Source organism: Psychrobacter sanguinis, assembly GCF_020736705.1.
Taxonomy (GTDB): domain Bacteria; phylum Pseudomonadota; class Gammaproteobacteria; order Pseudomonadales; family Moraxellaceae; genus Psychrobacter; species Psychrobacter sanguinis.
In genome coordinates this window covers 807,400-865,070 of record NZ_CP085990.1, presented here as the reverse complement: position 1 = coordinate 865,070, position 57,671 = coordinate 807,400, and the positions used below count along the sequence as shown (strand labels likewise).

Sequence of the window (57,671 nt, the reverse complement as noted above, 5' to 3'; positions counted from 1 at the left end):
GCGATGTCATAAAGCAAGGCATGTTGGCGCTTGTTATTACTGCTGTCAGCAGCTTACCGGCTCAAGCGGCTTCACAAGAGAAGCAGGCGACTGAAACGGCTGCTGCTAGCGATGCTTCTGCTGAAGTAGTTACTGATGAGGGAGCTATCGATGTAGGAGCTGCCGATGCAGGAGCCTCCGAACAGGTTGTCGAAGAAGAGGGCAGTGAGGGAGAGGTAGACGCTGCCCCTGCCGCTGGCAATATTACCGAAAAAGACACTGTCATTGAAACCAGTGCCAATCAAGTCGATGATGACGATATCAAAAAGCGTATTACCGGTATCTTCTCAGAGATTGAAGGCCTTAAAGCGGTTAACGTCACCGTTAATGAAGGGGTGGTTAGCTTAACTGGCGAAGCGCCTAATGAAAAAAAGGCACTGCAGGCGATTAATCTTGCCAACCGAGTCAGCGATGTGGTGGCGGTAGAAGATAGAATTAGCCGCACCTTAGATGTGCAAGATAATGTTACCCCAGTGATTACCCAGCTAAAGCAGCAAGTTCGTGGGCTCATCAAAGCTTTGCCATTACTATTGGTAGCCATTGTGGTGTTCGTAGTCGTGGTCTGGTTTGGGGCTTGGGTTAGCCGCCGTCAGTCGCTGTGGAAACGAGTGGCCCCCAACCCTTTTGTGGCAGAACTTTTATCCCAGACTATCAAATTTGTGTTTGTTATTATTGGACTGATTCTGGCGTTAAGCTTCTTAGGCGCTGAAGCTATTATCGGTACTTTGTTAGGCGGTGCTGGGGTCATTGGTATTGCGGTAGGTTTTGCGGTCAAAGATACCATTGAAAACTACATTGCCTCTTTAATGCTTAGTATACGCCAACCTTTTAGGGCTCGAGATTATGTGGATATTAATGGACAAGAGGGGGTCATAGTACGCCTCACCAGTCGGGCCACTATTTTGATGACGGCAGATGGTAACCAACTGCGTATCCCTAACTCAGAAGTGTTTAAGGCCACTATTGTAAATTTTACCAAAAACCCCGAACGGCGCTTTACCTTTAAGCTTGGAGTAGATGCCAATGATGATCCATTAGCTGCTATTAAGGTCGGGTTAGATGCCATTAATGAGCTAAATTTCATCCTTACTGACCCTAAAGCTGTGGCTATAATTGATGAAGTAGGTGATTCAAATATCATCTTAGAATTTCAGGCATGGGTAAATCAAACCGATACTGACTTATTAAAAGCGCGAAGCATTGCGATACGCGAAGCGAAGCATGCGTTAGAAAATAATGGCTTTAGCTTACCAGAGCCTATTTATCGTATGCGCTTCAACGGTGATTTGGAGGATGCTATCAAAGACCTCAATAAAGCTTCTAAGACAGGGTCTGAGAGCAGTGTGGAGGCTACTATTAGTGCCGAAGACACAGATGAGTCTACCGCAGTATCAGCTACTGAGCTCAAACAAAGTCAGAAAAATGTCGCTGATGTGCTGCAAAAAGAGCAAGCCAAGCAACGCGCTAGACAAATTCTAGGTAATAGAGAGGTCGATGAAGTGCTTGATACCCGTCCTGATCCGAAACTTATGCAAAAAGTAGAAGAGGAGATTATGGACAGCGCCGGAGAAGAAGATCTGCTCGATAAAAACAGTCCGCAAGAATAAAAACAGTCGCTCACCCTAACCACAACAGCTATTAACAATAAACACAGCTACCCTTTAATCATCATTTTAAGAACCATCCCTTCAGACAAGGAGTCTACTATGTCCTCTAAGCAAAACATCCCTGAAACTCAATCGGCCATTATTATCACAGAATTTGGTGAGCTAGAGGTTTTACACTATCAAAGCGATGTGGCCGTACCTGAAATGGGTGACAATCAAGTGTTGGTTAAAATCGCTTATGCAGGCATTAATCCTGTTGATTATAAAACCCGTCAAGGCTTAGGTTGGGGTGCTGAAAATATTAAGAAACAGCAATTTGCCAATAATGAGTCAGCCATTCTAGGATTTGATATGGCAGGCGAGGTGGTTGCCAGTGATGCTGATGGCTTCAAAGTGGGCGACCGAGTATCAGCCCTAAACTTTGAGGGCGGCTGTTATGCGGAATATAACGTGGTCGATGCGTCGCTACTGGCAAAAGTACCCGATGCGGTAACCCTAAAAACAGCCGGTGCGATTCCTTGTGTCGGTACAACCGCTCTTCAAATGATTGATTTTGCTGATATTAAGCAAGGTGAGCATGTGGTAATGAGTGCGCCAGCAGGTGGCGTCGGCCACTTAGCCTTGCAGCTACTTATTAATAAGATTGACACGCTAGGCATTAAGCTGACCGTGATTTGCTCTCCTGAAAAGTATCAAAAGCTAGAGGGTTTAATTGATACCAGTAAGCTTGAAGGCTGGATCGATTACACCAAAGATGATGCGTTTCCGGAACTAAATGCGGACTTGCTACTCGATTTAGTCGGTGGTGATGCGGGCAAACGTGCTTTGGCCGTGGTTAAGCCGGCAGGCCGTGTGGTTGTATTGCCTTCGATTTGGGCAGAAGCGCTAAAACAAGCGGGAGCGGATAAAAAATTAGCCGTAGAGGGCTTTATTGCCAAACCAAACGCTGAAGATTTGGAACAGGTATTGCAAAAAGTAGCCAGTAATCAGCTAAGTCTACAAATTGAGGAAGTTTATGCCTTAGCAGAAACTGCTAAAGCCCATCAGCAGCTACAAAAGGGTGACAGCTTTGGCAAAATTGTGTTAGAAATCTACAGTAGAGCTGTATAAAATTTATACAGCTCTACTTTAAAGAACTCATATATTTGTTATAAGCATCTTTTTAACTGTCATAAGGTTAATGAAGAAGTGGCTTCTTGTATAGTGCGTCAAACGTCTACCAAAGTTGCCACTAATATATATAGTGAAAACCAAAGCAGCTCGACTGGCACCTGTAGTAGGTGTTTGGTAGCCGGTTTTAAAGCATATGGTTATAAAACATGTGGTTTTAAATTACTCAGTGATTAAGAAGTCATTAGATCATTTTACGAAAGGTTAGACTGATTCGACCTTGCTGCACGGTTTTGGTCTTCGTCACGGTATGTTTCCAATATTGCTGAGTAACGCCGCGCATGACAATTAACTGACCTGACTCAAGATGAAGCTCAACTTTGGATTGCGCGTTTGTCGGGGGATTTTTGTGCTTTAAAACAAATTTACGGGTGGCACCCAGCGACAAAGAAGCAATGATAGGCTGTGGTCCCAGCTCAGGTTCATCATCGGCATGATACCCCATACCATCTGAACCTGTAGGATAATAGTTAAGCAAACAGGTGTTAAAGTGAGCGGCTACGTCAATCTCAGATAACTTTTGTTCAATCAACTGTTTCACGTGAAACACTACCGGATGCCAAGGTATGATTTCACGTGTGTGTCCTGAGTAGCGATAGGCCAAAGAGTCATCCGCTGCGGTATCACCCATCCACACAATCTTACGGGTGGTAATATGCGTCTTCCCAAACAACGTCACTTTATCGGATTGCCAAGGCAACTCGTTAAGCAACTGTTGATACAGCGTTTGAGAGTCTTCTAAAACAAATCCCAAATCATTAACGATACCATCGAACGGCAATAAGTTATCTGAAGGCTGTGGCGCAAATAAATCCATATAAACCCGTTTTCAATTACTTAAACCACGAATGTTCCTTGACCCATTATTTAACCCACAAATGTTACTTGACCCGTGAATGCTCAAAATTGACAATCACTTCAGCACAAGCTTTTGGGGCTTCTATGGGTAATAAGTGACCGTAGTCAGACAGCACGATTCTGTTTTGAATCGATACCACGCCCTTCCAGCTTTGACGAACTTTTTCGCTATTAAAAATAGAAGGCTTGGCCAATATCAGATAGTAGGGCAGTTTTTTCTTATTAAGCTTTTTAAGCGCTGGAGTGATGTAAGGCGTACCATAATAGCTGGCGAGCTCTTGTTTTGGCTTGAATAACAGCGTAAAACCTGACTCACCTTCCTCTTTAGCCACCAAGCTATTTTCAGCAAAAATTCTTAAGTTAGCGTCACTAATACGCTTAAAGGCGCGGCGCTGGCGCAAATCTTGATAATAAGCATCGACACTGTCCCAATCAGCTTGTTTGACCCGTGTGCTTTTAAAGGGCTCTTGGGTCTGTAAAATCAAACGAGGGGTTCGGTTATAAAGCAAAGTCTGCTTTTTGGTAAAAGTCACTGGATCAATCAAATAAAGAGCAGAAAATAAATCTGGTCTTTTTGCGGCAGCGATGGCCGTCGCCGTCGCCCCTTGTGAATGGCCGATGCCAATCACCGGTTTGCTTTGGGTACGTTCCAAAAACTCAATGAGCAAATCGGCATCTTGCTCTCGAGTCAGAACTTTATCAGTGGGTAAATCGGGCCAATAACCCCGCATTGCCAAGCTGCTCATGTCAAACTGCTGACTAAGCTCAAAGATTAAGGGCTGATAAACCCCAGCAGCAAAACCATTCCCGCCATAAAAATGAGCACAGGGCTTGTCATTACTAGCAGCGACTGCCACTTTTGAGCTTGTGCTCGATAGATCGGAGCCTGAGCTTGAAAAATCCGAGTCTAAGCTAGAGAAATCCGAACTTAAACTTGAAAAATCATAGTATCGAGCTTGTTTTCCGTCCAATTCAATGAACTTTTCAAACTGTTGAAACCTATTAACTTGAATTCCTTTCATTGACCTGTAATCATCCTCTTCCAATTAAACTGTGACACTGGCTGTAGAAATCATGTTACTCATCTTCTCCGAGGAAACCACCACTTTGACGCTCCCAAAGACCTGCGTAAACGCCATTTTTAGCCAATAATTCTTCATGACTGCCTTGCTCAATAATACGCCCTTTGTCCATAACCACCAAGCGATCTAATGCTGCAATGGTCGACAGACGGTGCGCAATAGCAATAACCGTTTTACCGGTCATCATACTGTTTAGGCTTTCAGTAATAGCATATTCTACTTCTGAATCTAATGCACTAGTGGCCTCATCAAGTAATAAAATAGGCGCATTTTTGAGCATCACTCGAGCAATGGCGATACGCTGACGTTGCCCACCTGAGAGTTTAACCCCACGCTCACCAACCTGAGTATCTAGACCGGTATTGCCCTTAGAATCATGCAATTCTTCAATAAATTGCCACGCCTGTGCTTCCTTACAGGCCGCGATAATCTCTTCATCTGTTGCTGTAGGGCGACCATAAGCAATGTTTTCTCGAACCGTACGGTGCAATAAAGACGTGTCCTGAGTCACCATACCAATTTGACGACGCAGACTCTCTTGAGTCACTTCATCAATGGCTTGGTTATCAATTGTGATATGCCCTGAGTCCACATCATAAAAGCGCAACAACAGATTCACTAGCGTCGATTTACCTGCCCCTGAACGACCTACCAGACCTATTTTCTCGCCCGGTTTGATATCCAAATTAAAGTTATCCAACAATTTGATATAGTTTGAGGAAGTTGATTGGTTATTGAGCGCTGATGCGTCTTGATCAAGTTTGTCGTCTTCTGTCGCAACTTTTAAACCCATATTGGCCTTACCTGACCCTTCATAACCGAAGTCCACATTTTCAAACTTAATATGACCCTCAGTGATGACCAACTCTTTAGCATTAGGCGCATCGACTATTTTTTGAGGCGCCGATAAGGTACGGATACCATCTTGTACGGTACCAATACTCTCAAATAGGCTGGCCATTTGCCACATAATCCAGTGGGTTAGACTGTTTAAGCGCAGAGCCATCGCTGTCGCTACTGCAAGAGCGCCAACACCCACATCGCCTCGTTGCCACAAATACAGACCGATAGCAGCGGTGCTTCCAATTAAGGCCACACTAACCAAGTGGTTGACGAATTCAAGCGAAGTAACCCAGCGCATCTGACCATGGACGGTACCCAAAAACTGCTTCATGGCTGCCTTGGCATAGCTCAGCTCTCGTCGCGAGTGGCTAAATAGCTTAACCGTCATGATATTGGCATACGCATCGGTAATGCGGCCGGTCATTAAGGCACGAGCATTGGCCTGAGTACTGGCAGTTTCTCTAAGCTTTGGCAAAAAGTACCACAGCGTCGCCCCAAACATCACTATCCAAAGCGCAAAGGGGACGAGTAATAAGCTGTCGAGCTGAAATAAGATAATGCCACTGGTCACGAAGAAAACCAGGACATAAGTCATCATATCGACGACAGTAATCACAGTGTCTCGTACAGCCAGGGCGGTCTGCATCACCTTGGCAGAAACACGACCAGAGAACTCGTTTTGATAAAACTCCATTGACTGACCGAGCATGCGCTTGTGAAAACGCCAACGCATTTGCATCGGAAACACACCCTGAATCACCTGAAAGTGTACCAATGCTGCCAGACCTACCCAAAAAGGACTAAGCACCAATACGGCGAACATCATCTTTAAGGTACTGCTTTTTTCTTCCCAAAGCGTGGTGGGGGTATATATCCCCATCCAGTCAACTAAATCCCCAATCCAGGCATAGAGTAGGGCTTCATACACGCCAATACCAGCGGTAAGCACCATAAACAAGACGAGCCATTTACGTAGGCCATAAGTACAGGCCCACAGGAATTTAAATAACCCTTCTTTGGGCAGAGGGATTTTATTTTCGGGAAAAGCGGAAAGGCGAGTCTCGAAGTACTGGAAGAGCTTATTCATAAGGACCAACAAAATCACAATAAATTGTGTTTAAAAGAAAGAGAGACAGTTCACATTAAAAACAGCGCTGTCTAAATCATCACCGAATATAAAGACAGAATAAAATATAAAAGCAGAATAAAGATAACGTTTAAGGTAACTATACACAGCCAGTCTTAGCGATATATAGATAGTTATAGACAGAAACTAAGGCTGAATTTGGGTGTAAGGTAATGGGTATTTACTGATTATTGAACGGCTATTAAACGATTGTTGAGCGATCATTAAACAGGCTGTTATCGAGCTATTTATGAGGATGAAACAGCTACGAAACAAGGTAGATATTAGCAGAATTAATGACTGCTGAGGTTGGCTTTTGTCTTTTATTTATCCCTATGCTTGTATCTATAGAAATAAATTGTTACATTCCTAACACGTTTATTAACTGGTCTAAAAAGTCATGTTTTATCTGTTTATAGCGGTTTTATGCAGTGTGGCAGTATCCGTACTGCTAAAAGTACTGCGTCAAAATCAAATCGATATTCGTCAAACTATTGTCGCCGGTTATCCCGTGGCTTTTATATTGACAGGGCTGTTATTAAAGCCCGATCTCTCTACTATCAACGACTTAGGCAGTGCTTGGGGTATTATACTGCTATTGGGTATATTGTTGCCGTTAGTGTTTGTTATCTTAGGTCGGGCTATTGAATCGGTGGGTATTATTGCAACCGATGCCGCACAGCGCTTGTCACTTATTATTCCAATAGTTGCCGCTTTCGCCTTATTTGGTGAGGCTCTGACCTTGCAGCGCACTTGGGGTATATTTCTCGGCTTTCTAGCACTTGTGGCTTTAATTTACCGTAAGCCGGAGACGGCGACTGTTAATCAGTCGATTTATGCCAACCCCGATAGTGCCAATAAATCTGGCATAACCAAAAAAGTCCCTGTGGGGGTTTGGTTATTAGGCGTGTGGGTAGGTTACGGTGTCATTGATATCTTATTTAAACAAGTGGCCAAGCAGGGTGCTGCTTTCCCGTTGACCCTATTTATGACCTTTGGGCTCGCCGGACTATTACTGTTTGTTTATCTGTTAATCAACAAAACCCAATGGCACAGCAAAGCATTGGCATCAGGCTTGATATTGGGGGCATTAAATATGGGCAATATCTATGCCTATGTTAAAGCGCATCAAGTGTTGGCAGATTCTCCCAGTGTGGTCTTCACCGGCATGAACGTCGGGGTTATTGCCGTGGCTACGTTAATCGGTGTCTTTGCTTTCAAAGAGACGCTTAGCAAGCTTAATATATTGGGTATTGTCTTAGCAATTGCCTGTGTTTTTGTGCTCTTTTGGGGCTAAATATTTATTGAGTTCCATTATTAGATATAAATAGTGGATAACTAGATAACTGAAGTATTGAGTGAGAGGGATCTTATGAACTGGTTCTTTGATGCTATAAAAAATAGATATGCAGACTTTGATGGTCGAGCAAGCCGACAAGAATTCTGGATGTTTAATTTATTTTATCTATTATTTGTAATTGCTATTAGCTTGCTAATTATACCATTTGGCAACTCTGAGACTGGATTAAATATTATATTTGGCATTATTGTTGTCTATAGTCTAGGGTTAGCGATTCCTATATGGGCAGTCACCGTCCGCCGTTTGCATGATATTGGTTTATCTGGATGGTGGTCATTGCTGTCATTCATTCCGTACCTTGGTACTGTTGTCTTACTTATCATGTGCTGTATGGACAGTAAACCTGGTTCCAATAAGTATGGTAACAATCCCAAAGGTCTTTAATTCAGAAATGATAGTGTACAAGGATTAATAGCCTAAACCTTGAAAGCCTAGGCTTATTAAATATAATATCGAATGTTTACGAGTCTTTTTTTTATGAAGAATGGCTCAGTATTTGAAAATAAAGGATAAAGTTAATATACATTGAGTCTTTATTCAAAACTCTTCTACTGCTTCGCAATAAACTCACTTACCTGCTTACTCAATATCTCCCACAGCTTCTCTTGAGCGGCTTGGCTGCCCCACGCATTGTGCGGACTAAACACAACTCGAGGGTGATTTTGTTTGGCCAACTGCAACAAAGGGTCGTCCTGAGTGGTTGGCTCTTGCTCAAATACATCGGTGGCATAACCCATAACTTGGCCACTTTGTACCGCATCTGTCATGGCTTGAGAGTCGACAACACCGCCACGTGCCACATTCACCACCAACGGCTTCTTGGTCATTTTGGCCAAAGTATCTTGGTTAATTAAATGCTTCGTTTGCTCCGTCAAAGGACAATGTAAGCTAATCACATCTGAGGTCTCAAGCACAGTATCAAAATCAGTATAGTCATCATTACGTGGTTCTTTACCTTGATGCTCTGCCCACAGCACTTTCATACCAAAGGCTTTGGCAATCTCAGTGACACGCTTGCCAATAGTGCCGATACCAATAATACCCAAGGTCTTATCTTCCAAATCAATCAAGGGCACGTCCATTAGACAAAAGCTACCTGCTTGTTCCCAACTGCCGTCACTGACTTTGTCATGATAATAAACCCCAGCCCGTAGTGCAGCCAACATCAACATAAAGGTATGTTCTGGCACACTTTTTACCGCATAACCGGCGACGTTATACAGCTCAACATTGTGTGCTTTACAAGCTTCTGCATCGACATTATTCATCCCGGTGGCCGTAAGCTGAATCAGTTTTAAATTGGGTAGGGCCGCAATTACTTTGTCGTTAAGTTTAACTTTGTTGGCAAAAATAATATCGGCGTCTTTACAGCGTTCAATGATTAACTCATCATTCTGCTCAGTATCGTCATAAGTTATATAATCGCTGACACCTTTAGGGGCGGGTAGATCAACAGTGTCTAGAAACGTCCCTCGGTCCAAAAATACCGCTTGCATAGTTTTCTCCTTGATATAAAAGTCTGTTAAGGCTCTTAGGCCTTATTTCTCTAAATTATGGGTTAAATAAATTACGAGTTTAGTAAATGAGGGGCGGGTTGAAGCGATGAATAAGCCCTTCTAAGCCAACATGCTACCACTGTCAGCCCCAGTTCTAAAGCTGATAACTTCAAAGCCAACCGTTGTAAAGCCAAAAATTCTAAAGCTGACAATAAACAAGTGAGCTGTTAAAAAAGCGACGGCTATTAATCACCCAGGTCATAGATAGAATTAATTTGAATAAATTTTGCGGCTAAATCATCATAATAAGACTCATTCCTTGTTAAAATGACAAAAAATATCGATAGCAAGAGGTGTTTTCAAACAGTTAGGTGTAGAATTTACTAACTTTGGCCTCATTAACGTAGATAGTGCTAATAATCCTTTATAATAAGGCACAACTGACAGCATTTCATACTGTTGTTGCTTGTGAATAAGCGAAACCCTACATTTTAATAAAAGAATTGACTGATATATGACAATAGCTGCTTTAATCCCCGAATTCGCCGTTGGTCAACGTTATTTATCTGATACCGAAGCTGAGCTTGGCTTAGGTGTGGTTATTGATGTTGATGACCGCTGTGTGCATATCTTATTCGCTCAAAGTGAAGAAACCCGTGTATATGCCAAAAACTCGGCACCTTTGTCTCGAGTGACTTTCAAGGTAGGCGATGAGATTACCGATCAAGAAGGGAATACGCACATCGTTACCGGGATTGAAGAGGTGATGGGGGTGATCAAATATCATGTGGAAGGACACCCACGTGGCATTATGGAAACCCGTTTGGCCGCCAATATCACTTTGGCCAAGCCTCTAGAGCGCTTGTTGGCAGGTCGTGTTGAGCGTGGCGATTGGTATGAGCTGCGTCAAGACATCTTACGTATGCAGTCTGCACTGGCAGGCCATCCGCTCAAAGGCTTGATGGGCGCTCGCGTCGACATCATTCCACATCAGCTATATATTGCCCATGAAGTAGGTAAGCGTATCGCGCCGCGAGTTTTATTAGCTGATGAAGTGGGTTTGGGAAAAACCATTGAAGCGGGACTGATTATCCATCAGCAGTTACTGACGGGTAAAGCACAGCGTGTGTTGATATTAGTGCCAGACAGTTTGCAGTATCAGTGGATGGTGGAAATGCGCCGCCGCTTCAACTTAAACTTTGCTCTATTTGACTTGGTACGTACTGCTGCGATTAAAGAGCACAACCCCGATCAAAATGTATTTGCCACAGAGCAGTGCATTATTGCCAGCCTAGATTTACTGCTCGATCACCACGACTTATATGAACAAGCGATGGAAGCTGGTTTTGATCTCTTGGTAGTGGATGAAGCGCATCATTTACACTGGGATCCTGAGCAGGGGGGCAACGATAAATATGAGTTAGTGGCAGATTTTGCCCATGAAACCCCAGGTGTTTTATTGCTAACCGCTACCCCCGAACAGCTAGGTATAGAAAGTCATTTTGCCCGTTTACGTCTGCTTGATTCGGACCGTTTTGATGACTTAGAAGACTTTATTGAGGGTCAAGCTGCTTTCTCTGATACTGCCGCTGTGGCAGAAGTATTAATGGATCAAAAACCTTTATCCGAAGGTCAGATTAAAGCGTTAACCCATCTTCTTGGCTTCAGTAATCCAGATGAGTTGGCCACTATTAACGAAGATGACAAACTACGTACGTATGCCCTAAATCAGTTGTTAGACCGTCACGGTACTGGGCGAGTGCTGTTCCGCAATACGCGCGACAGTGTTCAAGGTTTCCATGGCCGTACTAGCCGTCCCCACCCATTGCCTTGTCCAGAGAGCTGGGTCGGCAGCTATCAAACGTGTGGTAAATTACGTGAGCAGTTATGGGGCGAAGAAAATCAACCTGATGGTGGCTGGCTAGAAGATGACCCCCGTGTGCCTTGGTTGATCAAACTATTAAAAGAAGAGTTAAAGCAGAAAAAAGTACTGCTGATTGCTCGTAGTGGGGCTACAGTAGAGAGTTTAGAGGCGGTATTACGCTTACATGCGGGTATTAAGACCGCTATTTTTACTGAGCAAATGACCTTATTGGAACGTGACCAAGCCGCTGCCTTCTTCGCTGATGACGCTGGTGCCCAAATCTTATTGTGTTCAGAGATTGGCTCAGAAGGTCGTAACTTCCAGTTTGCCAGTCATCTTATTCTCTGGGATTTACCGGCGAATCCAGATACTTTAGAGCAGCGTATTGGTCGTCTAGACCGTATTGGTCAAAGTCAAAAAATCACCTTGCACGTGCCTTACATTCAAGGCACTGCTCAAGAGCGTATGTACCACTGGTATGATGCTGCGCTTAATATCTTTAATCATATCTCACCGACTGCCCAAACCGTGCAAGAGCAGTTTATCGTAGAGCTTAAACCGCTACTTGAAGGCGAGGACAATGAACAAAACCGTGCAGCGTTGCGTGAGTTAATTGTGCAAGCCGCCAGTGTCCGTGAAGACTTAGAGGCAGAATTGCAGTCGGGTCGAGATCGCCTGCTTGAATACAACTCTTGTCGTCCAAGAGTTGCCTCACGTATTGCGGATGCGATGAGCGACTTTGATGCCAATAATTTATTACCAGCATTCTTAGATCGTTTCTTCTCGTCGGTGAACCTAGATCACAGTGTACAACGCGATGGCTCTTGGGCGGTGCATCCACCAGAGGCTGAAAACAGTCAGCATACCGATGTTGATAACCTACCTATCTCTGAAGATGGCATGACCTTGACCTTTAAGCGCAGCCAAGCCTTGATGCGCGAAGATATGGACTTTATCACTCACGAGCATCCTTTGATGTTGGCCATTTATGACATGGTTAACTCAGGTACCTTTGGTAACACGACAGTTGCGATGCTGAAGAGTAATACCGTACCAGAGGGCATGCTGCTGATAGAAGTTAACTTTAGAGTGGCTACTATTGCTCCTAAAGTATTGAATTTAGCAGCTACGCTACCGACCCAAAATTTACGGGTGTTCTTAGGTGAGCAGGGTGGTGATTTATCAGAGCGTATCACCGCAGATATGATTATGCCTCATATTGAACGTCTGGATAAAAACCGTGCCCGTCAGGTGGTTAAAGTACGCAGTCAAGTTATTGAGTCGCGTTACTATGATGCTGAAGCCATTGCTCAAAGTAAACTTGAGACAATCAGTGCCCAAGCATTGGCCCGCTTTAGCCAAGTTTGGGAGCGTGAAATCAGCCGCTTAAAGCAGCTACAACAAGTGAACCCGAACGTACGTGATGAAGAGATTGAGCGTTTAGAAAATCTGAAAGCACAAGGAGAGCAGGCGTTGAATAACTTATCGCTTGTGCCAGACAGTATCCGTGTGTTGGTAGCCGTGAAGCCATAATCCCCTGGACTAGACGATTAAACTGACCACTATAAAAAAGCCCTCCTTGAATCAAGGGGGGGCTTTTAGTTTTTAGACTTATGCGGTACTCTAAATGTATTGAGAACTTATCTGTATTGAAGGGACTGTCTATGACCCCAGCCATCAATTTAGCCAAAAAATTAAAGCTCAATTATCAAATCCATGAATATGAACACGACCCTAACGCTGAGTCATATGGTCTAGAAGCGGCTGATAAATTAGGTTTACCTGCTGAGCAGGTATTTAAAACGCTCGTTGTAGAGACTGATGCCAACAAACTTGCAGTGGCAGTACTGCCCGTCAGTGACACCTTAAACTTCAAAAAAATGGCCAAAGCACTGGGCTGCAAAAAAGTGCAGATGGCAGACCCAAAGATGGTCGAGCGAAGCAGTGGCTATGTCTTAGGCGGAGTAAGTCCTTTGGGTCAAAAAAAGCGACTGCCTACGATTATTCACGATTCTGCCCAATCGTTAACCACTCTTCATGTCAGCGGGGGTAGGCGAGGACTTGAGATTGAACTACCGCCACAGCAATTAGCACAAGCACTGACCGCTAAATTTGCCGATATTGTTGACTAGAGCCATTTGATTAAAACGCTTTGATTAAAGCCATTTAATTAGCGCCAGGCTTACAGACACGAAGTCTCATTTGTCTTATCCATTTCTGATTTTAACTTATATAGAGTACTTAGATGCCACACGTTATTGTTCAAGCCACACCAAACATTACTATTAACCGCCCTGAGCGCCTACTCAAAAAACTCAATAGCTGCTTATGGGAAACCGGCCACTTCGATAAGCCGCAAGCCATTAAGGCGCGTCTACTCGATGTCGAGACCTTTTTGGTAGGGATAGATGATGATCAACAGCAAGAAGGCTTTATTTATCTACAATTAAGGCTAATGCCCGGACGCAGCCAACAGATTCGTGATGATCTGGCCGAGAAGCTGCTGGCTTGTTTACAGCAAGAGCTGGCTGAGCAGCAGTCTGGCCGAGTCAGTATTCAGTACTGTGTTGAAGTGGTGGAGTTAAGCGCCGCTTATAGCAAGATAAGCGTTCAGCCTTAGCTTAGGGTTATAGTCTTTATTTTTTATTAAGAATAGAACCACAAGTTCCATCTGTGCTCAAATCATTTACACAGCTCTTGGCTGGCATAATTAGGCAATACTACCACTTCAGCTTGGTAGCCTGCTTTGCCGCCTGTAGTCGCCATTAGGTTGCGTGCAATACGCAGCTTATAGTTGCCTGTTTCGGGCAGGCAACCTTGATAGACAATCCCGCCTTTGCTCCCTTCTTCCTTGCCTGAAGGCATATGTAACACGCCGACATTGGCTATTTCAGTGGTATTGCTTTTAGCCATAATGTTAATGACTGCATACTGACCCTTCTGGGCTTTAAATTGATACCAAGTGTCATTCTGTTTCGGTTGTAAAACCCCCTCTACCTTACTGGTAACAGCGCCTTGCTGGAAATGGATGGGTTTGATAGAAGCCGCTACGCCCATTTGACTGACACATAACAATGTCAATAAACTAAACTTAGCCCAATTCATATTAAGGGGGTCACTAATGCTGGATTTGTTTTTACTGAAAGAGTGAAGGAGTTTAAAAATAGCCATAACTTGTCCCTTTGTTAATTCAAAAATAAGTTGATGGGTTAGATATAATAGATTAGGTATTTAGTATGAGCCGACCCTACTTTAGTGTGAAGTAAAAAATTGTAGACATAAAAAAACCGCCCTAATAAATAGAGCGGTTTTTTTATAATCTAGTGGGTACACAGATAGCGGTACTGAAGATTTGTTTGTTATATAAAATAAAGCGAAATTGAGGCGGCTTTTCCCTTGTCTATTTAGGACATTTAACCTTGGCACCCTTAAGGTTGATACAAAATTTAGATTCATTTATGTCATACACGGTAGCGATACCATTTTTAAAATTAGCTTCGTCTAAAGATGTCATATAAGGAAGTTGGTGTTTTATCGGGATAACCAGCTTGCCTTTTTTATCAATATACCCAAAAGTATAATCTGAATCCGCTTGGGAACCAAACACTGCAGCCAATCCATTAGAGAAAGCATTGGCATGATGGTATTTAGCAGTGAAAGGGATGACCACATTATTTGAGATATCGATATACCCCCATTTGGAGTCTTTAGACGCGGCTAATAGCCCTTCACTCAGCTCGCCAACTTCATCATAAGCAAACGGAATAACTGTCTCATTTTTTTTGTTAATGACCCCAGCCTTCCCATATTCTTCATTATTATATTCTCTAGCAGTGGCAAGACCGCCTTTAAAATTATCTAAATCTTCATACTCAAAAGGAATGATGATTTTTCCGTTCTTATCAATAGCGCCCCACTTGGACTCATTATTTTCTGTGTAGCTTATGGAAACAGGTGCTAAGCCTTCGGTAAAGCTTTTAGCAGACCAGTATTTGAGGGGAATGACTACATTGCCTTGAGTATCAATAAAGCCAAAACTGTCATTTTTTTTAACCAGTGCTAATCCCTCTGAAAAGTCATAAAAAGTACTTTCTTCGCCACCATCTCCTGTATATTCAACGTCATAAACCATTGGAATAACCAACTTACCTTTTTTATCGATATAACCTACTTTTTCTACAGGACCTGCTTTGGTTTTTATAGTCTTGATTACTCCAGCCAGCCCATCATGGAGGCAGCCAATTTGATCATATCCTGAAGCCTTAGGTGTCACACAAGAAGAGTTGACAGAGTTGGCTGCACTAGCAAGGCTAGGCAGCATAGATAGGCTTGTTGTAATGGCAAGTAATAGGGTGGTTTTTCTCATGATAGAAATCTCTAAATAGTTAAAAGAATAAGTAGTTATCTAATAAATCTCATAACAATATTTAATCATATTTTAGCAAGATTAATATATAAGCTAGACTTAAAATTTTATTTTTAAGTTTTATATTTTGTAAATTTTAAATTTATTTACTTCGAAGTCTAATACTCACAGACATAAAAAAACCGCCCTAATAAATAGAGCGGTTTTTTTGTAATCTAGTAGCAAATAGCCGATAGATTAGTCTAAGAAAGCAAAGTGCTCAATGTCCATGTCGGTCATAGACGAGCTTGGCGCTACCATGCTTTCAGCATGACCTGAAGTACGAGGTAAGATCTTGTCAAAGTAGAATTCAGCAGTCTGAATTTTAGCTTTGTAGAATTCTGGCGCTTCAACACCACCGTTCTCTAGCTTGTCATAAGCTACGGCTGCCATACGTGCCCAGTGGTAAGCCATCATCACATAACCTGAATACATTAAGTAGTCAACAGAAGCGGCTGAGATGATTTCACGGTCTTTACGCGCGCTTAGCATTAGACGTACAGTTAAGGTATTCCACTCTGCACATAGCTTAGTTAATGACCAAACAAATTTACGCATGTTTTTGTCTAAAGCATAATCGCCACACCACTTCATGATACCTGAGGTGTAATCACGAATGATTTTGCCTTTTGACTGTAAGATTACCTTACGGCCCAATAGATCAAGTGCCTGTACGCCAGTGGTTCCTTCATAAAGAGTGGCAATACGTGCGTCACGAGCGATTAACTCCATGCCCCATTCTTTAATGTAACCATGGCCACCATATACTTGCTGACCTTCTTTAGCTGCTTCAATACCTAGTTCAGTTAAGAAACCTTTTAGAATTGGGGTATAGAAACCTAGCTTGTCATCCCACTTTTCAAACTCTTCGTCATTACCTTCTGCGATACCTTGAGACATCTTATCAGCATAACGCGCAGCATGATAAATCATTGAACGGCCGCCTTCAGCGAACGACTTCATGGTCAACAGCATACGACGTACGTCAGCATGGTTAATGATAGCGTCAGCTACTTTTTCTGGCTCTTTTACGCCTGATAGAGTGCGCATTGAACGACGTTCTTTGGCATAAGGAAGGGCGTTTTGGAAAGCAAGTTCACAATGAGCCAGACCTTGAATACCAGTACCGATACGGGCAGTGTTCATGAAAGTGAACATTGCTTTTAGACCACGATGCGGTTCACCGATTAGGTAACCAGTAGCATCATCAAAGTTTAGAACACAAGTGGCTGATGACGCGATACCCATTTTATGCTCGATTGAGCCACAGCTTACATCGTTACGCTCGCCCGCTTCGCCTTCTTCATTGACATTGAATTTAGGAACGATAAATAGCGAGATACCACGAGTACCTTCAGGCGCATCTGGAAGACGGGCTAGAACGATGTGAATGATGTTATCAGTTAGGTCATGCTCACCACTTGAGATGAAGATTTTGGTACCGTTTAGCTTATAAGTACCGTCTTCTTGTGGTACCGCTTTGGTTTTTACTTGACCTAAGTCAGTACCTGCTTGTGGTTCAGTTAGACACATCGTACCTGACCACGTACCTTCTACTAATTTAGGTAGGTAAGTATCTTTTTGTTCTTCAGTACCGTATTGCATTAAAGTGTTGATACAGCCCGTGGTCAAACCTGGGTACATTGCCCATGGCCAGTTAGCGGTACCAATCATTTCAGATTTAACAAGGTTTAATGACATCGGTAAGTTCATACCGCCATACTCTTCTGGGTACGAAATACCTTGCCAGCCGCCCTCTACAAACTGATTGTAGGCATCTTTAAAGCCTTTTGGCGTAGTCACAACGCCATCTTTAAATTGGCAACCTTCAGCATCTGCTGGCTGATATAATGGGCTAATAACGTTTTCAGCGAAGTCAGCGATACCTTGTAGAATCATATCTACAGTTTCTGGATCAGCATTTTCACCATTGCTTAAATCTTTATAATGCGTCTGGAAATCGAACACATCATTTAATAAGAATTTCATGTCACGTAAGGGGGCTTTATAACTTAGCATAGTAGACTCTCTTCCATTGAATAATATATTTGTCGCCGCTGCGAGGTATTGTCAACCTAGCATAATGTGAATAATATAGGAGGGTAATATGGATTTTAGTATAAGCCCAATTAACATAAAAACCTATTATTCATAACTATTATTCATCGGTGAATAACTGTTTCATAAAAATAAGTTTAATAAAGCTCAAAAAAAAGCACCTGCTTTGCTTCGTTTTAAAATTATATTGGACTTACAATCGCTTAGTTTTTTCTAATAAAAAGTCACTATAAAGCAATGCTTTCAGAAAGCATTGTTTTTAAAAGTGTGTTTAAAGCAGTGTCTTTAAACTTTTTAAACAGCATATCCTTATAATATTAACTTAAGTCTAGAGAAGTGTTGGACTCCTGTTAGTGAAATGTCACTATCCTATTTTTCTAAATGACACTTATTTTAAGTTAGATAAAAACTTCCCGTGATAACTTTATCTAGATAATTTTGCTTCAATGCTTAACTCTAGATATCTTACTCAAACAATAACACCCTCTATAAAATAAAATAGAGGGCATCCCTTCTGTCTCATTTTTTTATTCTAGTGTATTTTTGCTTTTCCTAAACCTTACTAAACTATAATTCTAAAAAATCACAATCTGAGTATTTCCTCTTTATGTCAACACAGCGTTTAAAAGAGCTTGCCAAACGAGAAGCTGACCATTTATTTACCTTTAAACCAAAAATTAGACCCTTATACGTAGGGATAATGGCCGCTTTTACCATAGCTTCTACCATTTTTATTGCCGCTTTATTTGATCAGCTACCGATAGGGGTGTTGGCTTCTTTAGGTGCCATGATATTTCTTAATCAGCCTAAAGCAGGCAATATACATCAACGTCAGGGATTACTATTTTTTATTGGCATTATTATGGTCAGTAGCTTTAGTTTAGGTCTTGTGGCTCATAACCTGCCAGCTATAAGAGTGCCACTGTTTATCTTAATGACCTTTTCAATGGTGCTAATAGGCCGCTATCTACGTCTGCCTCCACCTGGGGGTATGTTTATTATTATGGCGTCAGTTTTGGCTATTTTTATGCCAGTAGAATGGTCGGGGATATTGCCTAAAATTGGTATTGTTGCTGCTGGGGCTATTTATGCTTGGATAGTGTCTCTGTTCTATAATTTGTGGATAGTAAGGTCGCCAGCGGAGCATGTAGACCTAGGTTATGGTTATCAGTTGGGCATGGTGACAGAGAGCTTAATTGTTAGCGCCTTTGTGGTACTGTCACTGGAGGTGGCTTTATGGTTAGACATGCCTTACCCTTATTGGGTTCCTGTTAGCTGCTACGTTATCATGCAAGGCATGCAATTACGGACGATGTGGATTAAACAGTTGCATCGGATTTTGGGGTATTTGTGGCTTGGTTTTTATTGTCACTGCCCTTATCAGACATCGGGGTAGCAATCGCCATATTTATGATGTTTGTCTGGATAGAAACCATCATTACCCGCCATTATGCGTTGGCAGTGGTTATGGTCACGCCGTTGACAATATTTATTGCTGAATACGGCAGGGGGCACTCAGCGTTATCTGCTGGTGCATCAGCGGCCTACGACGGTATTGTACAAGCTAGGTTCTTAGACACCTTATTGGGCTGTCTTATTGCCTTACTTGGTGGGGTAGTCATGCACTCTACTGGGTTAAGAAAGCCGTTAATGGCTTTAGAGACTAAAGTGTTTAGTCCCAAACCATAGTGCTTAGGGTAGCTTATTATTGTATAAAGCCATTTTATTAACGTTAGTGTTATCGATAGAGGTAATGCTGACTAACATCATTTATGGATCGTTACTGAGCCTCATTTAAGGCATTAAGGTCAACGCTAGCGCCAGTCCACAGTTTAAAGCTTAACGCCGCTTGTCCAATGAGCATGCCGTAGCCTGGTGAAACTTCAGCCCCTTTATCAGAAAAATGAGTCAAAAACGGTAGCTCACGGTCATACATCATATCGTAAGCATAGTGGCAATTTAAGCTGTCTTTTAGAGGTAGCATGTCACCTGATAGGCCGATTGAGGTGGCATTGATAATGATGTCAAAATCACCCTCTAACTGTTCTAAAGCACAGTAAGTAGGCTGAATAGCGTCAATAATTGGGCTGGCTGTACCCAGTTGTTGAACCAAGGCTTGGGCTTTTTCCACGGTGCGGTTGGCAATGGTAAGCTGTTTAATACCCGCCTCAATAAGCGGCAGAGCCACTCCGCGTGATGCCCCGCCAGCACCCAATATCGCAACTTTAGCGCCTTGAAGTGGCCAGCCTAGGCTGAGTAGATGATTGACCAATCCTTGACCATCAGTGTTGTCGCCATAGATTTTACCTTCCTTTAGCATAAGCGTGTTCACCGCTCCTGCCACTTGAGCATGTGTTGAAAGCTGCCCACGCTCTGCACATAACTGGTATGCTACTTGTTTAAAAGGTACAGTCACATTAGCGCCAACACCGCCTCCATTGAAAAACGCTTCTACCACGGCAATAAAGCTGGCAGCGTCATCGGGACAGTACTGACGGTTATAACGAATCTGTAGCTGCGTTTGTTTGGCAAACTGCTGGTGAATCTCAGGAGATTTGCTGTGGGCGATAGGATTGCCAATAACGATGAAGTGCTGAGGGCTAGACTGACTCATAAGATACTCTGTGTTGTTAGCTGTCCTATTAGGACGAAGTGGGTTGGTGGGCGTAAGATAATGCCAAAACTGGGTTAACATACAGTGAGCTTAGACAGCTGTCTCGGCTGTTTGTTACCTATAATTTAGTACAAAAAGATGAGTATAACAAACCCACTATGCTTGGGAGAGTCGTCTGTAAGGTTTGTCTTGGGCTTCATGCTTTTTCCACTATGCAATGCGTGGCGATTTGGATAAACTAGACACTCATTTTTAGAGAGAGTGGGGGCTTTATTTTAAAGTCTTCATAGAAGCGTTACCAAGGTGGGTAACGGTCCAAAAAATAAGTAAAAAGGTGTGCGTGAATGATTTTCAGCAAGTCCAAAAACTCTAGCCGACCATTTACTACAGGCTCAATGCTCTCAAAGTTCAGTGCCATAGGGTTAGCCACCTGTTTATTATTTACAGGGTGTAGCAAGGCCGATGAAACTTCGACGCCAATTGAAGCCTCTTCAGAAGCAGAAGCTTCAAAGCAAGCTCTGTCTAAGAATGATGCTGTGGCCAGTCATCAAGCAGATAGCCGTGTTGATTCAAGCGCTAACAAAAAGCCTGAAGGGAAACCGGTAAGCTACGATGTACAAAACTGGAAAGCGGCCAAAGCTCAAAATCTGACCTTAGAAGATGTGGATGCGATAAAAAAACAATTCGGTAAAGTCACCGTCACTGATGAAAAAAGCTTAGATTATGCCAGTAATATGGCAGTGAAATATCGCTTTATGAAAGGCGATGAACCTTATTTGGATATCATTGATTCTGATGATTACTTAGAGCTAGGCTGGTACTATGCCAACCCCAATGACTCAGACAGTGAAAAGCAAATGAGCGTTGATCATGCCAAAAAAGTATACAAAGTCATGACTGGTCTGATGGGTAAAGAAGGCGGCGACTTGGTAAAAAGTATCTTGACGGGGAAAATTGTTAAGAATAAAACCATTAATGAGACTAAGGTAGAGCTGGCTAAGTGTGAGTTCTACAGCTGCATGATTATTATAAATAAATAAATCCAGTTATTTTTTCTAATTTATTAGTTAGGGATGACTGGTTTTAAAATGATTTTTAAAGTAATAAGGCAAAGTGGTTCATTGGTTGGCTTTGCCTCGCTTAAATATTCTTTCATCTTAATAAGTCTTTCATCTTAATAAGCTTCTCATATCAACAAATCTCTCATTAGAGGAAATCATTATGTCTCATGCCATGACATGGTATCAACTCAGCGATACTGGCATGATGGCGCTTTCCGTCTCGGAAAATGCACCTTCCTCTACCGCTGTTTCTGATTATCTTGCGACTGCGCCTCAGCAAATTGCACCTAATCTACGGGCATTGGCCTATGGTGATGGGTTTTTTACCACCATGGGGGTGCATAATGCTCATTTACTTTGGCCGTCTTATCATCAAGCCCGTCTCCATAGCCATTGCCAAGCCTTACAGTTAACTATTACTCCTGAAGTTGAGCAAAGACTTTGGCCGCAACTACAGCAGTTTGCCGCTACTATCGACCATGGCATGATAAAACTCATCATTTCTCGTCCTACCCAAGATCTACGAGGATATGCGTATTCAATGCTTGCCTGTGACAATGAGGCTTTAATTTGGATAGGGGTGATGAAAACTGCACCGCTAGCGCAACAAACGGCTCAGTTTTTGCCAATAAAGCAGGAGTCGATAAAGCAGGGTAGTGATTCACAATGCTTAGAACAGGTTGTGCTAGAGCAATCACCGATTATTGCCAAGTGTTTGCAGTCACAGCTAGCCAGCTTACCTGAGCCATTAGCGGGTTTAAAAAGTTTAAACCGCTTGGATGGGGTAATCATAGCTGGTGAGTTACAACGCCATAAGCAGCAGAATCCTGAACTCGTTGAAGGCTTGGTAGCAGATATGAGTGGTAATTGGGTGGAAGGGGTAATGAGCAATGTGTTTTATTGTTTAAAATCCAAGCCAGATGCGACCAATAGTCATCAAACTTCCCTCAATTGGTATACACCACCGATTATCCATTCAGGCGTTCGCGGGGTTATGCGTCAGGTCATTATGGATAGGTTGGCCCGTCAAGGTGTACCGGCTCAAGAACGTCTTTTACGCGATGAAGATTTGGGCCAGATTGAGTCGATGTTCTTTTGTAATGGGGTACGTGGCGTGATCCCCGTTCAGCAGTTATGGTTTCAAGATGAGCAATTTCAGTTATCTTTAGCGCCGTTCAATAAGAAGTTTGTTTGAAGATAATCCTCGCTAGTTAAGACTATACTTTCTTGCCGATATGCCTGTTTGACCAACGATAAGGCTTGCTCCTCACTACTTGCACTAATCTTTACCAACTTTGACAAGGTCTCTGTCACTTCTACACAGTAAGTCTTGGGTGTTTCGCTCATCAATTCTTCTAACAATCCTTTCATCTAATCGACCTTGTAGGCATGCAACAAAAGTGTTTAAACCAAATTATATAATCTATAACTGATTGATATTGATCGTCTTTTGTTAATAGCTATTGTGCCTGTTTGTTTTTTGATCAATGATCACTTCTCATTCAAATAAAGAAGTGATTATGATGCGTTCTATCTATGAAGATAAGAGGATTCCAGTACAATTACGGCGCTTGATGGCTTTTGATGAGCTTTGTAAAAAAGCAAAATTGCATCCAGATAAAATCGTTCATTTACCAAGATTTACCCAATTAGCATTCGGCCTTATTTATTTAAAAGACATTAAAAGCTATAGGGCTTATGGGGGAATATTTGAATATGCACACACTCGGCAAGAGGTTATCCAACAGGGTATCCATATTATTCCTGAAGATGGACTTATTATGTGTGCATTAACCGTAAACTTAGAGCCTTTTACCAAACCTGTGGCAACGTCTATACAACTGTTATGGCATTGGAATAAGTTTGTGAAAAATAGGCTGCATTGCTATATAGATTACCGAGAAGAATGTTTTTTTCGTATCAATGACGAGGTAGATGAGGAATATGCTCCCCACCAGTTTCATGAAAGGCTAGTAGCGACAGCACATCTTCCTATGTGGGATGATAGATCAAAGCTAATATCCAATATAAATAGCACTTCAAAAACAGCACATATGCGTCCAAGCTGTTACGAGAACAGAATATAATCTTATAAGTCGCTATGGATGGTTTGGATTCTAACAGTTTGGCTGTAACTCTAATCAAGCTGTCAAAACAATAAACCGTCTTTCATCAAAAAGCCACCGCACTTTAACGATGACTGAAAGATTTAAGATGAGATTATTTCGAGCGATACCATCCACTAGCGAGCTAAAGGATTTTTGATATCCAATGCTGACTTGTCTAGTGGAGAGGTTAAGTCTATTAGCTCATTCTTTCGATAAAGTTTCGCACCACCATCACGAATTAGAGGCTGATATACCAATGTCGCTGAACTCGATGACCATTGACTAAATAGAGTGTCTAATGGGAGGGATACGTAAATGCCTTTGTCTAAACTACCTTCCCCAAACTCTTCAGAGGTGACATCAGTCTTGGTAATCCAGCCACCCATTTTTACGCCATTATTAAACTGACGAGACAAGTCTAATGTGGCGCCTTTATCCCCCGCTAAATACTGACCGGCGGATACCTTCATATCGACATCATACCAAGGGGTGTCCCAATAGACACTAACATTACCCGTAGTGGCTTCATAATCTTGCAACCCAAAATGCTGGTCGAAATCACGTTGACGCACATGATTTAAATCGACGCCCACGGCCCAAGGCTGATTAGGCTTACGATATAGAATTTCACCACCAACACCGGCAAACATAGGGTCGAGGTATCCTGCGTATGCTAAGCCATATAAGTTATTACCAAATGATTTAAATTGGTTCCACTGAAGGTTCGGCATGAGGATTCTGGAGGTGGTCATATACTCGCCAAAATTAGTTCTAACCCGAGGTAAATTGCTGTCTGCTACATACGAGTAATTATCGTAGTTGTCTACCACACGCACTTGTGCTGTGCCATCTACCCATGAGCCTGTCCAAAGTTTGTAATCTGCATTTGCATTCGCAAAAATACCAAATAGATAGCCGTCAGGACCCCCAATACTTTGCTGCAAACTGGGTGTAAATCGAATAGACCCTTTTGGCAATTCAGTATGAGACACTACTTGAGTATTTAAAGCGGGATAGGTAGGTACCGCTGTGGTAATGGTCAGTGGGTGATCAATACGCTGTGAGGGAGGCGGAAGCTGTAAATATTGCTGAGACCACGTGTCTGGATCGATATTGAATACACCTACAGGCTCTCCATAACGAGACACTTGTATTTGAATAAAATTAGTGTCCGCTGGCAAGACTTGACGTAGTACTTCCATACCTTGCTGCAGTCTTTCCTTGATAAAGGCGCCACCATAGTCTTCAACGTTTAATATAACATTGCCCTGAGTGATTGACAGGTCTGTGGCCTTCCATCCAGTAGCTTGAGAGAAGGCATTGATTATGGCCGGATTAGTATAAGTGTCTGAATTGCCTTGGCCTAAATTGATTTGATAACTAAGATTAGAGTATTGAGTGGCTGGAAGCTTTTGTATATTTTTGACTTGATAGGCTTTGGGTTTAATGCGGCCAAGCTTGGATAAATCTCCTTGCAAGGTTAGGCCAAGCATAAGAGTATCACCACGCTCATAGCCTGCGCTAACAGCGATACCACGGTCTAAATCTTGCCAGGTCGCCCCAATATTGACTGGAAAGTCCTTGGTATTCAGGTTTTTATCAGAATAAGGTTCAGACTGATAATCATTGCCATCATACTCAATTTTGAGTGTAAGCGGATCATAAGGAGTCTGCCATTGTATTCCACCGAATAATGAGGTTGGGCCAGTAAACCAAGATTTCGCACTCAATTCTCCACCTTCGCCTCCCTTATCCACAATTCGCTCATCAAAGCGATCATCAATAGCGCCTAGAGGATTATCAATATTACCTCGAGCGCCTAAATAGCCCCAACCCATACCCAAGCTAAAGTCAAAGTCGCCGTAACGTTTGTTAGCGACTAGGTACTCACCAGCGAATAAGCTAGTACCTGCCATATCTCGCCAGCCAACAGCTAATTCAGGCAACCAGCGGTCCTCTTTTAATAACTTCAATTTAACATCTAATGACTTGTCTTTTAAATCTTGCTTGGGGCTGACAGGACCATAAGATACCCCATCAATATTGCTATAGCGTACGGTGGTTTCAAGCCTATTAAATGGCTGCAAAAGAAGATTGTATTGAGTATAGGGATCGACGTGAGATATATGAGTTACTAAGGTGCCTTGGTCATGCATCCTTGCGGTAGGGGTTTGTAATAAACCAACGACACCCCAGTCGCTTGAGCTAATAGGTAGATCTCTGGACGTTTCAGGTTGGCTAACGGTAAGACTAATAGGATTCTCATTTTGCCCAAATGGTAATGGCAAATCTTGGCCTTGAGTGGCTATAAATTTAGCAATATCTTGGGCCAAATCTTTTGGCCAACCAGTGGTAGCATCAGGTACCCATAGCCACGACCCTGAAATAGGCGGCATCTGGCTTTGGGCATTCCACTTTGCTAAGGTAATGTATTGTATAGTGCCATCTGGTAAAATCAGATAAGCATCATCGGCTTGCGTCTGTTTGTTTAAAGTGGTTAGGCAATCGTCGATATAGTTCTGGGCTTTTGTACCCGCTTCATAAAGAACTCGGCACGCTTGTGTGTCATCGAATAATACGGTCACTGTGTTTGGATTGGCATGGAGAAGAACAGTATCCCCAGTACGTAAAACAGGTTCAATACTTGGGTTGGCTTCTAAATAGCGAGGGTCCTGCTTAGGAAGCAGCACACGCCCTGTAGCTGATAGGGACTGCAACCACTGCTTTAGGGGTAATAAGTTATTTTTTATTGACGACTTACTTTTTAAAAGATGATCTAAATCGGCAATAAGGGTTGTTTGCTGTTTCCGCTGCGGTGCTACTTCAGCGCTCGATTGCCAGGCCATGGCAGGTTCATAGGCAGGTTTAAAGTCAGATTTAGAGTTAGGTTTAAAGCCACTATTTTGATGATTATTCAACTCTTGTGACAACCAACCGCCCATTCGCTGGCCTGCAGGACCGGTCAGCATTCTTGAATGATTAGAGGTACTGATAACTGACTCTACAGCCTCAGATGAGTTATCTAAAGTTGTGGTCAGCGACTGGGTTTGATTTTGCGCATTAGCATTAATGGATAGAGTGAGACAGGAAGATAAAGCCAGAACTAAATGTTTGTAATTAAAGTGGGGAGGAGCACATAATTTACGCTTCATGATGTTTTCCATACTTGCCAAGATAAACAATATCTTTTTGAGATGCATTGTTGACCATAGACTGGCTTATTCATATTATTCGAATCAAACGCATACCAACTATCGAAGGTAGGTTGAGCTTGCATCGTTGGGCTTGCTGATATGGTGTATTCATGTACCCAGTTTAAAGTCGTTTTATCACCGACAAAATCATGGCGCTCAGGCGTCCCATTACTGCTTAATTCACGCCGTTCACGAACCGCTGTAATGCCGTCCACCGTATCAATCTCTCGCATGAATTGTTGATGATTGTGTGCTGACCAATTTAAAGGATAGACGGTACGTTCACGCCAGTCATATTCAGGTGTCGTTACCGTAATTAAACGGCCATTGCTCCATTTGAAAACAGAACGATCTGCACTATAAAACACCTCAGTATTAAGACTCGGCCATTGATCGTTAGCGCCTTGCGCCAACCAGGCAATGTGGCCGTTCATATTTAGCCTAATATAATTAAAGTTGGGATCAAGTTTAGGCATATCGGCACTGTTTTTAGAAACATTATTGCCAGTAATAATGCCTTTAGAAGTACCAAAACATATCGTATTGCTTTCTGAACATCCTGTTTTGGTAGTACATCCGAATACTGTAAAAGCACCAGTTACGATTAATAGCGTAAAAGTAGGCTTATTTATTTTTAGCATTTTTTCTCATCTTTATGATTCAGAAAAAATATGCCTTAAATTCTTACAAATTTAAGGCATATTAAGGTTTTATAAGGATGGTGAGTACATCAGATATGAATGGCTACTTATTTAGTGCCTGTAGTACCTGAAGTGCCAGAATCATTATCATCATCACCACTCGCGGCAATCGCAATACCAATTACTGCGGCAGCGGCTACTGGCGCCCATACAGGAATACTACCCGAAGATGCTACGACTGCTGGCGTAGGAGCTGGTGGTGGTGGAGTTACAGGTTGTACGACAGGAGGGGGTGTCTGGACGGTTGGTAGAGGTTGCGGTGCTGGTTGTGGAACAGGTTGCGGTGGTGGAACAACAGGCATACCTTTAGGGAATGCGCCACTAAACCAGTTATCACACTGATGCATAGAGACACGAACAATTCTACCTGAAGCATCATGATATTGATTAATCATCATCTCTGGTGAGTAAGGAATATATTTACCTTGAATGGCTTTAGCAACGCCATCACGACGTTGGCGATGACCTGTACCAATATCGCAAGTACCATTTTGAAATTGTGGGTGTAAATTACCCAGCAATCCTTCAGATACTGATACTTCATTGTTGTGTAATAGAGGCTTTTTAAAGGTGCTAGATCTATAAAATCTAGCTGTTCCTGAATTTATAGCTTGTTGACATTCTTCTAAAGTATCATAACCCACATTGCCATGAGAGTCTTGATGGATGCCGGCTTGGGCAGAAAAACTTAATGTCCCTAGGGTTATTAACGAGATAACGCCTACTAGTATTTTCAATGTTAGAATCCTTTTATTAGTTTTTTTAAAATATATTGTTAAGGTAAATTTAATTCTTACATTAACATTTTTAGATAGTATTTACACTTTTTTTTCTAATCATTATAAAGTTCAGAGTTGCACCAAAAGGATTGTTTAAAAAAAAGCCAATAGAAATCATTGGTTAAGGGTAATCGTCAATAGTAATTTTTTTGTAATCTTCAACGATAAGCAGTTAAAATCTGCAAAAGTTTGATGTATTAGAATTAAAAGGTGACTTATTTAAGGGTATTAAAGAGGTTAGGAGAGGGTTCATTAGATAAGAGAATTAATCTAACTCTATGCCTTATATATAGTTGTTCATATAGAGTTATATAGGAGACCAAACACCCCAGATGCTCATTCACCATTGAATATCAGAGCATACAGTGCTAAATTCTAGCAAACTTTTACCTCGTGAGTGGCTATGAGCGATTCTAATCCAAAAAATCCAAGCAATAATCCGAATAAACCGTCTGCTACTGAGACTGAAAATGTGCAACCCACAGATGTGTCTTTAGTCTGTGACGACCCTTCTCGTCATAAGAAACAGCCACCAAAACCCACCTCCAAACGTAGCTATCAGCTCATGTTGGTATTTGGATTAATGGCTGCTTTTGTATTGGCCATGGGTTATCAGACCTTGTTTGGACATTCTAAACAAGAGGCAGGCGACTTAGTGGTGAAAGAAGGGGAAAGCTATTACGGTTTCCTGCCCCAGTTTCAGCGTGATGTGCCGATGTTCTCGGCCAGTTTAGCCAAACTGTATATCAAATCTACCGTTGATACGCCGCTACATGCGGGGACTTATGAAGTGCCTAAAAATGCCAGCTTTAAACAGCTAATGGATGCCTTCAAAAAAGGCCAAAAAGTAGACATGGTTTCAATCCAAATTATTGAGGGTAAAACTGCTGCTGATTTATATAAAGTCATTGCCAATAGTGACGGGGTTGTCTTAGAAGTCCTAGAATCTAATGGTAAGCCTAAAGCCAACTTTAAACAGCTGTTGGGTATTGATGCGTTTACCCCAGAAGGACAGTTCTCTAGCAACTTAGAGGGTTGGTTTACCCCAGATACCTATCACTATGCTCGAGGGGTAACGGACAAGCAGATTTTGACAGATCTTTATAAACGTCAACAGCAAGCATTGGATGAAGCTTGGGAGAAACGTGATTCAGATCTGCCTTATAAGACGCCTTATGACGCATTAATCATGGCCTCTATTATCGAGAAAGAAACCAGCATAGCAAGTGAGCGCGAACTGGTATCTGCGGTTTTCGTCAACCGTCTTAATCAGGGCATGCGTCTGCAGACAGATCCCACCATTATTTATGGCATGGGCGAGCGTTATGATGGCAATATTCGCCGTACAGACATTAATGAAAAGACGGCTTATAACACCTATCAAATCGATGGCCTACCACCAACGCCGATTGCGCTGCCTTCTACTGCTTCTATCGAAGCCGCTATGCATCCTGCCAATAGCGATGTGATGTATTTTGTAGCGACTGGTAATGGGGGCCACAAGTTCACTAAGACGCTGGCTGAGCACAATCAAGCCGTAAAAGAGTATCTACAAGTGATGCGTGATAAGAAAAACAGTCAATAATCTATCGATAAAGAGAGCAAGCCTTATGTTGCAGACAGTCAATCAAGCTAAGTTTGTGAGCTTTGAGGGGACCGAGGGTGTGGGCAAGACCACCGCCATTGAAGGTCTATGTCAGCGCTTAGAGGCTGAAGACATCGACTATGTACGCACCCGTGAACCGGGTGGCAGTCCTTTTGCAGAGCAGCTACGGGCACTGCTGCTAGATCCCTGTACCGAGATCACGGATGATACCGAGCTGCTACTGATGTTCGCTGCCCGTAGCGATCATTTAGCACAGGTGATATTACCCGCATTGACTGCTGGAAAATGGGTGATATGCGATCGGTTTATAGATTCTACGGTGGCTTATCAAGGCTATGGTCGAGCCTCTGGTGATTCAGAGATGCGGCAAAAAATTGACAGTTTAATCGCTCAGTTTGTGCCCCGTCTGCCTGACATTACCTTATGGCTAGACTTACCTATAGAAGAAGGCATGCAGCGTGCTGGTAAGCGCAGTGCGGCTGATCGCTTTGAGCAACAGCAGATGGCCTTTTTTGAAAGAGTCTATCAGGGTTTTAACGAGCAGTATTTGGCACAGCCGCAGCGAATCCATAGGATTGATGCTCGTGGCGATGCTGCTACTGTGGCTCAACGTATTTGGCAAGTGGTTAATGAGCATCGTTAATAGAATAAAAAGTTATATGTCGTATTAAATAAAATTAAACAAATAAACAATAAAAAAGAGCAGCCCTTCAGCTGCTCATTTTTTGGTTCATTATTTATATGAAAGTTTAGAACGTAAAGCGTAGTTGCTGACTAAGCATTCTTGTGTTCCGCACTGTCTTTACGGGCCTGAGTATCAGGAAGACGTTCAGGATCTAACGAGCCGTTGGCCTGTCGAGGGGCTTGTGAGTTACCATTGTCTTGCGACTGGAGTGACTTTCTCGATGCTGAGGATTTGGTAGGCTTAGCGTTTTCCTGAACAATTTCAGTTTGCTTCTGTAGCTTTTTCTCAAGCTTAGTTGCCAAAGTGGCTTCTAAAGGCGTAACAGGGACTGAATGAGTAGAGGGAAGAGTGTCACTTGCCTTGTCAGAAAGTAGCTCGGTATCAAAAACACTTTCTTTCATCTCATTGTTAGCTTTAACCTCATTGCTACCTTTAGCATTAGGGGCATACATAGGATCACGTACATCATCACTTAAGGTCTTTTCTTTGCGCTTCTCTGGGCTCTTAGAAGTGGACTTAAATTGTAAGTCCGCTAAGGCACGGGCCTGATTCTGTTTTTCAGTGACGTCCACTGGTTTGGGTTGCACTTCATCTTCAATTACCAAAGCAACCAGCTTATGGTCACGAGGAATCTCGTTTTCAAAACTGTCGGTAATCACATGCAAATGGCCTTCTTTATCAATAGTAAATAGCGGCACAAATTGCTTATTATCGGCACGATACTGATTGTAGCTATAGCTGTCAGTAATATTGGTAATCTTCACTCGGGCCTTTTTAGACAGCATACTGGCCATTTTGGTATAGGTGACATCTTTCCCAAACAGCCAGCGAGAATTAAAGCTAGAACGTTTGCTTTCTCTTTCAGTCTTGGTTTTATCTTCAGCGAATTTTAAACGGTAAATTTTCTGTTCACCAAATTCATGACGATAGTGAAGCTCTGACAACGTGTTCATTTCTTTATCGGTGCTCATGGCAAATAGATGGCCAATTCCGATTAAATCTAGATGACGGTCGGCATGGTCAGAGATAGGGTTACCAAAGTAAGTGCGCAGCCCAGACATACGCGCTTTGGAGATATTGGTATAGTTGTTATGCGCCACTAACACATCGAAGCCTTGCTCTTGAAGCGCTTCTGCTACTTTCAGTGCCACAGGATTTGAGCCAACAATTAATACCCCGTTACTGGCAGGCTCACGCACACCCAACAGGTTGCCCACCATTTTGGCCCCTAGACCTTGAATCAACACTGTGCCAATAATAACCATAAATACTAGAGGTACTAATAGCTCTACCCCCTGAATATCATATTCTTGAAGACGAATGGCAAATAGAGATGAAATGGCGGCGGCGACGATACCGCGAGGGCCAATCCAGCTGATCATCATCTTCTCAGAGGTCTTTAAATTTGATCCCATCGAAGAAACCCAAACCGAAAGTGGACGGGCGATGAACATTACGATAGCTAAGAGCACTAGACCTTGGAAACCAACGCTTAATAAGCTGTCTAGCTCAACGCGTGCGGCCAAAACAATAAACAGTACTGAAATTAATAAGACAGTTAGTGACTCATTAAATTCAAGAATTTGCTCGCGTGGGAAGCCTTTCCAGTTGGCTAAGGCGACGCCCATCACGGTCACAGCCAAGAGACCCGATTCGTGCTCTAAATGGTTGGATATTGAGAACAGTAATAGCACAAAGGCTAAGGTAAAAACGTTGTGTAAGAATTCAGGAATCATGTGGCGCTTGATAAGATTGGCCAACACAAAAGCACCAAACATACCAATGGCAGTGGCAATAATGACGATTTCAGCAAACAAGAAAATGCTGTTGGCTTCGCCGCCTGAAATAATATACTCGTACACCAATACCACAGCGATAGCGCCCACGGGGTCGATGATAATACCTTCCCACTTTAAGATGTTGGAGATGGTCTTATTGGGGCGCACACTGCGCAGTAACGGCATGATAACTGTAGGGCCGGTCACACAGACCAAGGACCCGAAAAGTAAGGCAATGAGTGGGTCAACGTCAAACAGCAAGTAAGTGGACAGGGCGACTATAGCAATGGTAATTACCACGCCTACCGATACCAGCATCTGAACTACTTTACCGTGCTGCTTAATTTCCTCAAACTCTAAAGTCAGCGAGCCTTCAAATAAAATAATCGCCACGCCCAAAGAGATAAATGGGAATAACAAATCACCAATGACCGCATCTGGGTCAAAATAATTCATTATTGGGCCAATAAAAATACCAATTAGAAGTAAAAACAAAATTGACGGCTGTTTTAAATACCAAGCCAGCCATTGCGCTGCAATGCCTAACCCAACCACGCCAGATAATAATAAGGCGGTATCCATAAAAAATCCTTGTGTTTGCAGTGTCGAGTCCCAGTCAAGCAGTCAGCATGCGCTAAATTCTGCAAGTTTAAATAGGGTTAGATAGGGAGAGACAGATAGACACTGTAAAAAAAAGCCTAGTGAATGACGACTAGGCTTTGTTAATGTAGCTTGTGCTATAAATATTTATTTTAATTAACCAACGGTTTATAGCAGTTACTCTACGTTAACGGAATTGATTCAACAGTCTTAAAGTCAGATATAGACTTTAACCATGAGTTGACGACGAATAATGGCCGTCTCTAGGTCAACTGTTGACACCCTAAGCAAAAGAAACTAGGGTTAAGTAGGACTATAATATCACGAAATAAAGTAACACATCAGATACTATCACCCAATGATGACTTTAAAGAACCGTTAATTTTTAAAAAAACAATGAAATTATGTGAGAATCATGCCATCAATTGTCTTCGTTTGGTCAATTTAATTTAACTGATTAAAGTGTTGTTAATTAAGAAAATAGCAGGTTTTATACGCCATTTAAATAGTGGATTTTAAAAACAGACCGTTATTTTCTAACGGTTTACCAAATTAGAAAGTAACTGCAATTAAGGCGTTGAATAGGTGTGATATAAGTGCCTAGCGTATCTTATAAAAAGCCCTTATTATGAATAGAGAATAAATAGAAATTTTTGTTAGCCATAATAATTAACCGCTGTGGCGGTAAGGTTGGCGTTGGCATTTGCCTTGGTATTGTTAGTTAAGTTACTTAAGCAATTTAAGTTATTAAGGTCATTGAGTGTACTGAAGCCAGCCTAATGCGCATCACAGATCCCTCCAGGAGAATACCAATAATGAATAGTGCCTCAAAAAAAGACAACTACCCTTCCATTGTCGCTGAGCGCCTGATCCAGTATCAGGCAGAAGATACATCAGCACAGTCGTTATTAGACTCAACCTCTATGACTGGGCTGAACAAAGTTAACAAGCTAAATAAATTGCAACGAAATATAAAAGCATTCAGTGCAGGTTCAGTGCTTGCGCTTAGTAGTTTGGGATTGGGTACATTAGGCACTACAGCAGTGACTGCCACTTTAGCAGCAACGGCTGCTGCCCCGTCAGTGGCACAAGCGGCTGTGGTCGCCTCAGATTTTTCGGATCTGGTAGAGCAGGTCACTCCAGGGGTGGCTCGGGTGAATGTGGTCACCAAGGTGAGTGAAGAAGAGCTGGCTAAGGCACAGACGGTAGAGCTGTTACGTCAGTTCTTCGGCGATAGAATACGTATTCCTGGCGCTCAAACTCCGGCTATCGAATACAACTATGGTACGGGATTCTTTGTTACCTCAGATGGGTATTTATTGACCAACCATCACGTAATTGCGGGTGCGGATAAGATTACAGTGACCTTAAATGACCGTACTGAATTAGATGCCACGTTGGTGGGTAGTGATGAGCGCTCAGATGTGGCAGTGTTAAAAGTTAAAGCGATGCCAGGCAAATCTTATCCCGCTTTACCCATGGGAGATTCCAATGCGGTAAAAGTGGGTGAGCCGGTATTGGCCATTGGTTCTCCTTTTGGTTTTGACTATTCAGCATCTGCCGGTATCGTCAGTGCTAAGTCACGTAACTTCTCACGTGATATCAGCGTGCCCTTTATTCAGTCAGATGTGGCGCTAAACCCTGGTAACTCTGGCGGTCCTTTATTTAACCGCAATGGGCAAGTGATTGGTATTAACTCGCGTATTTTTAGTGGTACCGGCGGTTATATGGGACTGTCCTTCTCAATCCCTATTAATGAAGCTTTGGATATTTATCAGCAGCTTAAAAAAACTGGGGTAGTGTCGCGTGCTTACATGGGTATCTTCCCACAGGATATCGACCGTAACTTAGCAGAGGCCTATGGCCTAAGTAAGCCTCAAGGTGCCTTGCTGATCAAAGTGACACCAAAATCTCCAGCAGAAGCGGCAGGACTTAAAGCCGGTGATATTATTATTCAATATAACAATAAGATGATTTTAGAGTCGTCAGATTTATTGAATATCATTAACCGCAGCAAGCCAGGCGATACTTTTAATGCTGTCGTACTGCGTCAAGGAAAGCAGTTCAATATCAGTGGTAAACTATCGGTCGCTCCCGATGAGGTTGCTCCTGATGCTGTAGTGACCAAGTCAAATAACAGTCAGATTCGTCTGGGGTTACGTATTCAAGCGTTGCCTAAAGAAAGCTTGGCTCAATTGGGCGGAGAAGGGGTGTTGGTCACAGAGGTGGACCCAACAGGTATAGCGGCACGTGCAGGATTACGACCAGGGGATGTTATTACTAACTTACATCAGAAGTCGATTGCTAGTATTGATGACTTTCAACGTGCATTACGTCAGCTTCCTGAGAAGGGAGTAGTGACCATTGAGGTTGTTCGTCAAGGTATCCCAGCGATTATTGGTTTACGCTTAGATTAAAAAAAGCCAACGCTAAGCCCATTAAATTATATGATTCCAATTTAATTTAATGCTAAAAACTATTGTTCAAATTCTAATCATAAAAAAAGCGCTCTGAATCAGAGTAATGCCAGTCAGTTAAGGCTGACTGGTATTTTTTTTGGGATATTTTTGTGGCTTACCCTTAACCACCCTCGGGCAAGATCGCTTTCTACGTTCAGGAATAACAAACAATTTTCCTTCCTCTAAAAGTGCATCTAACAACTTAGGGAAGAGTCCTGCAGCCTGTAAAGGTGCAAACCGTAACAGATCAACAATCGTAATAGACGCCATATGAAAGCTAATTCGTAGAGGGCTAACCTTAGCTCTAACTGCCATATATCGCATCAAACGTCTTATCAGATTATAAGCAATCATAAGCCCCCAGAACTCTTGTAACACAAGCTGTGGCAGCTTACTTCTTAACAACAGCCCCTGCTGTAAATCAGACTTAATTTCCCTAAAAGCCATCTCGATCTCCCAGCGCTGCAAGTAAAGCTGTGCCACTTTATCCTTAGTAAAGCGTTTATCATCTATTAAAGAGGTGATGTATCGTCTTGTCTTACCCTCATAACGACACTCAATTAATCGAGCTTGCCAAGTATCGGGTAGGTTTGGATTTTTCTTTTGTGCCTGAGGAGAGACGGGCATTTGTATTAAGTAGTCCCCTTCACTAAAGGTTTCAATCACAGTGTAACGCAGATTATCTTTAGCCCGCATGAGCCAGTGGCTGTTTGGATGGGCTTGTTGCCAACTAATCAGTAGGTCTGCTGAGAAATAGGCTCTATCAAAGAGCGTAATGCTATTGTCTTCAACATTTAGCTGATGGGCCAAGGTGATCTCTCCTTGACCCATATCTGCAAGGGTTGTGTCAATGATCTCATGCGTGTCAGTATTGATCAGACATACCGAACGCATTTGGGGATAGGGCGCCTCTTTAGTTCTGCCTTTGCTTGAGCTAAAGTGCTGAAGGTTCTCATCAGTGTATGGGAGTGAGTATACGACACCGTCTACAGCGTGGACGCTAAGTCCCATGAAGTCTTGCTGCTGGGCTCGTGATTCTGTTTGGTAGTGAGCACTTAGTTGATGAAATAGCTGCTTTAGAGGCTCATACCCGAGGCGTTGTCTTGCTTGTACCACAGCGCTGGGTACGCAGGCCTGTGTGTCTATATTAAGCCGCATTTGCTCTGTGATATACCAGATGGAACGGTTTCGATATAAAGCTGTGCCGATGACTATCCAAACAACATGTTCGGCAGGTAGCTTACGTCTTCTAATGCTCGCTTTGCCCGTATATTCTAAAGCCTGCTGTATCCAGTCAGGATCTATTAATTCACTAAATTGTTCTAGGGTGTCTGGAATCCTTTTATGCGTCTCATTAATAGCGTCTTGTAGTCTCATAGTAAAATAGCCCATCTACTTATTAGATAGGCTATTTTATTACTTTTATTGAGTTTTTGCCTTAACTGACTGGCATTACTCTGAATCAGAGCGCTTTTTTGTAAGAGGACGGTATTAATCTATCAAAGCATTAAACGGTCACTCATTAACCTTTAAAAGGTCAGTTAAACACAGTGTAAATTAATATAGCTATTAACGTACATTGTCACCTAAAGTAACGATAGGCTTGTCTAGACGGTAATTTGCTGCGGCACTACGTGCACCGGCAATACTAGCAAGGAAGGTTAATAAAGAGCTGATTAACCAGAATAAGCCTGTGTATAACGCAGTTTTACGAGCCACATCTTCTGCTTGATAAAGGGCCTGATTGGCTTTTTCGCTAGCAGACGCTACCATTTGTTCAGTTTGCGCTTTGTATTCATTATATGAGGCAACAACTTCTGTACGAACTTGCTGAGCTTCAGGTTCACTCAGACCTGCTGTTTGAAGACGAGTAATAATTTCATCGCTTTCTAGAGTTTGTTGAACATCAGCCAGACGCTTTTTAGCAATCTCATCTAAGTTTTTCCAAGTATCAAGGTCAGTAAAATCTAAAGACTTAACTTCCGCTTTCTGTTCGTTCACCAATTGTGTGATAACAGTGGTGGTTGCATTTACTTGTTCTTGATCTAGATTCTGCGAGTTTTTAGCCACCCATTTTTCAACATCACTACGACTGATATCACCCACTACTTTGTCATAAACATTTTTAGCTTCTTGCTGTACATTGGTGTCTGATTGACCAGCCACTGTGCCAACAGCAGTGGCTACGCCGCCCGCTGCCGTAGCAGTGGTATTGGCTACTGTACTAACGGTACTGCCTACTGCATTCGTCGCTGATGACAAAATGCCTGTGGCACCATTCACTGCCATAACGGTAGTTAAGGCAATCATTGAAGCGGCCGCTAACATACCAGTTAAAGTGGCATCTTTGGGATCAATTTCTGTACCGTCACCGAATAAAGTTTCAGGTGCAGAATATTTAACCGCAAAATAACCTGCGACATAAGCACTGACTAGCGCAGTAATGGCAGTATAAATTCCTGCAGCGATACTGGTACCTTGAAGACTAAATGGTAGAAAAGAGCTTAATACTAGCGCTAGGGCAATCATAGCCATAACTACGATTAAACCCATCAGAAGTCCTGCTAGTACACCACGCCAAGAAGGGCGCTTTTGTGGTGGATATGAAGTAATCATTTTATTGTCCTTATTACTCTAATTTGAATTGAGTTAATTTGAGTTATATTGGTTTAATTTTAGAGATAACGTTTTTAGTTAGCTTTTATAGGTATGAGTAAACGAAAAAATAGCTATCTATCTAATTTAACAACAATTATTAGTAAAATATCGATAGACTCAGTCTACTCTCCTATCGATTCGGATATTAGCATAGCTAATAAGCTTTAAAGATTTAGTTTAGTAAGGATATGACAAGAAATGTATACCAACTGCATACACTGTCAGTAAACAGTAAGTTAATAGAGGATTAGAGTATTAACTGTGTATAGAGGCAAGGTTAATTAATGATTTTCAAAGAAAAATTCAAAAATTAAATAGAGATTTAGATAGGAATGAAGTTAATAACGTAGTATCAAATAACAGAGCGGCAAATTAGACATAAATTCTAGACATAAAAAAACCTCCAATCGTTCTGATTGGAGGTTTAGTGCTTATCTCTTAGTAAATATAACACTAAGGACAAGCTCGAATAGGTGGTATCCCGTAGGGGATTCGAACCCCTGTTACCGCCGTGAAAGGGCGGGGTCCTAGGCCTCTAGACGAACGGGACACAAAATCATGTAAACATGAAATAGTTTTACAACGTAAGGTGCTATAAAAATAGCGTTGCCTAGGTGCTTACGTTGGTGCCGCTGATAATCACTATATATAATATATTGAATACCAACTCATCTTAACTTATTGGTGGAGCTAAACGGAGTCGAACCGTTGACCCCTTGCATGCCATGCAAGTGCTCTACCAACTGAGCTATAGCCCCTTGCTAAGGGTGGGCGTATTTTATGCAAGTTAAGTAATCTTGTCAATACTTTTTTTTGATTATTTTGAAAATATTTCAAAAAAGAAGTCTTTACAGCAGATTACAGCAAAAATAGCGCCATCGCTTAAGATGTGGCGGCATTATATGTCAAAATTATGAACGTGAAAAGCCTTTAATTCAAAAATAAGGCAATTTTTTTGTTTTTAACGATTTAACGCGGAATTAATTAACCTAATAGGCCACTCATCATCAAACGCCTATAAAGAAAAGCTATATACACAAAGCGGGCCGAATTTAACATGGCCCGCTCCTGAAAAAAACAGCGATAATAAAGGGTAATTACTATTTTTGATTATAGCCCCTCACCAAACCGACCTTGTTGAAAGTCGTTTACGGCCTCAATAATTTGTTTTTGGGTGTTCATGACAAATGGACCGTATTGGACGATAGGCTCATTTAGCGGACGTCCGGTGATTAAGATGACCTTGGTATCTTGCGTAGTATCCGCTTCAATAATTACCCCATCCGTATTGGCGACGTTTTTTAGTATGGCCATGGTTTTCACAGGTATCTGCTGATCAGAAATACGAGCACTGCCACGATACACAAAGACAAAGGCATTATGGTCGGCAGGGATGGCATGACTAAAGCGACTGCCTGCCGACAAATGAATGTCCAAGTAAGTCGGTTCAGTCACCTCACGAGTGACCGCGCCTTGGATACCATGTGATTCCCCAGCAATGACCGTAACATTGGCACCGCTGTTAGTCGTAAACTGGGGTAGGTCAGCCTTCTGAAAGTCTTTATACCAAGGGTCTCTCATTTTGTCTTTAGCCGGTAGGTTCAGCCACAACTGAAAGCCTTCCATGTTCCCGTCTTCTTGTTCGGGGATTTCTGAATGGATAACTCCACTGGCTGCGGTCATCCACTGTACGCCCCCGTTTTCAATCAAGCCTTCATTACCCGCACTGTCTTTATGACGCATACGACCACTGATCATATAAGTAATGGTTTCAAAGCCGCGGTGAGGATGATTAGGGAATCCAGCGATATAATCGTCAGGATTGTCACTTTTAAAGTTATCTAGCATCAGATAGGGATCTAAGCGGTGCTGTAGTTCCTGAGTCAAGACTCGGGTTAGCTTTACGCCTGCGCCGTCTTGAGTGTCTATACCGGCAAACAAATGCTCAACGCTGCGAGGTGAGCTTACGACAGGTTCTTTGGCTTGCTGTTGTTGTGTATTATCAATGATTGTCATGGCAGAGGTTCCTTTATTTATAACTATTATTTACAAGCATCTGTATAACTATCTACAAAAGCACATTTAGTTTTGTATTCGATTTGTTCGTTTTATTCTATGTAGCGAAATCTCTATTGCCAGCATTTTTGGGGTTAGTGTTACTAGGGTCAGCGCAGTATCGATAACCAACAAAGCAAATGCTGGTTTGTGTGCTTGATACATTTACTTTAGTAACTTCAGTCGTCTTTGCTTATATGCTTTTTTTAGGACAAATGTTATTTAAAACAGTAGGTTGGCAAAAGTATATTGTCCAAAATTAGAGCGGCTATAAACACAAGTGAAAGCAAAACCAGTAGCAAAATTGAAAGCAGCACTGGTAATGGTGGCTATAAACTGTGATAAAATAGCAAACTCGACTTGGGTTAACTTTTACCTTTTAGTCTTAAAAATAGTACTAATAGTCTTGAAAAAAGTATTAAACCGCTGGAGCTTTTCGGCTTCCTACCTATGGTTTTATTTTATGATCTATTCACAGCATTTATCAGGTGCCCGTGAGCACTGAATATCAATTTAAGCCCCATGAACAACCCTTTATGGTGGGCTCTCCTGCAAACCCTGATCATCCTTCATTGCGTAAGGTGTTGTACTTACTTATCGGTATTCTTGTCGGTCTAATCGCAGGTTTTCAAAACGGTTTGTTGGTGGTTAATTTACCTAATATCCAAGGCTCATTGGGGTTGACCCCTGTCGAAGGGGGCTGGATATCGGTCACTTATAACATGACCAATGCTTGTATTACTGTATTGCTATACAAGATACGGCAGCAATTTGGCATATCTTCATTTAGCAAAATCGCCCTATTTTTACTATTACTGGCCACCAGTTTGCAGTGGATAGTGAGCAGTGGCTTGCTAACGGTTTATATTGATAACTTGCTTGAGCCTTACTATTTGGAGCTTATTGCTCGTGGTATCAGTGGCATTGCTGCCAGTGCAATGACAGTACTGGCGATTTTTTACTCGTTACAGGGTATGCCTGTCGCAAAACGTATCAGTGGTATGATTTTGGGGTTTGGCCTAGTCCAGTTTGGCACTCCCTTAGCCCGTATTGTCTCACCTTATCTGGCGGTCGAAGGTGATATTGAGAATTTATTTCTATTTCAATTTGGTCTGGCGCTGCTTTGTTTTGGGTTAATCAATCTATTAGAGCTACCGCCTGGCAAGACGGACAAAGTTTTTGAAAAACTCGATATCTTGAGTTTTACATTCTTTGCAGGGGGGCTTGCTGCTCTATGCGTATTTTTGGTGCAAGGGCGGATTGTATGGTGGACTACGCCCTGGCTGAGTTATCCGCTCATCATTGCCTTCGTGTGTATTAATATTGCGTTATGGATTGAAACACATCGCAAAAATCCGATGCTACAAGTACGGTGGATGCGCAGTCGTAATGTCATTGCCTTTATGATTACCGGCGCTGTTATGCGAATATTGCTGTCCGAACAGAGTGTGGGGGCGGCAGGACTGTTAACAACTTTGGGCTATGGCAATGATCAGATGGTGGGGTTCTATGCTGTTGTATTAGCGGCAAGTTTATTAGCACTGCTTATCAGTATGTGGTTACTTAAGGCAACAGAGCTGCGTCGACCGGTTATTATCGCGGTGGCTTTAATCGCCTTAGGGGCTTGGCTAGATACAGGGGCATCCCTTAATTCTACCCCAGAAATGTTTTATGCTAGCCAATTTTTAATTGCTTTTTCTGCTATTTATTTTATGGGTCCTATGGTCTTTGAGGGCATGATTCGCGCTATTGCTAATGGTCCTGCTTATATTATTAGCTTCTCTGTTATTTTTAGTATTTCTCAAACCATTGGCGGGCTTGCGGGTGCGGCAATCATTCAAGCTTTTACCACGATACGTACCCAAAGCCACTATGCCAATATGATGAACTCAGCCAATTTGGGTGACCCTGCTGCTTTGTCGCAAATTATTAAAAACGTCACGCTACAAGCAACAGTAGCGGCCTATCGAGATTTATTCTTTGTCGCAGCCGTTATGGCCAGTGTGACTACTATTATTTTGCTACTTAATTTTGCTTATCACCGCTATCACAAAAGCAATCCGCTGGGTAAAGAGCTTGCCATTCTTGCCAAAATGCTCGGAAAATAAATATCATCGCTCCTAACGGTTGACTGCCTAATCCAGGGTGGTTCGGCAAGTTTTGTTGAGGCTCGCTATAAACGTTTTTCGCCCTTAATATTACGTTAAAAATATTGCCACAAAACATGACTCTACAAACTTTTTATCTTTATTTATTATTTTCTATATTCTTTATTTGCTATAAAAGGAGAGCGTCTTGAGCCAAGAAAAGTATAATGACCTTAATGAGCCTACTCAGACGCCGGCCACTCCTTCTGCAGATACGCCTCTACAAAAAGCGACTATCAATGATGAGCAGCATAAACAAGCTGTGTCCTCTACTATCACTACAGAGACTAAACCTGAATCAACGCCTGAAGCAGAGGGTACATCAGAAGCTGGTGATAATACCGCTGATAATAATGACCCACCAAAACCACCAAAAGAGCCTATCTCTTCGACATATAGTTGGTCTCCGAAAAAAAAACCGCTGCTTCATCTAATTTTCCTAATAGCATTGATTGTTATAGGCGTATTGTTGATCTTATACGCTTGGAAACTGCCTCCATTTACGCCTACGGTGCAGCATACCGACAATGCCTTTGTTAAAGGTCGCACCACCATCATCAGCCCACAAGTTTCCGGTTACGTGACACAAGTGGCAGTGCAGGATTTTGCTAAAGTTGCCGCTGGTGATTTATTGGTAAAAATTGACGATCGCAACTTTCAGCAGCAATTACAACAAGCCGAGTCTAATATCCAAGTGGCAGTTACCAATCGAGCTGCCAATGAGCAAGACGTGCAAGTCAGCCAGGCTCAGATAGAGGCCCGCGAAGCAGATTTACACAGTGCCGAAGCGCGTGTACTGAGTGCCGAGCAAGATGTGCAGCGTTACCAAGACTTAGAGGCTATGACTATTGGTGCCGTTTCAAAAGCAGAGGTTGCGCATACTCAAGCGCAGCTCGCCCAGGCTAAAGCAGGCGTTGAGCAGGCCCGAGCAAATTTAGAGGCAGCCAAGCAAGCGCGCCAGAAGACACTTAGCAACCATTCATCATATGATGCCAATATCGAAAATGCCCAAGCCGCTGCCAAACAAGCGAAAATCAATTTAGACAATACTTTTATCACTGCGCCTGAATCGGGTCAGCTTAGCCAATTGAGCGTTAAAAATGGACAATATGTGACTCCGGGTATGCAGCTTATGTATATTGTGCCGGAAGGCGTGTGGGTGATTGCTAACTTTAAAGAGACACAGGTCGCTAATATAGTCATCGGTGATCGGGCTACTATACAGGTTGATGCCTTAGGCGGAAAAACTTTCACAGGTCGTGTCAGCAATATTTCACCAGCAACAGGTAGTGAATTAACCACGGGAAGCGCTAACCCTGCTACAGGCAACTATATTAAAGTGGCACAGCGTATTCCGGTGCGCATTGATTTAGATGCCAATCAACCTGACCTCGCAAGGTTACGTCCTGGTATGTCAGTTGAAGCGGATGTTGATACTAAGTCGCATACTAATACACAAGCCAAGACAACTACGGTCAAAACAACTTCTACCAAGATAACTACTACCCAATAAATACTATAGGAATAACCCATTGGCCGGTCTTAAATATATTTCTCACTATCCTGAGTATATTCAGGATCAAGCCAAGGCTTTAATTGAAGCAGATCGCTTAGGCGACTATCTGAAACAAAAGTATCCTGAGGAACATCAGCTTCAAAGTGATAAGGCGCTTTACCAATACGTCACCGAGCTAAAAAACCGCCACATGAAAAATGTGGGCACATTATCGCAGGTCAGCTACAACAGTAAACTTAAAGTATTAAAACAGGCTCTAGGTATCCACACCCATCAGTCTCGGGTGCAGGGCAGTAAACTTAAATCGCACAATAGCATCACTGTAGCCAGTGTGTTTAAAGAGGCACCATTAGAGTTTTTGCGAATGATTGTGGTGCATGAGTTGGCTCATTTTAAAGAAAGTGATCATAACAGAGCCTTTTACCAGTTGTGCACGCATATGCAACCGGATTATCACCAAGTTGAGCTAGACATGCGGTTGTGGTTACTGTGGCGAGAGTTAGAAAAGAATGAAAGCTAAAAAGTTGTTAATAAAAAAGGGCTGACAATCACTGTCAGCCCTTTTATTTTCTAATTTATAAACAAGCCTATATTATTAATGTTACTAAGACAATTGTAATGAGCCTTTAGCAGACATCACTAAATCGATAACATCACCAGCATCAATAATTTCAAAACGCTCATCAATGGCTGATTCTTCTATGCCATTGTGTTTTAGGCAAGCGCCGCACACTAGAATTTGACCCCCTTTCTCCATAAACGCTTTTAAAAGCTCAGCAGCAGGTTTAAAAGGTGCGCCGATGTCGATTTTGTCAAACGCATTGGGTACAGCTAGACGTACACCATCTACCATTAAGATAATAGTTGCCGAATGCCCTTTTTCTAAGGCTTTACCAGCCATGGTTAAGGCAATCGTTACTTTGCTCGGATTATTGTCATTATCGAATAGGGTGCTAACATAGTCTGTTGTTTTAGGCATGGTGTCTCCTTGATTTTAATTTTAATGGGATTATTTGTTGGAAGAAATTATCTATTTATCTTGTCTCTAAGTATTAGCATAACAATTATTATATATTTTTATATAATGTTTTGTCGTCAGCGTGTTATAGGCAAGTAAGTTAAGGTTTCTAAAGGGTTTAGAAAAGAGCTTTTGTAGAATTGTGTTTCAGATGAGCACAAAAAAGCTGAGTAGAAGCTCAGCTTTTGGGTTTTGAGGAACTATGGTTATGGCTAGATAGCGTTACCACCTGCATTGTTCCAGATTTTACTGAATCCAATAGCAGGCAGATATAAACTTTCAGTATCTAGTTTGATTCTAACAGGAGAAACAGATGTTTTAAAAAGATTAACCACATAACTATGACCACGTTCAGTTTCTGGGGTATAACTATAGTAATACTTATTAGTACCATTAAACTTTAGACACCAACGTGACATTTTTACTGCTTGTCCATTAAATACAACGGTTGTACTTGTGGGGTACCCAGTTTCATAGCTACACATGCTATCATCATCCAAATAAGCGTTTGCAAAATAAAGTCTTTGCTTACCCCCTTGAGAGTGGCTTATTAAGGCTTCAAAGTACTTTAAATCCGAATCGTAATCTGAGGAATATGATACTACAGTTCCAAATCCTCCTGATGTAGTACCCCATGGTATAGTATTAACAATTGTTGTAGCATAACTACTTAAAGAAATCATTAAGGATGTAGCTAAAGTAACGATATACTTTATTGTTTTCATGGTTTGATCCTCGGAAGTAAATAACACTATAAACATTTTATTATATTAATTTATATTTACACTGTAGTGAGGATTATGCAACGAAAAAACGTGAACTCTGCATTAGCAAAGCTCACGTTGGTAGCAATAATCTTTAAGTTGAGCTAAAACTAAAACTAACTAAAACCTATTCAGCAGCAGTCAAAAAGTCTGGCATATCCGCTGCGGTTTTCTCAAGTTTCTTCAGTTTCTTTTTGCCAATACCGCCTAAAACTTCTACGGCATGACGTAGGCGAGTTAAAGTCATGTCCGCGCCAATCACGTACATAGAGTTCATTACAGGCGTCGATGACGTACTACCAGCGATGGCGATAAAGAATGGTGCCATCATGTCACGCAGTTTGATATCCATTGCAGCGCTTAAGCCTTTTAGGGTAGCGAAGATATTCTCTTCGGTCCATTCAGGTAGGGCTTCAAGCTTCCACGTGGCAATTTGTAGGATTTCCATGATTTGCTCAGGCGTTAGTGTCTTGTGCTCAAAGCTTTCGGCAGTGATGTTTGGTAGGTTTTGGAAGTAGAAACCTGCCCAGTTTACCGCATCAGATAGCAAATGAATGCGAGGCTGAATCGCCGCCGCAATCGCAGTTAGCTTATCTGAATCATTTGCCCAGTCTAGAATCTTATTTTTAAGCTGTTCAGGGGTTAAGGCACGCAGCCATTCGCCGTTTAACCAGTTCAGTTTTTCGATATCGAAGATAGGACCACCTAATGACACACGGGTAATATCAAAGCTGGCAATCATCTCCTCAAGGGTGAAGATTTCTTTATCATCAGGCATTGAGTAGCCCATACGGCCCAAGTAGTTCAATAGCGCTTCAGGCAACACACCGGCATCACGATAGTAAGTGATTGAAGTTGGGTTCTTACGCTTAGAGAGCTTTGATTTGTCTGGGTTACGTAGCAGTGGCATATGGCATAGCACTGGCATTTCCCAACCGAAGTATTCGTATAATAGTTGATGCTTAGGCGCAGAGTTCAGCCATTCTTCACCACGAATAACGTGAGTGATTTCCATTAAGTGGTCATCCACCACGTTTGCCAAATGGTAAGTTGGCAGACCGTCTGTTTTTAGCAGCACTTGCATGTCCACTTGTTCCCAAGGAATCTCAACCTCACCGCGTAGCATGTCTTGAATTTTACACACGCCTTCAGTCGGTACTTTCATACGAATAACGAAAGGTTTGCCTTCTGCGGCTAATTTATCAGATTCTTCGCGTGGTAGATCGGCATAACGACCATCATAATGAGGGTTCTCGCCGCGGGCGATTTGGTCAGCACGCATCGCATCTAGCTCTTCTGGCGTACAGAAGCAGCGGAACGCATGACCTTTATCTAACAGTTCTTGCGCATGTTTTTTATAAATATCACTGCGCTCACTTTGACGATAAGGGGCATGTGGGCCACCATTGTCCGGACCTTCCGCCCAATCAAGACCCACCCAACGCAGGGCATCCAAAATCATTTTTTCAGATTGCTCAGTTGAACGGCTTTGGTCAGTGTCCTCTATTCTAAGGATGAATTCACCGCCATGCGCTTTAGCAAAAGCTAAGTTGAATAGGGCAATATAGGCAGTGCCTACGTGCGGAAAACCGGTAGGTGAGGGGGCAATACGGGTACGAACAGGACGATTCGAAGCAGTCTGTGTCATGAGAGTTCTCTTATAATCTGTTTATATCAAAGTTTAAAAAGGTCTATAAAAAACCAGAGTAAAGGGGGTAATAATAAGAAACGAAAATTGGATGTGGACTTAAAACACATTATAACAGGTTTGGCCTAAGGCTTATAAATCACAGATAAATTGAAACAAACCTTAATTTGAAAAAAAAGTGATAAATTTCTACCAAAATTCATCTCAAAATAAGGCGAGATACCAAAAAAAGCATATAATACGCCTTAGTTTGCCTGCTTACCTTGACAAGCAACTATGACTTGCGATAATGAGGTTGACCTTGTTCGACCTTCGTTTTTTAGTCGCTAAAATGAATATAACTGATTGGCCATAGTGTTGGTAAATGGTGAGTCATAATGCTTGAAAGGCAGTGATATTATTTTATTAATTGCCGTATTGTTAAATTCTTTATGGGTCAGTTTAGCCGCGTACTGAATCGCGGGTTAATTAGCACCAGACTTTTTTTACTGAGCTATTTTTTTATTGAGCCATTTTTTACTGAGCTATTTTACTGAAATTTTTTACAGACTTAGTTTGTATTGTTTACTCCATTAAGGGAGCCTATTTATTGTGACCGACGCCGTCTCTTCAGCTGCAGCAAACCCTTCCTCACCCAAAGCCAATTTTAGCCACGAAACCGTGCTATTGTATGAGACTGTCGCCGCTGTCTTAGGTAAAAATCCCACAAAAAAATCTAGCAAAGCCACTGACTCAGAATCTAAAGTCTCTGGCATTTTTGTGGACGCGACCTTTGGTCGAGGCGGTCACAGCAAACTGCTTTTAGAGTCATTAAGTGACGATGGGCAACTTTTTGTGTTTGATAAAGACCCTGAAGCCATCGCTGTGGCGGAAGAAATAGCAAAAAGTGACAATCGTGTGACAGTTGTGCATGATAGTTTTGCCAATATAACCCACTGCTTGAATGAACACGGCATCACGCAGGTAAATGGCATCATGGCTGATTTAGGGGTCTCCTCTCCGCAATTGGATGACGGCAGTCGCGGCTTTAGCTTTATGCGAGATGGTGCCATCGATATGCGTATGGACACCAGTCGTGGTCAGTCAGTAGGGGAGTGGCTAGAGACAGTAGACGAAGAAGAGCTTGCCAATGTATTGTATGATTTTGGGGAAGAGCGACACAGCCGCCGAATCGCCCGCGCTATTAAACAGATGGAGCGCTATACCTCAACACTAGAGTTAGCAGAAGTGATTAAGCAGGCTCACCCAAAATGGCAAAAAGGCAAACATCCGGCGACTCAAAGTTTCCAAGCCATGCGCATATTTATTAATAATGAGCTGGGTGATATTGATAGTTTTTTACAACAGAGCTTGACGTTGTTAGCGCCCGAAGGTCAATTGGCAGTCATAAGCTTCCATTCGTTAGAAGACCGCCGTATTAAGCAGTTTTTACAGCGTCACAGCCGAGGCCAATACCCTGAAGATGAAAACCTGCCGATGCCACCGGTGCGCCCCCGCTATTTTAGTAAGCCAAAACGCATTGCACCAAGTAAGGCTGAGGTGAGTGTTAATAATCGTTCACGTAGTGCTTGGTTAAGAGTAGCAACCCGCACCGATACCCCATATAATAACGCCCCTAGCGAGCTACACAGCTAAAGCAGATTATTGTATAAATCAGGTCAGTTAAGGGGACACGCTGAGCGTGGTAAGTTAAACACAATCTAGTCCTCAAAAACCCATAACGCTGCTCTTTTACGGAGCCATTTTTTACCCTTAAAGACCACTCGGGTCACAACATCAGTCACATATGGCAAATAATAAATCCCCAAGCTCGAATCTAATAGATAAAGACTCGCTAGAGATTAGCGATTTTTTAACCAAGCGTTATCGTGGTGTTAGCGTCTACGGTGCTGTCATGATTTTGCTAGCGATTGGCATAATCTGGACAGCGGTATTGACCGCCGAACAGGTGCAACAGTACCATGAGGACTATATGGCGTTGCAAAAAATGAAAGTTGAACATCGTAATTTACAAATTGAGAATCAGCGTTTGGTCATCGAACAACAAACCTTTAGTGCCACGCCACAAATTGCCAGCCGTGCGGTTACGCAGCTTGGTATGTATTCCCCCACAACTAAAGACAAGCTTATCTTGCAGCCGACAGCGGCTAAGCCTGGGGATAGGTTGAATATTGAACAGCCCAAAGCAGCCGATGAAGCAGAATTGACCATCCAGCAGCAACAAGGAGGCAAAGATGAGTAAGAAGCCTTCTAATCCGCCAAGTAGTCCAAGAAAAAAAGCCACTGCTCCAAAAACCAGCACCAAAAAAAGTGCTGCTGATAAGCCCATGCACGGTAAAGTGACTGAGCCTTTGGTTGCCCCTAAAAAGCCGCAGTCCTCGAAAGGTGGTAAAGCCAATAGTAGTAATACCGACAAAGGGGGTATGGCCAAGCTAAAATTCTGGCAGAAAGAAAAAGAGACCAGTGGTGCTTATACCAGTGTCAAACATCGCAATCATAAAGGCACAGTAGGCGCCTCTACTCGAGCCAGCGCAGAAAGTGACTTAATTCGCTTTAAAATAATCTGGTTTTTTGCCTCTTTATTTTTATTGGGTTTGGTTAGCCGTGCTTTGTACCTGCAACTCATTAATTCTCAAAAATTTATTGATAAAGGTAATGAAATAATTACCAGTGAGCGTACTCAGCATTCTTATCGAGGTATGATCACCGATCGTAATAACCAGCCATTGGCGGTAAGTGCGCCTTTGTCCAGTGTCTCGTTTAGTCCTTATGACTATGCGCAGGCTTACTATGACTTGCAGAAGCGCATTAAGAAAAATTCAGATGACCCGGAAGCACAGCAAAGACTGCTTAAGAAATTAAAAGAGATGGATTTGGCTCAACTTGCCAGTGTCTCTGGGGTATCACTTGAGCGTCTACAACAAGCTGTGGCCATCAATAACACCGTCGATGTGAGTGATGACGATGCGGTAAAAGCAGTATTGCCTAAAGGATCTGGTTCACATTACCTGCCCTTATTAAACAAAGTAACTCCAGAGATTGCCGATGCGGTAGTGGCGTTGGACTTCCCTGGCGTTTATGAAAAACAAGAGTTTCGCCGTTACTACCCTCAGCCGCAACCCAATGCGCAGCTACTGGGCTTCATGGGCCATAATGCCAATGATCCTAATAGTGGCTATGAAGGCCGCGCCGGTGTTGAACGTCAGTTTCAAGCGAAGCTGGCGGGCGAAGATGGTAAGGTTCGAGTACTAAAAGACCGTTATCAAAATAGCATTGAAGAGCTTGAACAAATTAAACCTATGGTGCCTGGACAAGATGTTAACTTGTCTATTGACTCACGTCTACAGTATCTGCTGTACAAGGAGCTTGAGCATGTGGGTCGTGTACAAGAAGCCAGATGGTCAACCGGGATGGTGGTCGATGTACACACTGGCGAAGTCTTGGCATTGTCTACTTGGCCATCGTTTAACAACAATAACTTAAACGAAATGACCGGCAATAACCAACGTAACCGAGCCGTACTAGACGTATTTGAGCCCGGCTCAGTGATGAAGCCTTTCACAGTGGCCGCAGCATTGAAATCTGGAAAATATACTGAAAACTCACTGATTAATACCAGCCCAGGATCAATCAGAGTAAGAGGCTATACCATTCGAGATCACAATAACTTGGGCACAATTACCATGTCTACTTTGATTCAAAAATCAAGTAACGTGGCCTCTACTAAGATTGCATTGTCTCTACCACCTGATGGCATTACCAATGTGCAAAAAGAATTCGGTTTTGGCAAAAAGACCGCACTGAACTTCCCAGGAGAGCAGGCCGGTATTATTCCAACGCCTAAGGAAATTGAAACCTCTCGCCGTGCCACAGTAAGTTACGGTTATGGTTTGCAAGTGACTTTGGCTCAGATTGCTCAGGCTTATGCCGCACTAGGCTCAGGAGGTGTATTACACCCCTTAACCTTAGAAAAACAAAAGCAAAGACCAGTAGGCACACGGGTGTTGGATGAAAAACATGCCATGTCTGTGGTTAAAATGATGGAAACCGTTACTCAGCCAGGGGGTACAGCGACTGCCGCCGCCATCGATGGTTATCGTATTGCCGGTAAAACGGGTACTTCACGCCGAGTAAATCCGAAAGGGGGTTACTACACTGATCAATACCGTACGGTGTTTGCCGGTATCGCGCCTGCATCCAATCCACGTTTGGTAACGGTCATCTTGGTCGAAGATCCTAGAAAGACTTACTACGCCGGTATTGTGGCAGCGCCCGTATTTAAAAACGTGATGCAAGAAGCATTGCGTCTTTATAACGTACCCTTAGATAAACCGTTGAAAACTGAATAATTTAATCAACAATAAGCATGGATAGCCGCTTAGCTAGTTAATTGCTTAACGCTTCAATTAATGACGTCTTTACCGGTAACTACATTTACCGATAACTACGCTAACTGAAAAGTTAATAGTGGCTAGCTAAATGGCTGAATGCATCTAACAAGGCTAGCAGAATGACAGCGAATCAATTAGCATCGACAGACAACGAGGCTTCAGCATTAACCTTACGCCAAGTGGTTGAAACTGCTTTAAAAGTCTTACCTGAACAGTCTCAGACTTTGCAGCAAATTTTATCTCAGCCGGGCATTGATATAGCGTTTTCCAAATTTGTATTGGACAGCCGTCAACTGGACAATGAGGTAAATAATGCTCCATCTGTCGCTGCACCTGCTGCGTTCGTGTTATTAAAAAGTCATACTCAACCTATCGAAAAAAGCCAACAATATGCCCAAGTAGCCGCTGAAAAAGCGGCTTTTATCCTTACTGAGATTGAGCCTCAATACTTAGCATCTAGCACCCAAACCGCTGAGTATGCGTGTCCTATTATATTTGTTGCCAATCTACGTGATATTTTGGGCAGCTTGATTCAAATCAGCTTATTGCCTTCTGCTTCTTTATCGAGTCTTACCCAGAGTTCAGATTTACAACAGCAGCTGCCGCAAGTCATTGCGGTAACGGGTACCAATGGTAAGACCACTATCAGCCAATTGATTGCCCAACTTTGTCAATTTTCAAACGTCGCTCAGCTACAAAACAGCGCTGTCATGGGCACTGCAGGTAATGGTCGTCTAGACAGTTTAGTACAAGCCAGTCATACCACGGGCGATGCCTTAGCGGTACAACGCTTTTTGCGAAAGATGCACGATGAAGGTGTCAGTATCTTGGCCTTAGAAGCCAGTTCACACGGTTTAGACCAGCAGCGTCTACAAGCTGTGCCAGTGACCGTTGCTGTTTACACCAATTTAAGCCGTGATCACCTCGACTATCACCCCGATATGGAAGATTACGCCCGTGCCAAAGCCCGTTTATTTGATACTGCCTATTTCCCACAATTGACCCACGCTGTGATTAATGCCGATGATGAATTTGCTTCATTGATGGCAGAGACTGCTCGCCGTTCAGGGGTTAAAGTCTGGTTATATAGCTTAGCGTCAGAACAAGGAACTATTAACGAGATAGCCAATGATGCCTACTTTGTGGCGAACAAGATTGAGCCCAGCTTGGAAGGTGTCAAAATTGAAGTCGAAACCAGCTTTGGCTCATTAACCTTACACAGTCCGCTATTGGGACGCTTTAATGTGGCCAACCTGTTGGCAGCAGTCGCAGGAGCAATGGCGTTGGGTATCGAGCTTGAAGACCTGCCTGCTTTAGTGACTAAATTGCAAGGGGCTAGTGGACGTATGCAACGGGTTAGCATTGAGGACCAAGACGCAGACTCGGAGCAGGGCGTATTCATCGTCGATTATGCCCATACGCCAGATGCCTTAACTCAAGTATTGACCAGTTTAAAATCACATTGTAGTGGCAATCTTTGGGCCATCTTCGGCTGCGGTGGTGACAGAGACAAAGGTAAGCGTCCTCTGATGGCACAGGCAGGTTTGGCTGTGGCCGATAAAGTGGTATTGACCTCTGACAATCCACGCAGTGAAGACCCCGAACAGATCTTAGAGGACATGCAGCAGGGCATGAGTGACGAGCAGCATCAGAAAACCAAAGTCATTGCCGACCGCAAACAGGCGATTCAATACGCGGTAGAGCATGCCGGTTCGCAAGATATCGTGGTCATCGCGGGCAAAGGTCATGAGACCTATCAAGAAATCAAAGGTGTACGTCATGACTTTGATGATAGAGAAGTGCTGCAACACGCCTTAATCGAGGCTAACAAACGTTAACCTCGGTTGGCTTGGCCAATTATTCTTTGGTTAATAGCATACGGTTAGCGATATAAATAACTTTTAATTCAGATGAGACACAGTAATGAGCCAATCAAACACAGACTCAGCCCAAACTAGCGGATTATTCAACTGGACGCCTGAGCATCTTCAGGCAGCAACGGCTCAGCTTGACAGTCAATGGATTGGCTTAGATGCTCAAAACAAAACAACGCTCAATGCCACTCGTATCATTACTGATACCCGTAAAATACAGGCCGGTGACATCTTCTTAGCCATTGTTGGCGAGAACTTTGATGGGCACAATTTTGTGACTGCCGCTGTTGAGAAGGGCGCTATTGCTGCCATTGTTAGCCAACCTATTGAAGCATTACCCGTACCGCAACTTAAGGTAGACGACACTCGTTTGGCTTTCGGTCAAATTGCCGCCTATCGTCGTCAGCAGCATCCTAATCTAAAGGTAATTGCCTTAACCGGATCAAGTGGCAAAACCACTGTCAAAGAGATGCTGCGTCATATCTTTACCCAAGTAGAAACAGCCAATGCCGCTCAGCAAAGCACCACTCTAGTGACACGCGGTAATCTAAATAATGACTTTGGCGTACCCATGATGCTGCTTGAATTAGAGCAACAACACCGTTATGCGGTCTTAGAGTTAGGCGCAAACCATGTGGGTGAGATTGCTTATACCACGGCTATGGTCAAGCCAGATGTGGCCTGTATCTTAAACATCGGAACGGCGCATCTTGGGGAATTTGGCGGTCGTGACAATATTGCCAAAACCAAGGCAGAGATTTATCAGTCGTTGACAGAATCTAGCACTGCGGTGGTGCCGTTTGATGACGATTATACGCAGCAATTAACCGCGGTCGCTAAACAGCACACACCCAATGTGATTCATTATGGTTGGCAGCATTTACAACATAACAGTGATAAGGCTGACTCAAGCCAGCCTCAAGTTTACGCCACTGAGGTGCAGACCACTGCGCTACAAAGCTGTTTTAAATTACATTTTGACCTAGATTCACAAACCTCTGTGGTAGACATTACGCTACCTATGTCAGGCGAGCATAATGTGAGCAATGCTTTAGCAGCAGCTGCCTGTGCTTATGCCGCTGGCATCGCTCCTGAAGTTATCGCAGCAGGCCTGAATCAAGCCACCTCTAGCAAAGGCCGCTTGGGAAGACAGACCTTAGGCATGCACCACATTATCGATGATACCTATAATGCCAATCCAAACTCTATGCGAGCTGCCGCCGATGTCTTGGCCGCTCAAGCAGGCTATAAAGTATTGGTACTTGGCGATATTGGTGAGCTTGGTGATGCCTCTAGTGAAGAGCATTACAAACTCGGGCAAGCGATTGCAAATAAAGCAATTGATTTGCTGCTGTGTGCAGGCGAATTTGCTGCGGATACTGTCGCCGGCGCTCGCAATCAAGGTATGCAGCAGGCGTATGCTTTTGATACTAAAGCAGAATTATTTCCTAAGCTTCAAGCAGTATTGGCCCAAAAGACCGAAAGCCAACAGGTTTGTACCCTATTATTCAAAGGGTCACGCAGCACGACTATGGAAACCTTAATCGATGATTTAAGCAAAAATACGGATTGATTTACTTTCTAAAGATGCATTAACAATGTGCGTTTTTGGTGAAAAGTTGCTTTAATCCTGTTTTTATCCCGTATTTTTGCGATAATTCGACTGATTTGGCCTTTTTGAGGCTTAAAAACAAATTTCATATTCAGTGTCACAGCTTCAGTTGTGGCAATGCTGTCTTATTTTAAATTTTATTTTCATTGCTATTTATTGTTAAATATACAAAATTTTTTAAAAATTCATGAGGAGTAGGCGGTGTTATATTGGTTGTTTGACAGTTGGTTGAGTCAATTCTATTCACCGTTTTCAGCGGTGTCATCTTTAACTCTACGGGCACTGCTCACTGTCATTACCTCACTCGCCTTTAGTATTATCCTCGGCCCACGTACTATCGCTTATCTTCGCAGTGTCAAATATGACCAAGCGGTACGTGATGATGGTCCTAAAACCCACTTAGCAAAAACCGGTACACCAACCATGGGTGGGGTACTTATTTTAACCTCAATTGGTTTCTCAACATTGTGTTGGGCCAATTTAACCAACCCTTATGTTTGGATTTTAATGGTGGTGATGGTTATTTTTGGGGCAGTAGGTTGGGCAGATGACTGGCTTAAGATTAAATATAAAAACCCCAAAGGTTTAATCGCTCGCAAAAAGTATTTTTGGTTATCAGTGGGCGCTTTGTTTGTGGGTAGTTCCCTGTATTATATCGCCAGTCAGCAACCTGACCCCGCCAGTACCAAGGCTATGGTGGATTTATTGATACCTCTATTTAAAGATTGGGTTATCCCTTTCTCAGCGGTACCTTTTGGTTTGGCATTTATTATTTTCACCTACTTTGTCATTAATGGCTCGTCTAATGCGGTGAACCTCACCGATGGTCTAGACGGCTTGGCCATTTTGCCAGTAGTATTCGTTGCCGCCGGTCTCGGTGTCTTTTCTTATGTATCAGGTGATGTACGCTTTGCCGACTATTTGCATGTACCCTATATTGCTTATAACTCTGAGGTGACCATTGTCTGTGCTGCCATGATTGGCTCTGGTTTGGGCTTTTTATGGTACAACGCGCATCCAGCACAAGTATTTATGGGCGACGTTGGTGCTTTGGCACTGGGGGCGATGTTGGGTACTATCGCGGTAATGACCCGTCAAGAAATTGCTTTTGCCATTATGGGTGGTTTATTTGTGGCAGAAGCTGTATCAGTCATCTTACAAGTGGGCTCATTTAAGCTACGTAAGAAACGCGTGTTATTAATGGCACCGTTGCATCATCACTTTGAAGAGCTGGGCTGGAAAGAGACCCAAGTTGTGGTGCGCTTTTGGATTATTGCTATTTTGCTGGTAGTGCTAGGACTAATGACCTTAAAGCTGCGTTAATACAGCAGTTTAATTACTGTACGATACTATCGACAATTCAATAATCAATATTTAGTAACGGGTGTCATATTGGCACCCGTTTTACTTTAAGTTTGATATCGTTAAATTTTAGGCTTGGCAATAGGATTTTTGACTTATGACCTTTCAACCTTTAGCATTTGATCAACCGCATTTTGTCTGTCCTTACTGTCAGTCCCCGCTCATTGTCGACGCTAAAACTTGGCTATGCGACGGCAGTTTGAACGATAAAGAGACTAAGCACCCTTTTGATGTGGCGCGCCAAGGCTATGTTAATTTATTACCGGTACAAAACAAAAAGTCTAAAGAGCCGGGGGACAGCCAAGCGTCTATCGATGCCCGCCATCGTTTTTTAAACCAAAGCTTTTATCAGCCGTTACAGCAGCTAATTGCCAGTTTGATTCAAGTAAAGTCAGGGCAATCAGCAGAATCAGTTCAATATCATTTAAATGCGCAAACTTGGCTGGATGTGGGCTGTGGAGAGGGCTATTACACGGGTGCTATAGCTGAGGCTCTAGCGAAAATAGATACCGATCATCCTTGTTTAATCGCACTGGATATCAGTAAGCCGGCGGTCGCCACAACCGCGAGAGTAGCAAAACAAGACCAGCAGCTTTGGTATCAGCTTAAAGCAGATAAATCGACGGCCAAAAATACCGCCATTTATCCTATGGTGGCCAGCGCCTCGCACTTACCCTTAGTAGACAAGAGTATTGATGGCATTAGCACTATTTTTAGTCCGATATTGCCCGAAGAATTTGCTCGAGTATTAAAGTCGGAGGGGCGTCTAATTATTGCCAAGCCAGATGCGGGGCATTTGCAAAGTATGCGTGAGGCATTGTTTGATGATGTGCGTCCGCATGATTCGGATAAGTTTTTAGAGGAGCTAGCCCCTTACTTTAAGGAGGTGGCAACGCATAAGGTATCGGCAGATTTGGTGCTTGAAAAGCAGGCCTTGGCTGATTTATTAACTATGACCCCGTATTCTTACCGGGCTAAAGCTGAAAAGCGTGAGGCGTTATTGGCTTCTACTGAGCATCAGCCGTTTGAGACTACTGCTCGCTTTGTGGTTTATGATTTGGTGAGAATTTAGCCAATAAACTGAGTTAGCCTATACCTAATCCAATTTAAGAAAACTGATAAATTTCTTTCAA

General features: G+C 42.7%; 44 protein-coding genes and 2 tRNA genes (1 of these 46 running past the window's edge). 25 read left to right on the top strand and 21 right to left on the bottom strand.

Annotated elements, in window-relative coordinates; translation table 11 throughout:
* Positions 1 to 1,646, top strand: partial view of a mechanosensitive ion channel family protein gene (locus LK453_RS03655; RefSeq protein ID WP_007394630.1) — the 3' portion only. It extends 34 nt beyond the left edge of the window; the window shows 1,646 of its 1,680 coding nt (coding positions 35-1,680); its start codon lies off the left edge, out of view; its stop codon occupies positions 1,644 to 1,646.
* A gap of 99 nt (positions 1,647 to 1,745) precedes the next feature.
* Positions 1,746 to 2,756, top strand: coding sequence for an NADP-dependent oxidoreductase (locus LK453_RS03650; RefSeq protein WP_007394629.1), 1,011 nt, complete (start codon positions 1,746 to 1,748; stop codon positions 2,754 to 2,756).
* Between the two features lie 244 nt (positions 2,757 to 3,000).
* Here LK453_RS03650 and LK453_RS03645 read toward each other — a convergent pair whose 3' ends face one another.
* The 3 genes from LK453_RS03645 to LK453_RS03635 all read right to left on the bottom strand — a co-directional run bounded on the left by LK453_RS03645 (position 3,001) and on the right by LK453_RS03635 (position 6,686).
* Entirely contained in the window at positions 3,001 to 3,633 is a 633-nt protein-coding gene (locus LK453_RS03645; protein ID WP_007394628.1) for an alpha-ketoglutarate-dependent dioxygenase AlkB family protein, read from the bottom strand.
* 64 nt (positions 3,634 to 3,697) lie between these two features.
* Positions 3,698 to 4,696 (bottom strand): alpha/beta fold hydrolase, encoded by a 999-nt coding sequence (locus tag LK453_RS03640; RefSeq protein WP_007394627.1) that lies wholly within the window; start codon positions 4,694 to 4,696, stop codon positions 3,698 to 3,700.
* 55 nt (positions 4,697 to 4,751) lie between these two features.
* Positions 4,752 to 6,686: an ABC transporter ATP-binding protein gene (locus LK453_RS03635; protein WP_007394626.1), complete on the bottom strand. Its 1,935-nt coding sequence runs from the start codon at positions 6,684 to 6,686 to the stop codon at positions 4,752 to 4,754.
* A 439-nt stretch (positions 6,687 to 7,125) separates the two neighbouring features.
* Here LK453_RS03635 and LK453_RS03630 point away from each other — a divergent pair, with 439 nt between their 5' ends.
* Positions 7,126 to 8,022 (top strand): EamA/RhaT family transporter, encoded by an 897-nt coding sequence (locus LK453_RS03630; RefSeq protein WP_201537105.1) that lies wholly within the window; start codon positions 7,126 to 7,128, stop codon positions 8,020 to 8,022.
* 75 nt (positions 8,023 to 8,097) lie between these two features.
* Entirely contained in the window at positions 8,098 to 8,469 is a 372-nt protein-coding gene (locus tag LK453_RS03625; RefSeq protein WP_007394624.1) for a DUF805 domain-containing protein, read from the top strand.
* Positions 8,470 to 8,633: 164 nt separating this feature from the next.
* On the opposite strand, the gene LK453_RS03620 is transcribed toward LK453_RS03625, so the two are convergent.
* Entirely contained in the window at positions 8,634 to 9,581 is a 948-nt protein-coding gene (locus LK453_RS03620; RefSeq protein WP_007394623.1) for a D-2-hydroxyacid dehydrogenase, read from the bottom strand.
* Positions 9,582 to 10,095: 514 nt separating this feature from the next.
* Here LK453_RS03620 and rapA point away from each other — a divergent pair.
* The 3 genes from rapA (at position 10,096) to LK453_RS03605 (ending at position 14,065) form a co-directional block, all read left to right on the top strand.
* On the top strand, positions 10,096 to 12,978 hold the full coding sequence (rapA, locus tag LK453_RS03615) for an RNA polymerase-associated protein RapA (RefSeq protein WP_201537108.1): 2,883 nt from the start codon (positions 10,096 to 10,098) through the stop codon (positions 12,976 to 12,978).
* 131 nt (positions 12,979 to 13,109) lie between these two features.
* On the top strand, positions 13,110 to 13,577 hold the full coding sequence (gene ybaK, locus LK453_RS03610) for a Cys-tRNA(Pro) deacylase (RefSeq protein WP_007394620.1): 468 nt from the start codon (positions 13,110 to 13,112) through the stop codon (positions 13,575 to 13,577).
* A gap of 113 nt (positions 13,578 to 13,690) precedes the next feature.
* Positions 13,691 to 14,065, top strand: a complete 375-nt coding sequence (locus LK453_RS03605) for a 5-carboxymethyl-2-hydroxymuconate Delta-isomerase (protein ID WP_007394619.1) — start codon at positions 13,691 to 13,693, stop codon at positions 14,063 to 14,065.
* Between the two features lie 62 nt (positions 14,066 to 14,127).
* Here the strand turns inward: LK453_RS03605 and LK453_RS03600 are convergent, their stop codons facing one another.
* From LK453_RS03600 to LK453_RS03590, 3 genes are all read right to left on the bottom strand, one after another.
* Positions 14,128 to 14,550 (bottom strand): hypothetical protein, encoded by a 423-nt coding sequence (locus tag LK453_RS03600; RefSeq protein ID WP_227672018.1) that lies wholly within the window; start codon positions 14,548 to 14,550, stop codon positions 14,128 to 14,130.
* Between the two features lie 295 nt (positions 14,551 to 14,845).
* Entirely contained in the window at positions 14,846 to 15,811 is a 966-nt protein-coding gene (locus tag LK453_RS03595; protein ID WP_007394617.1) for a WG repeat-containing protein, read from the bottom strand.
* A 237-nt stretch (positions 15,812 to 16,048) separates the two neighbouring features.
* Entirely contained in the window at positions 16,049 to 17,869 is a 1,821-nt protein-coding gene (locus LK453_RS03590; protein ID WP_201541760.1) for an acyl-CoA dehydrogenase C-terminal domain-containing protein, read from the bottom strand.
* 646 nt (positions 17,870 to 18,515) lie between these two features.
* On the opposite strand from LK453_RS03590, the gene LK453_RS03585 reads away from it, so the two are divergent.
* Both LK453_RS03585 and LK453_RS03580 read left to right on the top strand, forming a co-directional pair.
* Positions 18,516 to 19,304 carry a hypothetical protein gene (locus LK453_RS03585; RefSeq protein WP_201537112.1) on the top strand — a complete coding sequence of 263 codons (789 nt, stop codon included), beginning with the start codon at positions 18,516 to 18,518 and terminating at the stop codon, positions 19,302 to 19,304.
* Positions 19,259 to 19,597 (top strand): FUSC family protein, encoded by a 339-nt coding sequence (locus tag LK453_RS03580; protein ID WP_007394614.1) that lies wholly within the window; start codon positions 19,259 to 19,261, stop codon positions 19,595 to 19,597. The genes LK453_RS03585 and LK453_RS03580 overlap by 46 nt, the downstream gene beginning before the upstream one ends.
* A gap of 91 nt (positions 19,598 to 19,688) precedes the next feature.
* Here LK453_RS03580 and aroE read toward each other — a convergent pair whose 3' ends face one another.
* Positions 19,689 to 20,522 (bottom strand): shikimate dehydrogenase, encoded by an 834-nt coding sequence (gene aroE, locus LK453_RS03575; RefSeq protein WP_044298258.1) that lies wholly within the window; start codon positions 20,520 to 20,522, stop codon positions 19,689 to 19,691.
* 344 nt (positions 20,523 to 20,866) lie between these two features.
* Between aroE and LK453_RS03570 the strand changes: the two genes are divergently transcribed.
* Together LK453_RS03570 and LK453_RS03565 are read left to right on the top strand one after the other, a co-directional pair.
* Complete coding sequence (locus LK453_RS03570) at positions 20,867 to 21,562, top strand: hypothetical protein (RefSeq protein WP_007394612.1); 696 nt, start codon at positions 20,867 to 20,869, stop codon at positions 21,560 to 21,562.
* Between the two features lie 181 nt (positions 21,563 to 21,743).
* Entirely contained in the window at positions 21,744 to 22,778 is a 1,035-nt protein-coding gene (locus LK453_RS03565; RefSeq protein WP_007394611.1) for an aminotransferase class IV, read from the top strand.
* Here the strand turns inward: LK453_RS03565 and LK453_RS03560 are convergent.
* Complete coding sequence (locus LK453_RS03560) at positions 22,739 to 22,954, bottom strand: DpnD/PcfM family protein (RefSeq protein WP_007394610.1); 216 nt, start codon at positions 22,952 to 22,954, stop codon at positions 22,739 to 22,741. The two genes, LK453_RS03565 and LK453_RS03560, sit on opposite strands and share 40 nt — an antisense overlap.
* Before the next feature lie 149 nt (positions 22,955 to 23,103).
* On the opposite strand from LK453_RS03560, the gene LK453_RS03555 reads away from it, so the two are divergent.
* Complete coding sequence (locus tag LK453_RS03555; RefSeq protein WP_227671996.1) at positions 23,104 to 23,670, top strand: hypothetical protein; 567 nt, start codon at positions 23,104 to 23,106, stop codon at positions 23,668 to 23,670.
* 155 nt (positions 23,671 to 23,825) lie between these two features.
* On the opposite strand, the gene LK453_RS03550 is transcribed toward LK453_RS03555, so the two are convergent.
* The 3 genes from LK453_RS03550 to LK453_RS03540 form a co-directional block, all read right to left on the bottom strand.
* The gene (locus LK453_RS03550) at positions 23,826 to 26,843 is read right to left on the bottom strand and encodes a YjbH domain-containing protein (RefSeq protein ID WP_227674400.1); all 3,018 of its coding nucleotides are present in this window, start codon (positions 26,841 to 26,843) and stop codon (positions 23,826 to 23,828) included.
* Positions 26,840 to 27,526, bottom strand: coding sequence for a hypothetical protein (locus tag LK453_RS03545; protein ID WP_007394607.1), 687 nt, complete (start codon positions 27,524 to 27,526; stop codon positions 26,840 to 26,842). The genes LK453_RS03550 and LK453_RS03545 overlap by 4 nt, the downstream gene beginning before the upstream one ends.
* 107 nt (positions 27,527 to 27,633) lie before the next feature.
* The gene (locus LK453_RS03540; protein WP_007394606.1) at positions 27,634 to 28,323 is read right to left on the bottom strand and encodes a hypothetical protein; all 690 of its coding nucleotides are present in this window, start codon (positions 28,321 to 28,323) and stop codon (positions 27,634 to 27,636) included.
* Positions 28,324 to 28,768: 445 nt separating this feature from the next.
* Between LK453_RS03540 and mltG the strand changes: the two genes are divergently transcribed.
* The gene (gene mltG / locus LK453_RS03535; RefSeq protein ID WP_007394605.1) at positions 28,769 to 29,950 is read left to right on the top strand and encodes an endolytic transglycosylase MltG; all 1,182 of its coding nucleotides are present in this window, start codon (positions 28,769 to 28,771) and stop codon (positions 29,948 to 29,950) included.
* 25 nt (positions 29,951 to 29,975) lie between these two features.
* A complete protein-coding gene (tmk, locus tag LK453_RS03530) occupies positions 29,976 to 30,614 on the top strand; it encodes a dTMP kinase (RefSeq protein WP_044298005.1) in 639 nt (212 codons plus the stop codon).
* A gap of 131 nt (positions 30,615 to 30,745) precedes the next feature.
* Here tmk and LK453_RS03525 read toward each other — a convergent pair whose 3' ends face one another.
* The gene (locus LK453_RS03525) at positions 30,746 to 33,016 is read right to left on the bottom strand and encodes a cation:proton antiporter (protein ID WP_201537115.1); all 2,271 of its coding nucleotides are present in this window, start codon (positions 33,014 to 33,016) and stop codon (positions 30,746 to 30,748) included.
* Between the two features lie 833 nt (positions 33,017 to 33,849).
* Between LK453_RS03525 and LK453_RS03520 the strand changes: the two genes are divergently transcribed.
* Positions 33,850 to 35,451, top strand: a complete 1,602-nt coding sequence (locus LK453_RS03520) for a Do family serine endopeptidase (RefSeq protein WP_227674399.1) — start codon at positions 33,850 to 33,852, stop codon at positions 35,449 to 35,451.
* Between the two features lie 117 nt (positions 35,452 to 35,568).
* Here LK453_RS03520 and LK453_RS03515 read toward each other — a convergent pair whose 3' ends face one another.
* The 5 genes from LK453_RS03515 to LK453_RS03495 all read right to left on the bottom strand — a co-directional run bounded on the left by LK453_RS03515 (position 35,569) and on the right by LK453_RS03495 (position 40,167).
* The gene (locus tag LK453_RS03515) at positions 35,569 to 36,870 is read right to left on the bottom strand and encodes an IS4 family transposase (RefSeq protein ID WP_227954066.1); all 1,302 of its coding nucleotides are present in this window, start codon (positions 36,868 to 36,870) and stop codon (positions 35,569 to 35,571) included.
* 192 nt (positions 36,871 to 37,062) lie between these two features.
* Entirely contained in the window at positions 37,063 to 38,109 is a 1,047-nt protein-coding gene (locus LK453_RS03510) for an MFS transporter (RefSeq protein WP_201537863.1), read from the bottom strand.
* 516 nt (positions 38,110 to 38,625) lie between these two features.
* Positions 38,626 to 38,701, bottom strand: a tRNA-Glu gene (locus tag LK453_RS03505).
* A 132-nt stretch (positions 38,702 to 38,833) separates the two neighbouring features.
* A tRNA-Ala gene (locus LK453_RS03500) sits at positions 38,834 to 38,909 on the bottom strand.
* A gap of 352 nt (positions 38,910 to 39,261) precedes the next feature.
* Complete coding sequence (locus LK453_RS03495) at positions 39,262 to 40,167, bottom strand: pirin family protein (RefSeq protein ID WP_227674415.1); 906 nt, start codon at positions 40,165 to 40,167, stop codon at positions 39,262 to 39,264.
* Positions 40,168 to 40,700: 533 nt separating this feature from the next.
* On the opposite strand from LK453_RS03495, the gene LK453_RS03490 reads away from it, so the two are divergent.
* From LK453_RS03490 to LK453_RS03480, 3 genes are all read left to right on the top strand, one after another.
* Positions 40,701 to 42,314, top strand: coding sequence for an MFS transporter (locus tag LK453_RS03490; protein WP_201537865.1), 1,614 nt, complete (start codon positions 40,701 to 40,703; stop codon positions 42,312 to 42,314).
* 187 nt (positions 42,315 to 42,501) lie between these two features.
* A complete protein-coding gene (locus LK453_RS03485) occupies positions 42,502 to 43,866 on the top strand; it encodes an HlyD family secretion protein (protein ID WP_201537867.1) in 1,365 nt (454 codons plus the stop codon).
* A gap of 19 nt (positions 43,867 to 43,885) precedes the next feature.
* The gene (locus tag LK453_RS03480; protein WP_201537869.1) at positions 43,886 to 44,389 is read left to right on the top strand and encodes a M48 metallopeptidase family protein; all 504 of its coding nucleotides are present in this window, start codon (positions 43,886 to 43,888) and stop codon (positions 44,387 to 44,389) included.
* 84 nt (positions 44,390 to 44,473) lie between these two features.
* On the opposite strand, the gene LK453_RS03475 is transcribed toward LK453_RS03480, so the two are convergent.
* From LK453_RS03475 to gltX, 3 genes are all read right to left on the bottom strand, one after another.
* Positions 44,474 to 44,848 carry a DsrE family protein gene (locus LK453_RS03475; protein WP_201537871.1) on the bottom strand — a complete coding sequence of 125 codons (375 nt, stop codon included), beginning with the start codon at positions 44,846 to 44,848 and terminating at the stop codon, positions 44,474 to 44,476.
* Between the two features lie 251 nt (positions 44,849 to 45,099).
* Positions 45,100 to 45,612, bottom strand: a complete 513-nt coding sequence (locus LK453_RS03470) for a hypothetical protein (protein WP_201541854.1) — start codon at positions 45,610 to 45,612, stop codon at positions 45,100 to 45,102.
* A 166-nt stretch (positions 45,613 to 45,778) separates the two neighbouring features.
* Positions 45,779 to 47,299, bottom strand: a complete 1,521-nt coding sequence (gltX, locus tag LK453_RS03465) for a glutamate--tRNA ligase (RefSeq protein ID WP_201537875.1) — start codon at positions 47,297 to 47,299, stop codon at positions 45,779 to 45,781.
* 591 nt (positions 47,300 to 47,890) lie between these two features.
* On the opposite strand from gltX, the gene rsmH reads away from it, so the two are divergent.
* From rsmH to LK453_RS03430, 7 genes are all read left to right on the top strand, one after another.
* Positions 47,891 to 48,934, top strand: coding sequence for a 16S rRNA (cytosine(1402)-N(4))-methyltransferase RsmH (gene rsmH, locus LK453_RS03460; RefSeq protein ID WP_201537876.1), 1,044 nt, complete (start codon positions 47,891 to 47,893; stop codon positions 48,932 to 48,934).
* Between the two features lie 151 nt (positions 48,935 to 49,085).
* On the top strand, positions 49,086 to 49,541 hold the full coding sequence (ftsL, locus tag LK453_RS03455) for a cell division protein FtsL (protein ID WP_201526332.1): 456 nt from the start codon (positions 49,086 to 49,088) through the stop codon (positions 49,539 to 49,541).
* Positions 49,534 to 51,648 carry a peptidoglycan D,D-transpeptidase FtsI family protein gene (locus tag LK453_RS03450; RefSeq protein ID WP_201537878.1) on the top strand — a complete coding sequence of 705 codons (2,115 nt, stop codon included), beginning with the start codon at positions 49,534 to 49,536 and terminating at the stop codon, positions 51,646 to 51,648. Before ftsL ends, LK453_RS03450 begins: the two co-directional genes overlap by 8 nt.
* A gap of 161 nt (positions 51,649 to 51,809) precedes the next feature.
* Positions 51,810 to 53,528, top strand: coding sequence for a UDP-N-acetylmuramoyl-L-alanyl-D-glutamate--2,6-diaminopimelate ligase (locus LK453_RS03445; protein WP_201537880.1), 1,719 nt, complete (start codon positions 51,810 to 51,812; stop codon positions 53,526 to 53,528).
* Positions 53,529 to 53,613: 85 nt separating this feature from the next.
* Positions 53,614 to 55,137: a UDP-N-acetylmuramoyl-tripeptide--D-alanyl-D-alanine ligase gene (locus LK453_RS03440; protein WP_201537882.1), complete on the top strand. Its 1,524-nt coding sequence runs from the start codon at positions 53,614 to 53,616 to the stop codon at positions 55,135 to 55,137.
* 240 nt (positions 55,138 to 55,377) lie between these two features.
* Positions 55,378 to 56,499 (top strand): phospho-N-acetylmuramoyl-pentapeptide-transferase, encoded by a 1,122-nt coding sequence (gene mraY / locus LK453_RS03435; RefSeq protein WP_007394587.1) that lies wholly within the window; start codon positions 55,378 to 55,380, stop codon positions 56,497 to 56,499.
* Between the two features lie 136 nt (positions 56,500 to 56,635).
* Complete coding sequence (locus LK453_RS03430; RefSeq protein ID WP_201537884.1) at positions 56,636 to 57,610, top strand: putative RNA methyltransferase; 975 nt, start codon at positions 56,636 to 56,638, stop codon at positions 57,608 to 57,610.
* Positions 57,611 to 57,671 lie beyond the last annotated feature (61 nt).

Bases quoted from the DNA above. Each gene is read 5' to 3' on its own strand.
- LK453_RS03645 (WP_007394628.1), bottom strand. From the start codon at position 3,633: ATGGATTTATTTGCGCCACAGCCTTCAGATAACTTATTGCCGTTCGAT.
- LK453_RS03450 (WP_201537878.1), top strand. From the start codon at position 49,534: ATGAGTAAGAAGCCTTCTAATCCGCCAAGTAGTCCAAGAAAAAAAGCC.
- LK453_RS03620 (WP_007394623.1), bottom strand. From the start codon at position 9,581: ATGCAAGCGGTATTTTTGGACCGAGGGACGTTTCTAGACACTGTTGAT.
- LK453_RS03545 (WP_007394607.1), bottom strand. From the start codon at position 27,526: ATGCTAAAAATAAATAAGCCTACTTTTACGCTATTAATCGTAACTGGT.
- LK453_RS03445 (WP_201537880.1), top strand. From the start codon at position 51,810: ATGACAGCGAATCAATTAGCATCGACAGACAACGAGGCTTCAGCATTA.
- gltX (WP_201537875.1), bottom strand. From the start codon at position 47,299: ATGACACAGACTGCTTCGAATCGTCCTGTTCGTACCCGTATTGCCCCC.
- LK453_RS03590 (WP_201541760.1), bottom strand. From the start codon at position 17,869: ATGCTAAGTTATAAAGCCCCCTTACGTGACATGAAATTCTTATTAAAT.
- tmk (WP_044298005.1), top strand. From the start codon at position 29,976: ATGTTGCAGACAGTCAATCAAGCTAAGTTTGTGAGCTTTGAGGGGACC.
- LK453_RS03515 (WP_227954066.1), bottom strand. From the start codon at position 36,870: ATGAGACTACAAGACGCTATTAATGAGACGCATAAAAGGATTCCAGAC.
- LK453_RS03430 (WP_201537884.1), top strand. From the start codon at position 56,636: ATGACCTTTCAACCTTTAGCATTTGATCAACCGCATTTTGTCTGTCCT.
- LK453_RS03635 (WP_007394626.1), bottom strand. From the start codon at position 6,686: ATGAATAAGCTCTTCCAGTACTTCGAGACTCGCCTTTCCGCTTTTCCC.
- LK453_RS03625 (WP_007394624.1), top strand. From the start codon at position 8,098: ATGAACTGGTTCTTTGATGCTATAAAAAATAGATATGCAGACTTTGAT.
- LK453_RS03475 (WP_201537871.1), bottom strand. From the start codon at position 44,848: ATGCCTAAAACAACAGACTATGTTAGCACCCTATTCGATAATGACAAT.
- LK453_RS03595 (WP_007394617.1), bottom strand. From the start codon at position 15,811: ATGAGAAAAACCACCCTATTACTTGCCATTACAACAAGCCTATCTATG.
- LK453_RS03605 (WP_007394619.1), top strand. From the start codon at position 13,691: ATGCCACACGTTATTGTTCAAGCCACACCAAACATTACTATTAACCGC.
- LK453_RS03600 (WP_227672018.1), bottom strand. From the start codon at position 14,550: ATGAATTGGGCTAAGTTTAGTTTATTGACATTGTTATGTGTCAGTCAA.
- LK453_RS03585 (WP_201537112.1), top strand. From the start codon at position 18,516: ATGTCAACACAGCGTTTAAAAGAGCTTGCCAAACGAGAAGCTGACCAT.
- ftsL (WP_201526332.1), top strand. From the start codon at position 49,086: ATGGCAAATAATAAATCCCCAAGCTCGAATCTAATAGATAAAGACTCG.
- LK453_RS03470 (WP_201541854.1), bottom strand. From the start codon at position 45,612: ATGAAAACAATAAAGTATATCGTTACTTTAGCTACATCCTTAATGATT.
- LK453_RS03650 (WP_007394629.1), top strand. From the start codon at position 1,746: ATGTCCTCTAAGCAAAACATCCCTGAAACTCAATCGGCCATTATTATC.
- LK453_RS03570 (WP_007394612.1), top strand. From the start codon at position 20,867: ATGATTTTCAGCAAGTCCAAAAACTCTAGCCGACCATTTACTACAGGC.
- ybaK (WP_007394620.1), top strand. From the start codon at position 13,110: ATGACCCCAGCCATCAATTTAGCCAAAAAATTAAAGCTCAATTATCAA.
- LK453_RS03630 (WP_201537105.1), top strand. From the start codon at position 7,126: ATGTTTTATCTGTTTATAGCGGTTTTATGCAGTGTGGCAGTATCCGTA.
- LK453_RS03440 (WP_201537882.1), top strand. From the start codon at position 53,614: ATGAGCCAATCAAACACAGACTCAGCCCAAACTAGCGGATTATTCAAC.
- LK453_RS03560 (WP_007394610.1), bottom strand. From the start codon at position 22,954: ATGAAAGGATTGTTAGAAGAATTGATGAGCGAAACACCCAAGACTTAC.
- LK453_RS03510 (WP_201537863.1), bottom strand. From the start codon at position 38,109: ATGATTACTTCATATCCACCACAAAAGCGCCCTTCTTGGCGTGGTGTA.
- LK453_RS03555 (WP_227671996.1), top strand. From the start codon at position 23,104: ATGATGCGTTCTATCTATGAAGATAAGAGGATTCCAGTACAATTACGG.
- mltG (WP_007394605.1), top strand. From the start codon at position 28,769: ATGAGCGATTCTAATCCAAAAAATCCAAGCAATAATCCGAATAAACCG.
- rapA (WP_201537108.1), top strand. From the start codon at position 10,096: ATGACAATAGCTGCTTTAATCCCCGAATTCGCCGTTGGTCAACGTTAT.
- LK453_RS03550 (WP_227674400.1), bottom strand. From the start codon at position 26,843: ATGAAGCGTAAATTATGTGCTCCTCCCCACTTTAATTACAAACATTTA.
- LK453_RS03495 (WP_227674415.1), bottom strand. From the start codon at position 40,167: ATGACAATCATTGATAATACACAACAACAGCAAGCCAAAGAACCTGTC.
- LK453_RS03520 (WP_227674399.1), top strand. From the start codon at position 33,850: ATGAATAGTGCCTCAAAAAAAGACAACTACCCTTCCATTGTCGCTGAG.
- aroE (WP_044298258.1), bottom strand. From the start codon at position 20,522: ATGAGTCAGTCTAGCCCTCAGCACTTCATCGTTATTGGCAATCCTATC.
- LK453_RS03565 (WP_007394611.1), top strand. From the start codon at position 21,744: ATGTCTCATGCCATGACATGGTATCAACTCAGCGATACTGGCATGATG.
- LK453_RS03640 (WP_007394627.1), bottom strand. From the start codon at position 4,696: ATGAAAGGAATTCAAGTTAATAGGTTTCAACAGTTTGAAAAGTTCATT.
- LK453_RS03525 (WP_201537115.1), bottom strand. From the start codon at position 33,016: ATGGATACCGCCTTATTATTATCTGGCGTGGTTGGGTTAGGCATTGCA.